Annotated in this window: 45 protein-coding genes (2 of these 45 only partly in view); 31 read left to right on the top strand and 14 right to left on the bottom strand. The window is 72.1% G+C overall.

The genetic code is table 11. The features are described from left to right. From miaA to hflX, 6 genes are all read left to right on the top strand, one after another. Positions 1-631: the 3' portion of a tRNA (adenosine(37)-N6)-dimethylallyltransferase MiaA gene (gene miaA, locus OHA99_RS09055; protein WP_164382986.1), read on the top strand. The gene continues 308 nt to the left of window position 1, outside the view; only the last 631 of its 939 coding nucleotides appear in the window; its start codon lies beyond the left edge, outside the window; the stop codon is at positions 629-631. Positions 632-738: 107 nt separating this feature from the next. Continuing rightward, on the top strand, positions 739-1,239 hold the full coding sequence (locus OHA99_RS09050; RefSeq protein ID WP_164386295.1) for a hypothetical protein: 501 nt from the start codon (positions 739-741) through the stop codon (positions 1,237-1,239). 68 nt (positions 1,240-1,307) lie between these two features. Then, positions 1,308-2,201 carry a diaminopimelate epimerase gene (dapF, locus tag OHA99_RS09045; protein ID WP_153177623.1) on the top strand — a complete coding sequence of 298 codons (894 nt, stop codon included), beginning with the start codon at positions 1,308-1,310 and terminating at the stop codon, positions 2,199-2,201. Positions 2,202-2,447: 246 nt separating this feature from the next. Continuing rightward, on the top strand, positions 2,448-4,613 hold the full coding sequence (locus OHA99_RS09040; RefSeq protein ID WP_366473986.1) for an HD domain-containing protein: 2,166 nt from the start codon (positions 2,448-2,450) through the stop codon (positions 4,611-4,613). A gap of 109 nt (positions 4,614-4,722) precedes the next feature. Continuing rightward, positions 4,723-6,261 (top strand): M1 family metallopeptidase, encoded by a 1,539-nt coding sequence (locus OHA99_RS09035; RefSeq protein WP_405695158.1) that lies wholly within the window; start codon positions 4,723-4,725, stop codon positions 6,259-6,261. Positions 6,262-6,407: 146 nt separating this feature from the next. After that, entirely contained in the window at positions 6,408-7,901 is a 1,494-nt protein-coding gene (gene hflX, locus OHA99_RS09030) for a GTPase HflX (RefSeq protein ID WP_153177621.1), read from the top strand. A 119-nt stretch (positions 7,902-8,020) separates the two neighbouring features. Here the strand turns inward: hflX and OHA99_RS09025 are convergent, their stop codons facing one another. After that, a complete protein-coding gene (locus OHA99_RS09025) occupies positions 8,021-9,247 on the bottom strand; it encodes a hypothetical protein (RefSeq protein ID WP_366473336.1) in 1,227 nt (408 codons plus the stop codon). A gap of 373 nt (positions 9,248-9,620) precedes the next feature. Here OHA99_RS09025 and OHA99_RS09020 point away from each other — a divergent pair, with 373 nt between their 5' ends. From OHA99_RS09020 to OHA99_RS09005, 4 genes are all read left to right on the top strand, one after another. Further along, a complete protein-coding gene (locus OHA99_RS09020) occupies positions 9,621-10,934 on the top strand; it encodes an aminotransferase class III-fold pyridoxal phosphate-dependent enzyme (protein ID WP_405695156.1) in 1,314 nt (437 codons plus the stop codon). Between the two features lie 39 nt (positions 10,935-10,973). Continuing rightward, positions 10,974-12,995 (top strand): IucA/IucC family protein, encoded by a 2,022-nt coding sequence (locus tag OHA99_RS09015; RefSeq protein WP_405695154.1) that lies wholly within the window; start codon positions 10,974-10,976, stop codon positions 12,993-12,995. Between the two features lie 28 nt (positions 12,996-13,023). Beyond that, positions 13,024-13,716, top strand: coding sequence for a GNAT family N-acetyltransferase (locus OHA99_RS09010; RefSeq protein ID WP_381503092.1), 693 nt, complete (start codon positions 13,024-13,026; stop codon positions 13,714-13,716). Between the two features lie 247 nt (positions 13,717-13,963). After that, positions 13,964-15,979, top strand: a complete 2,016-nt coding sequence (locus OHA99_RS09005) for an ATP-dependent DNA helicase (RefSeq protein WP_405695152.1) — start codon at positions 13,964-13,966, stop codon at positions 15,977-15,979. 108 nt (positions 15,980-16,087) lie between these two features. Here the strand turns inward: OHA99_RS09005 and lexA are convergent, their stop codons facing one another. Then, positions 16,088-16,867, bottom strand: a complete 780-nt coding sequence (lexA, locus tag OHA99_RS09000; protein WP_003973219.1) for a transcriptional repressor LexA — start codon at positions 16,865-16,867, stop codon at positions 16,088-16,090. A 528-nt stretch (positions 16,868-17,395) separates the two neighbouring features. Between lexA and nrdR the strand changes: the two genes are divergently transcribed. From nrdR to OHA99_RS08985, 3 genes are all read left to right on the top strand, one after another. Continuing rightward, positions 17,396-17,944 carry a transcriptional regulator NrdR gene (gene nrdR, locus OHA99_RS08995; RefSeq protein WP_153177615.1) on the top strand — a complete coding sequence of 183 codons (549 nt, stop codon included), beginning with the start codon at positions 17,396-17,398 and terminating at the stop codon, positions 17,942-17,944. 166 nt (positions 17,945-18,110) lie between these two features. Next, entirely contained in the window at positions 18,111-21,014 is a 2,904-nt protein-coding gene (locus OHA99_RS08990; RefSeq protein ID WP_164382980.1) for a vitamin B12-dependent ribonucleotide reductase, read from the top strand. 392 nt (positions 21,015-21,406) lie between these two features. Beyond that, positions 21,407-22,351, top strand: coding sequence for a hypothetical protein (locus OHA99_RS08985; RefSeq protein ID WP_405695149.1), 945 nt, complete (start codon positions 21,407-21,409; stop codon positions 22,349-22,351). 98 nt (positions 22,352-22,449) lie between these two features. Here OHA99_RS08985 and OHA99_RS08980 read toward each other — a convergent pair whose 3' ends face one another. Next, positions 22,450-22,983: a TerD family protein gene (locus OHA99_RS08980; protein WP_165684620.1), complete on the bottom strand. Its 534-nt coding sequence runs from the start codon at positions 22,981-22,983 to the stop codon at positions 22,450-22,452. Between the two features lie 158 nt (positions 22,984-23,141). Here OHA99_RS08980 and OHA99_RS08975 point away from each other — a divergent pair, with 158 nt between their 5' ends. The 3 genes from OHA99_RS08975 (at position 23,142) to OHA99_RS08965 (ending at position 25,463) form a co-directional block, all read left to right on the top strand. Further along, positions 23,142-23,756, top strand: a complete 615-nt coding sequence (locus OHA99_RS08975; RefSeq protein ID WP_153177612.1) for a YdbC family protein — start codon at positions 23,142-23,144, stop codon at positions 23,754-23,756. A 129-nt stretch (positions 23,757-23,885) separates the two neighbouring features. Beyond that, entirely contained in the window at positions 23,886-24,545 is a 660-nt protein-coding gene (locus OHA99_RS08970) for a histidine phosphatase family protein (RefSeq protein WP_153177611.1), read from the top strand. Positions 24,546-24,557: 12 nt separating this feature from the next. Continuing rightward, positions 24,558-25,463 (top strand): ADP-ribosylglycohydrolase family protein, encoded by a 906-nt coding sequence (locus OHA99_RS08965; RefSeq protein ID WP_153177610.1) that lies wholly within the window; start codon positions 24,558-24,560, stop codon positions 25,461-25,463. Positions 25,464-25,709: 246 nt separating this feature from the next. On the opposite strand, the gene OHA99_RS08960 is transcribed toward OHA99_RS08965, so the two are convergent. Beyond that, entirely contained in the window at positions 25,710-27,257 is a 1,548-nt protein-coding gene (locus tag OHA99_RS08960) for an MFS transporter (protein WP_405695146.1), read from the bottom strand. Between the two features lie 187 nt (positions 27,258-27,444). Here OHA99_RS08960 and OHA99_RS08955 point away from each other — a divergent pair, with 187 nt between their 5' ends. The 3 genes from OHA99_RS08955 (at position 27,445) to OHA99_RS08945 (ending at position 29,561) form a co-directional block, all read left to right on the top strand. After that, positions 27,445-28,065 (top strand): TetR/AcrR family transcriptional regulator, encoded by a 621-nt coding sequence (locus OHA99_RS08955; protein WP_165684619.1) that lies wholly within the window; start codon positions 27,445-27,447, stop codon positions 28,063-28,065. An 81-nt stretch (positions 28,066-28,146) separates the two neighbouring features. Then, positions 28,147-28,848: a ribonuclease HII gene (locus OHA99_RS08950; RefSeq protein ID WP_153177607.1), complete on the top strand. Its 702-nt coding sequence runs from the start codon at positions 28,147-28,149 to the stop codon at positions 28,846-28,848. A 68-nt stretch (positions 28,849-28,916) separates the two neighbouring features. Beyond that, positions 28,917-29,561, top strand: coding sequence for a hypothetical protein (locus OHA99_RS08945; protein WP_282882906.1), 645 nt, complete (start codon positions 28,917-28,919; stop codon positions 29,559-29,561). A 210-nt stretch (positions 29,562-29,771) separates the two neighbouring features. Here the strand turns inward: OHA99_RS08945 and OHA99_RS08940 are convergent, their stop codons facing one another. Then, entirely contained in the window at positions 29,772-30,386 is a 615-nt protein-coding gene (locus OHA99_RS08940) for a hypothetical protein (protein ID WP_153177605.1), read from the bottom strand. Between the two features lie 286 nt (positions 30,387-30,672). On the opposite strand from OHA99_RS08940, the gene OHA99_RS08935 reads away from it, so the two are divergent. From OHA99_RS08935 to OHA99_RS08905, 7 genes are all read left to right on the top strand, one after another. Then, positions 30,673-32,832 (top strand): RecQ family ATP-dependent DNA helicase, encoded by a 2,160-nt coding sequence (locus tag OHA99_RS08935; RefSeq protein WP_405695141.1) that lies wholly within the window; start codon positions 30,673-30,675, stop codon positions 32,830-32,832. 139 nt (positions 32,833-32,971) lie between these two features. Beyond that, entirely contained in the window at positions 32,972-34,582 is a 1,611-nt protein-coding gene (locus OHA99_RS08930; RefSeq protein WP_405695139.1) for a DUF4192 domain-containing protein, read from the top strand. 110 nt (positions 34,583-34,692) lie between these two features. Next, entirely contained in the window at positions 34,693-35,451 is a 759-nt protein-coding gene (locus OHA99_RS08925; protein ID WP_007445061.1) for an NUDIX domain-containing protein, read from the top strand. A gap of 79 nt (positions 35,452-35,530) precedes the next feature. Further along, a complete protein-coding gene (locus OHA99_RS08920) occupies positions 35,531-37,528 on the top strand; it encodes an ATP-binding cassette domain-containing protein (RefSeq protein ID WP_405695137.1) in 1,998 nt (665 codons plus the stop codon). Positions 37,529-37,689: 161 nt separating this feature from the next. Beyond that, on the top strand, positions 37,690-38,577 hold the full coding sequence (whiH, locus tag OHA99_RS08915) for a sporulation transcriptional regulator WhiH (RefSeq protein WP_063739954.1): 888 nt from the start codon (positions 37,690-37,692) through the stop codon (positions 38,575-38,577). A 427-nt stretch (positions 38,578-39,004) separates the two neighbouring features. Further along, positions 39,005-40,537 (top strand): RNA polymerase sigma factor, encoded by a 1,533-nt coding sequence (locus OHA99_RS08910; protein ID WP_405695135.1) that lies wholly within the window; start codon positions 39,005-39,007, stop codon positions 40,535-40,537. Between the two features lie 140 nt (positions 40,538-40,677). Next, complete coding sequence (locus OHA99_RS08905; protein ID WP_405695133.1) at positions 40,678-41,535, top strand: S1 family peptidase; 858 nt, start codon at positions 40,678-40,680, stop codon at positions 41,533-41,535. 111 nt (positions 41,536-41,646) lie between these two features. Here the strand turns inward: OHA99_RS08905 and OHA99_RS08900 are convergent, their stop codons facing one another. Beyond that, positions 41,647-41,877, bottom strand: coding sequence for a hypothetical protein (locus OHA99_RS08900; protein ID WP_031035360.1), 231 nt, complete (start codon positions 41,875-41,877; stop codon positions 41,647-41,649). Between the two features lie 440 nt (positions 41,878-42,317). On the opposite strand from OHA99_RS08900, the gene OHA99_RS08895 reads away from it, so the two are divergent. From OHA99_RS08895 to OHA99_RS08885, 3 genes are all read left to right on the top strand, one after another. Then, the gene (locus OHA99_RS08895) at positions 42,318-44,441 is read left to right on the top strand and encodes a type IIA DNA topoisomerase subunit B (protein WP_153177598.1); all 2,124 of its coding nucleotides are present in this window, start codon (positions 42,318-42,320) and stop codon (positions 44,439-44,441) included. A gap of 143 nt (positions 44,442-44,584) precedes the next feature. Next, entirely contained in the window at positions 44,585-45,163 is a 579-nt protein-coding gene (locus tag OHA99_RS08890) for a DUF485 domain-containing protein (protein ID WP_366473344.1), read from the top strand. After that, positions 45,160-46,752: a cation acetate symporter gene (locus OHA99_RS08885; protein ID WP_153177596.1), complete on the top strand. Its 1,593-nt coding sequence runs from the start codon at positions 45,160-45,162 to the stop codon at positions 46,750-46,752. The genes OHA99_RS08890 and OHA99_RS08885 overlap by 4 nt, the downstream gene beginning before the upstream one ends. 56 nt (positions 46,753-46,808) lie before the next feature. Here OHA99_RS08885 and OHA99_RS08880 read toward each other — a convergent pair whose 3' ends face one another. The 4 genes from OHA99_RS08880 to OHA99_RS08865 all read right to left on the bottom strand — a co-directional run bounded on the left by OHA99_RS08880 (position 46,809) and on the right by OHA99_RS08865 (position 51,614). After that, a complete protein-coding gene (locus OHA99_RS08880; RefSeq protein ID WP_087789318.1) occupies positions 46,809-47,489 on the bottom strand; it encodes a response regulator in 681 nt (226 codons plus the stop codon). Then, positions 47,486-49,228, bottom strand: coding sequence for an ATP-binding protein (locus OHA99_RS08875; RefSeq protein ID WP_405695130.1), 1,743 nt, complete (start codon positions 49,226-49,228; stop codon positions 47,486-47,488). Before OHA99_RS08875 ends, OHA99_RS08880 begins: the two co-directional genes overlap by 4 nt. Positions 49,229-49,346: 118 nt before the next feature. Further along, the gene (locus OHA99_RS08870; protein ID WP_366473345.1) at positions 49,347-50,294 is read right to left on the bottom strand and encodes a sucrase ferredoxin; all 948 of its coding nucleotides are present in this window, start codon (positions 50,292-50,294) and stop codon (positions 49,347-49,349) included. A 54-nt stretch (positions 50,295-50,348) separates the two neighbouring features. Beyond that, entirely contained in the window at positions 50,349-51,614 is a 1,266-nt protein-coding gene (locus OHA99_RS08865; protein WP_153177592.1) for a citrate synthase, read from the bottom strand. Between the two features lie 123 nt (positions 51,615-51,737). Here OHA99_RS08865 and OHA99_RS08860 point away from each other — a divergent pair, with 123 nt between their 5' ends. Then, on the top strand, positions 51,738-52,913 hold the full coding sequence (locus tag OHA99_RS08860; protein ID WP_153177591.1) for a citrate synthase/methylcitrate synthase: 1,176 nt from the start codon (positions 51,738-51,740) through the stop codon (positions 52,911-52,913). Between the two features lie 137 nt (positions 52,914-53,050). Here OHA99_RS08860 and OHA99_RS08855 read toward each other — a convergent pair whose 3' ends face one another. The 3 genes from OHA99_RS08855 to OHA99_RS08845 all read right to left on the bottom strand — a co-directional run bounded on the left by OHA99_RS08855 (position 53,051) and on the right by OHA99_RS08845 (position 54,402). After that, on the bottom strand, positions 53,051-53,287 hold the full coding sequence (locus OHA99_RS08855; protein ID WP_153177590.1) for a hypothetical protein: 237 nt from the start codon (positions 53,285-53,287) through the stop codon (positions 53,051-53,053). Between the two features lie 180 nt (positions 53,288-53,467). Further along, positions 53,468-53,674: a hypothetical protein gene (locus tag OHA99_RS08850; protein ID WP_153177589.1), complete on the bottom strand. Its 207-nt coding sequence runs from the start codon at positions 53,672-53,674 to the stop codon at positions 53,468-53,470. 176 nt (positions 53,675-53,850) lie between these two features. Beyond that, positions 53,851-54,402 (bottom strand): DUF6082 family protein, encoded by a 552-nt coding sequence (locus tag OHA99_RS08845; protein ID WP_194279897.1) that lies wholly within the window; start codon positions 54,400-54,402, stop codon positions 53,851-53,853. Between the two features lie 318 nt (positions 54,403-54,720). Between OHA99_RS08845 and OHA99_RS08840 the strand changes: the two genes are divergently transcribed. Next, positions 54,721-55,827: a GTP-binding protein gene (locus OHA99_RS08840; RefSeq protein ID WP_153177587.1), complete on the top strand. Its 1,107-nt coding sequence runs from the start codon at positions 54,721-54,723 to the stop codon at positions 55,825-55,827. On the opposite strand, the gene OHA99_RS08835 is transcribed toward OHA99_RS08840, so the two are convergent. Further along, a protein-coding gene (locus OHA99_RS08835) for a DNA topoisomerase (ATP-hydrolyzing) subunit A (protein ID WP_153177586.1) crosses the window boundary here: on the bottom strand, positions 55,824-57,671 show its 3' portion. 609 nt of this gene lie beyond the right edge of the window; only the last 1,848 of its 2,457 coding nucleotides appear in the window; its start codon lies beyond the right edge, outside the window; it ends in the stop codon at positions 55,824-55,826. The two genes, OHA99_RS08840 and OHA99_RS08835, sit on opposite strands and share 4 nt — an antisense overlap.

The following is a 57,671-nucleotide window of genomic DNA, read 5'->3' as shown; positions in this document are numbered from 1 at the left end:
CGGCGGTTCCGGCCTCTACGTCCGGGGGGCCGTCGACAACCTGGAGTTCCCCGGCACCGACCCCGACGTCAGGGCCCGCCTCGAGGAGGAACTCGAGCGGCACGGGCCGGGTGCGCTGCACGCCCGCCTGGCCGCCGCCGATCCCGAGGCGGCACGGGCCATCCTGCCCAGCAACGGGCGCCGGATCGTGCGCGCCCTCGAGGTGATCGAGATCACCGGCCGCCCCTTCACCGCCAACCTCCCCGGCCACGACTCCGTCTACGACACCGTGCAGATCGGCGTCGACGTGGCCCGCCCGGAACTGGGCGAGCGCATCGCCGTGCGCGTCGACCGGATGTGGGAGGCCGGTCTGGTCGACGAGGTGCGGGCGCTGGAGGCGCAGGGGTTGCGCGAGGGGCGTACGGCGTCGCGCGCGCTCGGCTACCAGCAGGTCCTCGCGGCGCTCGCCGGCGAGTGCACGCTGGACGAGGCGCGTGCCGAGACCGTCCGTGCCACCAAGCGCTTCGCGCGCCGTCAGGACACGTGGTTCAGGCGCGACCCGCGGGTGCATTGGCTGAGTGGCGGTGTGGCGGATCGCACGGAACTTCCGCGGCTCGCCCTGTCGTTGGTCGAACGACCGGTTACAGCCTGATCACGTGATGGCATCGGGACGCTCGGGCCGTCATCCGGGCCTTCGGCGGCGTGCCATCATCGAGCTTCGATCGACCGAGTGAGTCCTAGTTGGGAGGGCGCGTGGCGATGGAGGCCGGCCCTCGCGACACCGCACAGAGCACCGACCACGGCACCGCCGACCACGGTGGACCCGGGCCGGACGGCGGCGCCCTGAGTCCCGACGGACCCGACGAGACGCCCGAGGGCGTCGCGGCGGACGGTCCCGAGCCCGACGAGATGTACGGGGACGAGGTCGAGGTCGAGCTGCGTCCCCAGCGCCGGCTGCGGATCTGGCAGCTCGCGCCCATCGTCTGCCTGGCCGCGCTCGGCTCCCTGATGTTCGCCTTCCCCCTCGCCTTCGACTTCGGCGACAGCGGCGCCGTGATCGCGATGCTGGGGCTGCTGATCTGCTCCTGCGCGGCCGGCTGGGGCATGATGGCCGCCCGCCGGGTCGGTTACACATGGCCGGGCCTCCCTCAGCGGGGCTCGGAGCGCCGTGCCGACTGGCGCACGATCCTCGTCTACGCCCTGGCGGTCGCCGCGGTCGTCGTCCTGGCCGTGTGGCGGGTCGCCCGCCTGCGGAGCTGACGGAGCGCCCCGCCCCGGGCCCGGCCGCCCCTCGCCGCCGTGGCGTGCCCACCCCGTACGATCGAGGAATGAGCACGCGGATCGCCTTCCTCAAGGGACACGGCACCGAGAACGACTTCGTGATCGTTCCCGACCCGGAGAACGCCCTCGACCTGCCCGCCGCCGCCGTCGCCGCCCTGTGCGACCGCCGCGCGGGACTCGGCGGGGACGGACTGCTGCACGTGGTGCGGTCCGCGGCGCACCCCGAGGCCAAGGGCATGGCCGCCGAGGCCGAGTGGTTCATGGACTACCGCAACGGCGACGGCTCCGTCGCGGAGATGTGCGGCAACGGCGTGCGGGTCTTCGCGCGCTACCTCCAGCGCGCCGGGCACGCCGCCGAGGGCGACCTCGCCATCGCGACCCGCGGGGGCGTCAAGCGCGTGCACATCGCCAAGGCCGGGTCCGGCAGCGGCTCCGCCGAGGGCGACGTCACCGTCGGCATGGGTCGCGCGCGGCTCCCCGAGGGCGACGTCGAGGTGAGCGTCGGCGGGCGCAGCTGGCCCGCGCGGAACGTCAACATGGGCAACCCGCACGCCGTCGCCTTCGTCGCCGACCTTGCCCACGCCGGCGACCTGTACGCCGCGCCCTCCCACGCCCCGGCCGGTGCCTATCCGGACGGGGTCAACGTCGAGTTCGTGGTCGACCGGGGCCCCGGCCACGTCGCGATGCGCGTGCACGAGCGCGGTTCCGGGGAGACCCGCTCCTGCGGCACCGGCGCCTGTGCCGTCGCCGTCGCCACCGCCCGCCGGGACGGCGCCGACCCGGCGGTCACCGGCACCCCGGCCACCTACACCGTCGACGTGCCCGGCGGCACCCTGGTGATCACCGAGCGCCCGGACGGCGAGATCGAGATGACCGGACCCGCGGTGATCGTCGCGGAGGGCGAGTTCGACTCCGCCTGGCTGGAAGGGGTACTCGCCTGAACCACGACCCGGTGACCACGGCCGAGGTGAACCACAGCCCGGTCCATGACACTCAGTGCGAAAACGTAAACCCTCGGACCATCGCTCGAATGGGTGATCCGTTTCACGCTCGGCGAGAGGCGGTCGGCCGCACGTGATGGGCTCGATAGCATCAAGCACCGGCCCGGACGGGGGACCGACACCATCCCCTGAGCCGTGTCCGCCCTGGGATTCCCCGTCCGCCGGTCCGTGCAGCCGGAGGTGCCCATGAACGCGGAGGCCGTGAATCCAACGAGCCAGGGCCCTGTGCCGCCCGCGGCCACCGGTGCCGTCGCGCCGTCGCCCCGCAGGAAGGCCCGCCCTCGGATCGACCTGCGCCGCCTCGGCCGCGCCGCCCTGCTCGGCTCCACCACCCGCAGCCGGGGCCTGCCCGACGCCATCGGCCACGTCGTCGAGGCCCACCGCGCCCACCACCCCGACGCCGACCTCGACCCGCTGCGCCGCGCCTACGTCCTCGCCGAGTCCTCGCACCGCGGACAGATGCGCAAGAGCGGCGAGCCCTACATCACCCACCCCCTCGCCGTCACCCTGATCCTCGCCGAACTCGGCGCCGAGACCACCACCCTGACCGCCTCCCTCCTGCACGACACCGTCGAGGACACCGAGGTGACGCTCGACCAGGTCGGCGAGCAGTTCGGCGCCGAGGTCCGCTACCTCGTCGACGGCGTCACCAAGCTGGAGAAGGTCGACTACGGCGCCGCCGCCGAACCCGAGACCTTCCGCAAGATGCTCCTCGCCACCGGCAACGACGTCCGCGTGATGTCGATCAAACTCGCCGACCGGCTGCACAACATGCGCACCCTCGGCGTCATGCGCCGCGAGAAGCAGGAACGCATCGCCAAGGTCACCCGCGACGTCCTCATCCCGCTCGCCGAACGGCTCGGCGTCCAGGCGCTCAAGTCCGAGCTGGAGGACCTCGTCTTCGCGGTCATGCACCCCGAGGAGTACGCGCACACGCGGGAGCTGGTCCAGGAGAACGCCGCCCGCGCGGACGACCCGCTGGCCGCCGTCGCCGACGAGGTGCGGGGGGTGCTGCGCGAGGCCGACATCCAGGCCGAGATCCTCATCCGCCCGCGCCACTACGTCTCCGTGCACCGCGTCTCCCGCAAGCGCGGCACGCTCCGCGGCGCGGACTTCGGCCGCCTCCTGGTGCTCGTCCAGGAGGACGCCGACTGCTACGCCGTCCTCGGCGAGCTCCACACCTGTATGACGCCCGTCGTCTCGGAGTTCAAGGACTTCATCGCCGTCCCCAAGTTCAACCTCTACCAGTCGCTGCACACGGCGGTGGCCCGCGCGCAGGACGGCCAGGTCGTCGAGGTCCTCATCCGCACCCACCAGATGCACAAGGTCGCCGAGGCGGGTGTGGTCGCGCTCGGCAACCCGTACGCCCAGCCGTCCGACGACCAGAGCGCGGGCGACGGCGAGCGCGCCGACCCCACCCGCCCCGGCTGGCTCTCCCGGCTGCTCGACTGGCAGCGCGGCGCCCCGGACGCCGACACCTTCTGGTCCACCCTCCGCGAGGACCTCGCCCAGGACCGCGAGATCACCGTCTTCCGGCCCGACGGCGGCACCCTCGGCCTCCCCGACGGCGCGACCTGCGTCGACGCCGCCTACGCCCAGTACGGCGAGGACGCCCACGCGACCATCGGCGCCCGGGTCAACGGCCGCCTGGCGACCATGAGCACAGTGCTGCGGGACGGCGACACCGTGCAGCTCCTGATGGGCCAGGACCCCGCCTCCGAGCCCTCCAGGGAGTGGCTCGAGCACGCTCGCACGCCGGTCGCGCGGATCGCCATCCAGCGCCGGCTCGCCGCCCACCCCGAGCCCGCGCCGGAGGCGGACGAGCCGACCCGCGGCCCCACCGCGCCCGGCGCCCACCCCGCCCCGCGCCCGGCCACGGACGCACCGCCCGCCCGCACCGCCGCCGACGTCCTCGTCGACCCGCCGGGCGCCACCGTGCGGCTGGCGGGCTGCTGCACCCCCGTACCCCCGGACGAGATCACCGGCTTCGCCGTGCGCGGGGGAGTGGTGACCGTGCACCGCGCGGAGTGCGCCGTGGTGGCGCGCATGAAGAGCGCCGGCCGCGCGGAGGTCGGGGTGCGCTGGGGGGAAAGCACCGGCTGCCGGGTGACCCTGCTCGCCGAATCGTTCGGCCGTCCCCACCTCCTGGCCGACCTCACCGAGGCCATGGCCGTCGAGGGCGCCGAAATCGTCTCCGCGACCGTCGAACCCCCGGACCACCAGCGGGTCCGGCACAGCTACACCGTCGTGCTCCCGGACGCGGCCCGGCTGCCCGCCCTGATGCGCGCCATGCGCGAGGTGGCCGGCGTGTACGACGTCAGCCGCGCCCAGCCGCAGCCGACCGGCGCCTGATCCGGCGCGCCGTACCGGAGCCGGGGCGGGGCACCGGGGGCGTACCCGTTCGGGTGCCCCGGGCGCGCGCCGTCGCCGCGGGGCACGCGCGCGCTGATAGCCGTGAGGGATGCTGCACACCCCTCACCCCCCGACTCCGCGACCCCGCGCACGCTCCCGGCGCCGGCTCAGGGCCGCGGCGCTCCTCGCCTCCGCCGTCTCCGTCTGCCTGGTCGCCGCGAGCGCACCGCCGACCCCGCTGGGCGTCGGCGACCGCCTCTTCCCGCAGCTGGGCAACCCCGGCTACGACGTGACGGCGTACGACCTCGCCTTCACCTACTCCGGCGACAACAGCAAGCCCCTGAAGGCCGTCACCACCATCGACGCCCGGACGACCGCCGACCTGGACCGGATCAACCTCGACTTCGCCCACGGGAAGGTCGACTCCGTCGAGGTCGACGGGGAGCCCGCCCGGTTCGCCACCGCCGGTGAGGACCTGGTCGTCACGCCCGAGGACGAGCTGGACGAGGGTGAACGCACGCGGATCACCGTGCGGCACAGCAGCGACCCCGTGTACTCCGAGGACCGCCCGGGCGGCTGGGTGCGCACCGCCGACGGACTCGCCATGGCCAACCAGGCGGACGTCGCCCACCTGGTGTTCCCCTGCAACGACCACCCCTCCGACAAGGCGCGGTTCACCTTCCGCATCACCGCCCCCGACGGGCTCACGGCCGTCGCCAACGGCCTGCCGGCCGGCGTGGACCGCACCGGCGGCTCGACCACCTGGACCTACCGCGGCGAACACCCCATGGCCACCGAGCTGGCCCAGGTGTCCATCGGCCGCTCCACGGTGCTGCACCGGGCGGGCCCGCACGGACTGCCCGTCCGGGACGTCGTGCCGACGAAGCACCGCGCGGCGCTCGAACCGTGGCTGGCGAAGACACCCGGTCAGATCGCGTGGATGGAGGAGAAGGTCGGACGCTACCCCTTCGAGACCTACGGCCTGCTGATGGCCGACGCCACCACCGGCTTCGAACTCGAGACCCAGACGCTCACCCTCTTCGAGCGGGAGCTGTTCACCGAGCCGGCCTACCCGAAGTGGTACGTCGAGTCGATCATGGTGCACGAGCTGGCCCACTCGTGGTTCGGCAACAGCGTCAGCCCGGCCACCTGGTCCGACCTGTGGCTCAACGAGGGACACGCCACCTGGTACGAGGCCCTGTACGCCGAGGAGACCGCCGACAGACCCGTGGCGGAGCGCATGAAGGCCGCCTACGGGGCCTCCGACCGCTGGCGCACCGCGGGCGGACCGCCCGCCGCGCCGAAGCCCCCGAAGAACGGCAGCAAGATCGGGATCTTCCGCTCCAACGTGTACGACGGCGCCGCGCTCGTGCTCTACGCCCTGCGCCAGGAGATCGGCCACGCCGCCTTCGCACGCCTCGAGCGCGCGTGGGTCGCCCGCAACCAGGACGGCACGGCGACGACCGCCGACTTCGTCCGGCTGGCCGCCGAGATCTCCGGCCGCGACCTCGGCGCCTTCTTCCAGGCCTGGCTGTACGGGGAGAAGACCCCGCCAATGCCCGGCCACCCGGACTGGAAGCAGACCCCCGTCGGGAAGGCCGCCGGAAAGACACCCGCCCAGGCGTCGGGGAAGGCACACGGGGAATAAGCCGGTGACGAGACGGCCCGTGCCGTGCGACCATCATCGGGACGGCGCGGCACGGGCCGCGGGAATCTCCCCGGCGGTCCGCACGTTGTACTTCATGTCGCGGCGAATGTGCCGCGCCCACCGTTTCCCTGCTGCGTAAGGATCCAATGACCTCCTCTTCTTCCCCCTCCCAGGACACCAAGCGTCTCGAGCAGACCTATCCCGAGGGCCTCCGGGCCGATGCCCTGATGGAAGAGGACGTCGCCTGGAGCCACGGAAACGACTCGCAGTGGGACGGCGAGCAGTTCGACCGCTCCGACCGCGCGGCCCTGCGCCGTGTGGCGGGCCTCTCCACCGAGCTCGAGGACGTCACCGAGGTCGAGTACCGCCAGCTCCGCCTGGAGCGGGTCGTCCTCGTCGGCGTGTGGACCTCGGGCACCGTGCAGGACGCGGAGAACTCGCTGGCCGAGCTGGCCGCCCTCGCGGAGACGGCGGGCGCCCTCGTGCTCGACGGCGTCGTCCAGCGCCGCGACAAGCCCGACGCGGCCACCTACATCGGCTCCGGCAAGGCCGAGGAGCTGCGGGACGTCGTCCTCGACACGGGCGCGGACACCGTCATCTGCGACGGTGAGCTGAGCCCGGGGCAGCTGATCCACCTCGAGGACGTCGTCAAGGTCAAGGTCATCGACCGTACGGCCCTGATCCTGGACATCTTCGCCCAGCACGCCAAGTCCCGGGAGGGCAAGGCGCAGGTGGCGCTCGCGCAGATGCAGTACATGCTGCCGAGGCTGCGCGGCTGGGGCCAGTCGCTGTCCCGGCAGATGGGCGGCGGCAAGGGCGGCGGTCTCGCCACCCGCGGTCCCGGTGAGACCAAGATCGAGACGGACCGGCGGCGGATCCGCGAGAAGATGGCGAAGATGCGCCGTGAGATCGCGGAGATGAAGACCGGCCGCGAGATCAAGCGCCAGGAGCGCAAGCGCCACAAGGTGCCCTCGGTCGCCATCGCGGGCTACACCAACGCCGGCAAGTCCTCGCTGCTCAACCGCCTCACGGGCGCGGGCGTACTGGTCGAGAACGCCCTGTTCGCGACCCTCGACCCGACCGTGCGCCGGGCCGAGACCCCCAGCGGGCGGCTGTACACCCTGGCGGACACCGTCGGCTTCGTCCGGCACCTGCCGCACCACCTGGTCGAGGCGTTCCGCTCCACCATGGAGGAGGTCGGCGACTCCGACCTGATCCTGCACGTGGTCGACGGTTCGCACCCCGCCCCGGAGGAGCAGCTGGCCGCCGTGCGCGAGGTGATCAGGGACGTCGGCGCCACCGGCGTACCCGAGATCGTCGTGGTCAACAAGGCCGACATGGCCGACCCGCTGGTGCTCCAGCGGCTGCTGCGGGTCGAGAAGCGGGCCATCGCCGTCTCGGCGCGCACCGGTCGGAACATCGACCAGCTGCTCGCGCTCATCGACAACGAGCTGCCGCGTCCCTCGGTCGAGATCGAGGCACTCGTGCCGTACACCCACGGCAAGCTGGTGGCCCGCGCCCACGACGAGGGCGAGGTGATCTCCGAGGAGCACACCCCGGAGGGCACCCTGCTCAAGGTGCGGGTGCACGAGGAACTGGCGGCGGAGCTGACGCCGTACGTTCCGGCACCGCTCGCCTGAACGCGTAGCGCGACGGCCGAGGGCCCGCCTCCCCTGTCGGGGGCGGGCCCTCGGCCGTCGCGCGGTCACCGCTTTCGGGTGCCGTGAAGCGTCAGGCCGCTGCCTGACGCGTCAGGCAGCTACTTGGCGAACTTGCCGCTCACCGCGTCGAACACGCCCTTGGCCTCCTCGCCCAGGCGCGGACCGGCCAGCCAGCCGGCCGTCACCGGGCCGATCGAGGTGTTGGAGACCAGCGCGGGCTTGCCGTCGGAGCCGGCCGCGACCCAGCCGCCGCCGGACGAACCGCCGGTCATGGTGCAGCCGATGCGGTACATCGTCGGGTCGGAGGCGTTGATCGACAGCCGACCGGGCTTGTCCTGGCACTGGTACAGCTTCTGACCGTCGTACGGCGGCGCGGCCGGGTAGCCGATCGCCTTCATGCTCTCGATCTCCGGCACCGCGGGAGCGTCGAAGTCCACCGGCAGCGCGGCGCCGACCGTCTCCTCCAGCGACTTGCCGCCGCTGCCCTTCTCCGGCGTCACATGGATCACCGCGAAGTCGTACGAGGCGCCCTGACCGCCGGTCGCACCGCCCTGCTCGATCCACTGGTCAGAGGTCTGCGCCCAGTCGCCCCACCAGACGCCGTAGGGAGCGACCTCCTCCTTGGTGGCGTTCTGCAACTCCTCGACCGACATGTCCGCGTCGTTGTACGACGGCACGAAGGCGATGTTGCGGTACCAGCCGCCGCTCTTGCCGGCGTGCACGCAGTGACCGGCCGTCCAGACCATGTTGGACTTGCCGGGATGGGCGGGGTCCTTCACGACCGTCGCCGAGCACACCATCGAGCCCTTGGGGGAGTCGAAGAGCAGCTTGCCGGCCGTGGCGGCGTTGTCGTGGTACTTGGCCGGTACGGCCTCCGCCTCGACGGGCGCGGGCTCCGGGTCGGTGACGCCCTGGTCGCCGGAGATGTCGTTCTCGTCGACCTCCTGGTCCGGTTCCTCGGCGTCCCGCATCCGGTCCGGGTCCCACAGGTCCTCGATGATCGGGTTGACGAAGTCCTGCGCCTCGCGCAGCCAGTCGTCCTTGTTCCAGTTCTTCCAGGCGCCGTTCTTCCAGTCGTCGACGTCGATCCCGTGCTCTTTGAGCTTGTCCTTGATGTGGTCCGGGATCCGGATGCCGCCGTTGGCGTCGTCGGCGGCGGACGCGGAGGCCGAGGCGTCGCCGGCCGCCTCGGGGTCGCCGTCCTCGCACGCCGTGGCGGTGAGTGCGAGCGCCGAGACGAGCGCCACGGCGGCGGCCGCCGACGAGGTTCCGCGCCTTCCGCGCCGGTGCCCGCGCATGGTGAACGACGGCCGTATGGATCGCATGGTGTTGACTCCCCCTGCTGTGAACGAACGTGGTGCTGCCGTGGCCGGACCGCCGAGCGACGGCGACCGGGAACGGCATCACACACTATGCGGTGGCTGTGGGGGAGTTCCGACAGAACGGCAACGGTTCGGACACAGCCGTCTGACCTGGCACACGACGTCCCGCCGGACCGTGCGGCCGGTCCGCCCCGCCGGAGCGGACCGCGAAGTCCCCGCCCCGGCAACGATCTTCGGGCAAGGCCGTAACCCCGTGAGCGGTCCTCGGTTGGTAGCGGTGGGGGGCCTGCTGTCCGGACGCGGTCCCCCTGGCCGGGAGCGCCCGGCACGCCGCCGCGTCCGGACAGCGGGAGGTCGACAGGACGTGGCGGGTGCCGTGCACGGGGGAATCGTGCGGGAGGGCGTCGTGCGGGAGGGCGTCGTGCGGGACAGTGCCGTGCGGGACAGTGCCGTGCAGGGGGGCGCTTCGAGGCGACAGCCGGCGCGTGAACCGGCCGCGCGCACCTACGCGCGCGCACTGCCGGTCGTACCGGTGCGGGCCCGGGGGCTCACCATCGAGGGCGCCGACGGCCGCCGTTACCTGGACTGCGTCTCCGGCGCGGGAACCCTGGCCCTCGGCCACAACCACCCCGTCGTCCTGGAGGCGATCCGCGCGGTCCTCGACTCCGGCGCCCCCTTGCACGTCATGGACCTCACCACGCCGGTCGAGGACGCCTTCGTCACCGAACTGCTGCGCACCCTGCCGCCCGGACTCGCCGCCCACGCGCGCGTGCGGTTCTGCGGCCCGACCGGAACCGATCCGGTCGCCACCGCCGTCTCGCTGGTCCGCGCCGCCACCGGGCGGTCACGGGTGATCGCCGTCTCCGACGCCCCCGAGCCGCTCCCCGGCGACGGCGGGGCGGAGCGGGACCGGCCCGCCGCACTCCTCCTGGAGCCGGTCCGGAGCGAGGCCGGGGTGCTCCCGGTGGCGGACGCACTGGTCCGGCGCCTGCGCTCCCGCACGGCCGGACAGGGCGTCCCGCTCGTCGTCGACGAGACCGAGACGGGCGTGGGCCGGACCGGCGCCTACTGGGCGTTCGAACACAGCGGGGTCACACCCGACGTACTGATCCTCGCCAAGGCGGTCGGCGGCAGCCTGCCGCTGGCCGCGGTGGTCCACCGCGACGACCTGGACGACTCGGGCGACTTGGGAGACTCGGGAGGCAAGGGCACCGTGGGCGTCCCGGCCGCGGCGCACACCGGCGCGACCGGGGCCGGAGCCTTCCGCGGCAACCAACTCGCCCTGGCCGCGGGCGCCGCCACCCTCGCCCACGTCCGCGAACAGCGCCTCGCCGAACACGCCGCCGCACTGGGCGACCGGATGCTGACCCGACTGCGCGCCCTGGCCGGGGAGTTCGCGTGCGTCGGCGACGTACGCGGGCGAGGCCTGATGGCCGGTGTCGAACTGGTGTCACCGGACGGGACGGCCGCCGAACTCGCCGCCGCCGTCCGTCGGGAGTGCCTGCACCGCGGCCTGATCGTGGACGTCACGGGGCCCCGCGCGGACGTCGTACGCCTGCTGCCCCCGCTCATCGTCACCGAGGAGCAGATGTCGGCGGTCCTGGACCGGCTCTTCGACGCCGTGCGGGCGGTGGACCGCCACCGCGTGGGCGGTCCCGCCGCGTTACGCGGGGAGCACGCCCCGCGATGAGCCGCACCGCCCGGACACAGCACGTCAGGAGGACCCGCGTTGCACCCCGACCCCGCACCAGAACCGGCCCCCGCGGCCGTCTCCGCACCCGGGGATCCGACCGACCCGGCGCGCCCGGTCACCGCGGAGCCCGCGCCCGCTCCGGCCGCCGGGCACGGGCCGGCCCCAGGGGCGGGCACCGTCCCGGACGCCCCACTCCTGTCTCCGCCCGCGCCCCCACCGCTGCTCGTGCTGTCCGTGGCACCCTCGGCGGCCGACCCGCTCGACCGTCTCGGTCCCTACGCCGCCGCACAGGCCGCGGCCACGGAGAACCTGGTCCGCTGCTGGGCCCGCGAGACCGACGCTCCCGCCCCCGACGACGGCCTCCTCAGGGTCCCGCTCCCGGCCAGCGGTACCGCCCTGGCCGTTCCCGTCCTCTACTGGTCCCCGACCGGACGGCACCGCTTCGGGCCCCCACGGCTGGCCGGTGCGCCCGCTTCGGCGCCTCCCGTGGACGCGGTCACGCTCGCCGCGCTGCTCGTGCGCGAGACGGCCGGCACCCCGGGGCCCGACGGTCCCGACCTCGTCGCGCGCGTCGCCGACTCCGTCCGCCGCACCGCCGTGTTCCTCCGGGACCGCGCGGAACGTCCCGCGGACGGACCGGCCGGTCGCCACGCCGCTTCCGGGAACCCCGGCACCCCCGACCTCTTCCTCGCCGCCGAACAGGCGCTTCTCCTCGGCCACCCGCTGCACCCCACCCCTAAGAGCCGTGAGGGCCTCACCGAGGCGGAGACCCACCGGTACTCACCGGAGCTGCGCGGCTCCTTCCCGCTGCACTGGCTGGCCGTCGCCCCCTCGGTCCTCGCCACCGACTCGGCCTGGACCGAGCGCGGGCGCCCGCTGCCGGCGACCGAACTCACCGCCCGCCTCGCCGCGGACGGGCCGGCGCCCCCGGACGGACACGCCCTCCTGCCCCTGCACCCCTGGCAGTTCCGCGCGCTGCTGCACCGGCCGGACCTGACCGCACTGCTCGACAGCGGTCTGGTCAGGGACCTCGGCGCGCGGGGCCCGGCCTGGCACCCCACGTCCTCCGTGCGCACCGTCCACCGGACGGGCGCCCCCGCCATGCTCAAGCTCTCGCTGGCTCTGCACATCACCAACTCCCGGCGGGAGAACCTCCGCAAGGAACTCCACCGCGGCGTCGAGGTCCACCGCCTGTTGCGCCGCGGCCTGTTCCGGCGGTGGCAGGCGGCCCACCCGGACTTCGACATCGTCCGCGACCCGGCCTGGATCGCCGTCGACCGACCGGACGGCACACCCGCGCGAGGGCTCGACGTCGTCGTCCGGCACAACCCCTTCCGGCCCTCGGACGACGTGTCCTGCGTGGCCGCTCTCGTCGCGCCGCGGCCGCGTACCCGGGCGACGGAGGGGGCCACCGGGCAGGACGGGTCCGGGGCCGGCGCACGCTCCCGGCTGGCGGAACTCGTCACCCGGCTCGCCGGGCGGACCGGCCGGCCGCGCGCAGCCGTCGCCGTCGAGTGGTTCCTGCGCTACCTCCACCACGTCGTGCGTCCCGTCCTGTGGCTGGACGCCCGCGCGGGGATCGCCCTGGAGGCGCACCAGCAGAACACGCTCGTCCTGCTGGACGCGGACGGCTGGCCCTCGGGCGGCCGCTACCGCGACAACCAGGGCTACTACTTCCGCGAGTCCCGGCGCACGGAACTCGAAGCCCGGCTGCCCGGCATCGGTGCACACAGCGACACGTTCGTGGCCGACGACGTCACCGACGAGCGCTTCGCCTACTACCTCGCCGTCAACAACGTCTTCGGTCTCGTGGGCGCCTTCGGCTCCCAGGGGCTCGCCGACGAGGGACCGCTGCTGGCGGCTTTCCGCCGGTTCCTCGGCCGGCTGGTCTCGGGCCCGGCCCCGCTGGGCGGTCCGCTCCCCGCCTACCTCCTCGACTCGCCGTCACTGCGCTGCAAGGCGAACCTGCTGACCCGGCTGCACGGCCTCGACGAACTCGTCGGCCCGGTGGACACCCAGTCCGTCTACGTCACCATCGCCAACCCCCTGCGCGCCTGAGCGGGCCGCCCTTACGAAGGACGACACTGTGCATTCCACCGACGCGAGCGCCGACGACACCCTGGACCTGCACCTGCCGGAGGAATTCGTCGCCCTCTTCCGTGGCGCGTCGGACGACCGCGCGCGGGCGGCCGGGGCACGCGCGCGCGAGGACCTCCTCGACCGTCTCGCCGACTGGGGGCCGAGCGCCACCCCCGTCGGCGTGTTCCACCTGGTGCCCGTCGACGTCGAACGGGACGCCCCGCTCGTCGCCCGCTGGATGAACGACCCCGCCGTCGCCGCGTACTGGGAGCTGACCGGACCCGGGAGCGTCACCGTGGACCATCTGAGCGCCCAGCTGGCCGGGGACGGACGCAGCATCCCGTGCGTCGGGATGCTGGACGGAGTGCCGATGAGCTACTGGGAGATCTATCGGGCCGACCTCGACCCGCTGGCCCGATACTGCCCCGTCCGGCCGCACGACACCGGCGTCCACCTGCTGATCGGCGACGAGGCCGACCGCGGGCGGGGCCTCGGAACCGCGCTGATCAGAACCGTCGCCGACCTCGTCCTCGCGGGGCGCCCCGCGTGCACCCGCGTGCTCGCCGAGCCCGACGTCCGCAACAGGCCGTCCGTCGCGGCGTTCCTCGGCGCCGGATTCCGGCCGGTGGCGGAGGTGGAGCTGCCCGGCAAGCGCGCCGCGCTCATGGTCCGCGAACGGGCGGCGCGGGAGCCGCGATGACGCGCGGTGTCCACCGCATGCGCCGTCCGCCTCCGCCGTCCGCCTCCGCCGTCCGCCTCCGCCGTCCGCCGTCCGCCGTCCGCCTCCGGCCTCCGGCTGCGCCGTGCGCCCGGCGCCCCTTCCGTCCCTTTACGCCGGTCAGCCGCCCAGGAGCCCCTTTGCGCCCGCTGCCTCCACCGTCACTCCCGCCCCTGCTACCCGCCTTGCCGACCCGTTTGTCAGTCCCGGGCCGTAGGGTGGTCGCGCTATGACGAAGCCCTCACTCCCCGAACTCCTGCACGCCGCCGTCACCGCCGTCGGCGGTACGGAGCGCCCCGGTCAGGTGGCCATGGCCGAAGCCGTCGAGGAAGCCATCGACGGCGGCTCCCATCTGCTGGTCCAGGCCGGCACCGGCACCGGAAAGTCGCTCGGTTACCTGGTGCCCGCGCTCGCTCACGGGGAGCGCGTGGTCGTGGCCACGGCGACCCTGGCCCTTCAGCGTCAGCTGGTCGAGCGGGACCTGCCCCGCACGGTCGACGCGCTCCACCCGCAGCTGCGCCGGCGCCCCGAGTTCGCGATGCTCAAGGGCAGGTCGAACTACCTGTGCCTGCACCGGCTGCACGAGGGCGTTCCGCAGGACGAGGAGGAGGGCCTCTTCGACCAGTTCGAGGCCGCCGCCCCCACCAGCAGACTGGGCCAGGACCTGCTGCGGATGCGCGACTGGGCGGACGAGACCGAGACCGGCGACCGCGACGACCTCACGCCCGGCGTCTCCGACCGGGCCTGGTCGCAGGTGTCGGTGTCCTCCCGGGAGTGCCTGGGCGCCTCGAAGTGCGCGTACGGCGCCGAGTGCTTCGCGGAGACGGCCCGCGAGCGCGCCAAGCTCTCCGAGGTCGTCGTCACCAACCACGCGTTGCTCGCGATCGACGCCATCGAGGGCGCGCCCGTCCTGCCGCAGCACGAGGTGCTGATCGTCGACGAGGCGCACGAGCTGGTCTCCCGGGTCACCGGGGTCGCCACCGGGGAGCTGACCCCCGGCCAGGTCAACCGCGCGGTGCGCCGGGCCGCGAAGCTGGTCAACGAGAAGTCGGCCGACCAGCTCCAGACCGCCGCCGAGGGCTTCGAGCGGCTGATGGAGCTGGCACTGCCCGGCCGCCTCGAGGAGATCCCGGAGGACCTGGGCTACGCGCTGATGGCGCTGCGGGACGCCTGCCGCACGGTCATCTCGGGCATCGGGAGCACCCGGGACAAGTCCGTGCAGGACGAGGACGCGGTCCGCAAGCAGGCGCTGGCCTCGGTGGAGTCCGTGCACGACGTGGCGGAGCGGATCACCAACGGTTCCGAGTGGGACGTCGTCTGGTACGAGCGGCACGACCGGTTCGGTGCCTCACTGCGGGTCGCGCCCATGTCCGTCTCTGGCCTGCTGCGCGAGAAGCTCTTCACCGACCGCTCCGTGGTCCTGACCTCCGCGACCCTGAAGCTGGGCGGCGACTTCAACGGTGTCGGGGCGTCCCTGGGCCTCGCCCCCGAGGGCACCGAGGGCGACGACGTGCCCCAGTGGAAGGGCGTCGACGTCGGCTCGCCCTTCGACTACCGCAAGCAGGGCATCCTCTACGTCGCCAAGCATCTCGCGCGCCCCGCCCGGGACGGCGACCGCGGCGACATGCTCGACGAGCTGACCGAGCTGATCCAGGCGGCGGGCGGCCGCACACTGGGGCTGTTCTCCTCGATGCGCGCGGCCCAGCTGGCCGCCGAGGAGCTGCGTTCGCGGATCCCGGAGTACCCGATCCTGCTCCAGGGCGAGGAGACCCTCGGCGAGCTGATCAAGAACTTCGCCGCCGACCCGCGGACCTGCCTCTTCGGCACGTTGTCGCTGTGGCAGGGCGTGGACGTCCCCGGGCAGAGCTGTCAGCTGGTCGTCATGGACAAGATCCCGTTCCCGCGTCCGGACGACCCTCTGATGAGCGCCCGCCAGAAAGCGGTGGAGGAGGCCGGGGGCAACGGCTTCATGGCGGTCGCCGCCACCCACGCCGCGCTCCTGATGGCGCAGGGCGCGGGCCGGCTGGTCCGCGCGTCGGGTGACCGCGGGGTGGTCGCCGTCCTGGATCAGCGGCTGGCGACGGCCCGGTACGGGAGCTATCTGAAGGCGTCGCTGCCCGACTTCTGGTTCACCACGGACCGCAACCAGGTCCGCAAGTCCCTCGCCGCGATCGACGCGAAGGCGAAGCAGACCGAGGACGCCGCCGCCGGGCCGGGCGAGGGCGCGGAGCAGACCCACGACTGAGCGCGCCGGCCCGTCCCGCACAGCGCTGGGCCCCGGAACCGGCGCAGAGGTTCCGGGGCCCGGTCTGGTCGGCGGGGCGCTGTCGCGCGTACCCGCCCGCCGTGGCGCTCAGACGCGACGCAGTACGGCCACCACCTTGCCGAGGATGGTCGCGTCGTCACCGGGGATCGGCTCGTAGGCCGAGTTGTGCGGGAGGAGCCAGACGTGGCCGTCCTCGCGCTTGAAGCGCTTGACGGTGGCCTCGCCGTCGAGCATGGCGGCCACGATGTCGCCGTTCTCGGCGACCGGCTGGCGACGGACCGTGACCCAGTCGCCGTCGCAGATCGCGGCCTCGATCATCGAGTCGCCGACGACCTTCAGGACGAACAGCTCACCGTCGCCGACCAGCTGCCGGGGGAGCGGGAAGACGTCCTCGACGGACTCCTCGGCGAGGATCGGACCACCGGCGGCGATGCGCCCGACCAGCGGCACGTACGACGCGGCCGGCTTCCCGGCAGTGTCCGTGGGCTGCACCGAGGCGGCCTGGTCGGAGCCGCGCACCTCGTAGGCGCGGGGGCGGTGCGGGTCCCGGCGGAGGAAGCCCTTGCGCTCCAGCGCCATCAGCTGGTGCGCCACGGACGAGGTGCTGGAGAGCCCGACGGCCTGGCCGATCTCCCGCATCGACGGCGGGTACCCGCGCCGCTGCACCGAGTCGCGGATGACCTCGATCACCCGGCGCTGGCGGTCGGTGAGCCCCGAGCTGTCCGCCCGAATGCCGGGAGGTCGCCCCGGCAGGGAGCGCTTGTGCCCCTCGGGATTCGCGGCGTCGCTCATCGCGTGTACCGGCTCAGGTCGGCCCTGGGGGCGTTCCTGGGCAGTGATGGTGGCACTGTCGGCGGTGGTGGTCACGTCGGCCCCTCTCGATGGTCTCCCTGCTGCACAACGGTAGTAGCTTTCGAAAGGTTGCGCCAAACACACGTTCGAGTGAAAAACCGTGAATCTGTCGTCCGTATTGCATGTCTGGGTGTATAGCTACCGTGGTGCCTGGCGGACAAAAGGGCTTATTGCTGTACTCTTCACCGCCGTGGTGACAACCTGCGGGATGTCGCCCCAGTCTGCCATCCGGCGTTCCGTTCGACGGGGCGGGTCTCCCATCTGTTGCGGTAGTCCCACGTCCCCTCCCCGCGGCGCTCACGGTATCTCCGCATGGCGCGTCCTTCGCGGCCCGGGGCGCGTGCGCGCAGGCGCGACACGCGTGCAGGGCGTGTATGTATGAGCCAATCCCCACATCTAGTGGTTGGATTGCATCAGCAGCCCACAAGTTGTGGTCCCCCGGGTCTTCGAGCCCGCCGCGATCGCCTATGCTGGGGGCTGCTTCGAGGGGCCTGAAGGCTCTTTCGAGGCTGTTGAGTCTGCTGCGAGGAGGGTTCGGAGACCATGCACTGCCCCTTCTGCAGGCACCCCGACAGCCGTGTCGTCGACAGTCGTACGACCGACGACGGCACGTCGATCCGCAGGCGCCGCCAGTGCCCCGACTGCTCCCGCCGGTTCACGACCGTGGAGACGTGTTCGCTCATGGTGGTGAAGCGGTCCGGGGTCACCGAACCGTTCAGCCGTACCAAGGTGATCAACGGGGTGCGCAAGGCCTGTCAGGGCCGGCCCGTCACCGAGGACGCGCTCGCGCAGCTCGGCCAGCGGGTCGAGGAGGCGGTGCGGGCCACCGGAAGCGCCGAGCTGACCACCCACGACGTGGGGCTGGCCATCCTCGGACCCTTGCAGGAACTCGACCTCGTCGCCTATCTGCGATTCGCCTCGGTCTACCGGGCGTTCGGCTCGCTCGAGGACTTCGAGGCCGCGATCGCGGAACTGAGGGAGACGACGGGGCACCCCGCCCCGGGCGACGGCACCGGCGCGGGGAGCCAGGAGAACGACCGCGGGTCCACGGGGGCAGGACAGGTCCCCGAGCCCGCGGGTGCCGCCGACTGACCGGCGGGCCGGACCCGGACTTCGGCGCCCGGGGCCCGGCCGGACGGCGGCGAGCAGAGACCTGTTGCGGGCGCGGCGAGTGATGCCCGCAACACCAGACAGAACACCGTGCCCACGGGAACAATCGGGGCACTTCAGGGCGTTTTCGCCCGTACAGGGAGGCGGCATGACAGAGACGGCGAGCGGTCCGGCACGGAGTTCCCGCGCCAAGGGCACCAAGGCGGGCAAGGGACTCCGCGTCGAGCGCGTCCACACCACTCCCGGCGTCCACCCCTACGACGAGGTGGCCTGGGAGCGTCGTGACGTCGTCATGACCAACTGGCGCGACGGCTCGGTCAACTTCGAGCAGCGTGGCGTCGAGTTCCCCGAGTTCTGGTCGGTGAACGCGGTCAACATCGTCACCAGCAAGTACTTCCGGGGGGCCGTGGGCACCCCGCAGCGCGAGGTGAGCCTCAAGCAGCTCATCGACCGCATCGTGAAGACGTACCGGAAGGCCGGCGAGGACCACAAGTACTTCGCCTCGCCCGCCGACGCCGAGATCTTCGAGCACGAGCTGGCCTACGCCCTCCTGCACCAGATCTTCAGCTTCAACAGCCCGGTGTGGTTCAACGTCGGCACGCCCCAGCCGCAGCAGGTCTCCGCCTGCTTCATCCTGTCCGTCGACGACTCCATGGAGTCGATCCTCGACTGGTACAAGGAAGAGGGCATGATCTTCAAGGGCGGCTCCGGTGCCGGCCTGAACCTCTCCCGGATCCGCTCCTCCAAGGAACTGCTCTCCTCCGGCGGCAACGCTTCGGGACCGGTCTCCTTCATGCGTGGCGCCGACGCCTCCGCCGGCACCATCAAGTCCGGTGGCGCCACCCGCCGCGCGGCCAAGATGGTCATCCTCGACGTCGACCACCCCGACATCGAGGACTTCATCCAGACCAAGGTCTCGGAGGAGGAGAAGATCCGCGCCCTGCGCGACGCGGGCTTCGACATGGACCTGGGCGGCGACGACATCACGTCCGTCCAGTACCAGAACGCCAACAACTCGGTCCGCGTGAACGACACGTTCATGAAGGCCGTGCAGGACGGCGGCAAGTTCGGCCTGACGTCCCGCATGACCGGTGAGGTCATCGAGGAGGTCGACGCCAAGGCGCTCTTCCGCAAGATGGCCGAGGCCGCGTGGGCGTGTGCCGACCCGGGCATCCAGTACGACGACACCATCAACGCCTGGCACACCTGCCCGGAGTCCGGCCGCATCAACGGCTCGAACCCGTGCAGCGAGTACATGCACCTGGACAACACGTCCTGCAACCTCGCCTCGCTGAACCTGATGAAGTTCCTGAAGGACGACGGCAAGGGCAACCAGTCCTTCGACGCCGAGCGCTTCTCCAAGGTCGTCGAGCTGGTCATCACCGCGATGGACATCTCCATCTGCTTCGCGGACTTCCCGACCCAGAAGATCGGCGAGAACACCCGCGCCTTCCGCCAGCTCGGCATCGGCTACGCCAACCTCGGCGCCCTGCTGATGGCGACCGGCCACGCCTACGACTCCGACGGCGGCCGCGCCCTGGCCGGCGCCATCACCTCCCTGATGACCGGCACGTCGTACCGGCGCTCCGCCGAGCTCGCCGCGATCGTCGGCCCGTACGACGGCTACGCGCGCAACGCCAAGCCGCACCTGCGGGTCATGAAGCAGCACTCGGACGAGAACGCCAAGGCCGTCCGCATGGACGACCTGGACACGCCGGTCTGGGCCGCAGCCACCGAGGCCTGGCAGGACGTGCTCCGCCTCGGCGAGAAGAACGGCTTCCGCAACTCCCAGGCGTCCGTCATCGCCCCGACCGGCACCATCGGTCTCGCGATGTCCTGCGACACCACCGGCCTCGAGCCCGACCTCGCCCTGGTCAAGTTCAAGAAGCTGGTCGGCGGCGGCTCGATGCAGATCGTCAACGGCACCGTCCCGCAGGCCCTGCGCCGCCTGGGCTACCAGGAGGAGCAGATCGAGGCGATCGTCGCCCACATCGCCGAGAACGGCAACGTGGTCGACGCCCCCGGTCTCGCGCACGAGCACTACGAGGTGTTCGACTGCGCGATGGGCGAACGCTCCATCTCCGCGATGGGCCACGTCCGCATGATGGCCGCCATCCAGCCGTGGATCTCCGGCGCCCTGTCCAAGACGGTCAACCTGCCGGAGTCGGCGACCGTCGAGGACGTCGAGGAGGTCTACTTCGAGGCCTGGAAGATGGGCGTCAAGGCGCTCGCCATCTACCGCGACAACTGCAAGGTCGGCCAGCCCCTCTCCGCCAAGACCAAGTCGGTCAAGGACACGGAGAAGGCGGAGATCACCGAGAAGACCGAGGCGGCCATCCGCGAGACGGTCGAGAAGGTCGTCGAGTACCGCCCGGTCCGCAAGCGCCTCCCGAAGGGACGTCCCGGCATCACCACGTCCTTCACCGTCGGCGGCGCCGAGGGCTACATGACCGCCAACTCCTACCCGGACGACGGTCTCGGCGAGGTCTTCCTGAAGATGTCCAAGCAGGGCTCGACCCTCGCGGGCATGATGGACGCCTTCTCCATCGCGGTCTCCGTCGGCCTCCAGTACGGCGTGCCGCTGGAGACGTACGTCTCGAAGTTCACCAACATGCGCTTCGAGCCGGCCGGCATGACGGACGACCCGGACGTGCGGATGGCGCAGTCGATCGTCGACTACATCTTCCGCCGCCTGGCGCTGGACTTCCTGCCCTTCGAGACGCGCTCCGCGCTCGGCATCCACTCCGCCGAGGAGCGCCAGCGCCACCTGGAGACCGGCTCGTACGAGCCGTCCGACGACGAGCTGGACGTCGAGGGCCTGGCCCAGTCGGCGCCCCGCGCCCAGGAACTGGTCGCCGTCGCCACGCCGAAGGCCGAGGCCGAGGCCGCCAAGCCCGCACCGCAGCAGGCGCACACCAGCGCCGAACTGGTGGAGATGCAGCTGGGCATCCAGGCCGACGCCCCGCTGTGCTTCTCCTGCGGCACGAAGATGCAGCGCGCCGGATCCTGCTACATCTGCGAGGGCTGCGGCTCGACCAGCGGTTGCAGCTGAAGCCGGGCCCGCCCGCTGAAACGCGGGCGGTACCGGGGCTGACGCGCCCCTGAGATCAGCCGAAGAGGGCGCCGACCAACGGTCGGCGCCCTCTTCGGCATGTGCGGGAAGACCGGCTTACCAGGGTTGTCCGCCGACGGCTCTCGTGACAGGCTCCGGACCATGATCAAGAGAATCGAGTCCGCCGTCCGCCGATGAGCGGGACGACCGGGACGACCGGGACGCAACCGCCCGGATCCACGACCTCACTGTTCGACCACGCACTCCGGCTCCATCGCGAGACCCCGGATCAGCCGCTCCGGCGCGGCGGGAGCCCCTGTCCGGACGAGGACGCGCACCGTCGTCGGCAACGCCCGAAGGCGGCTGGGGGCGGGCGATCGGCCGGCCGGGGCGTGGCGCTCCTCCTGGACACGCATTTCGCCCGCGGCTCGGCCTCTCCCGGCGAGTTGGCCGCCGTCTGCCACGACGTCCACATACCGATCCACCCCGACGAACACATCACCGTCGCCGCCGAACGGGCCGACGGACGCCGCGCTCGCGAGACCGGCCGGTGGCTGGTCCGGCACGGAACCGACCGCTGCTCGGTCACCCTGGGACTGGCCCTGATCGCCGCCGTGGGAACGGCCGACGACATCCGTAGGGTCCAGACGATCGGCCTGCTGTCCGACTGGTTCGGCCCCCTCGCGGCACACGCCCTGGCACGCCTGCCCGGGGGCGCCGAGGCCGTTGCCTGGCTGGCCGAGCGGGTCACCGGCTGGGGACGGGTCTACGCGGTGCACACCCTCTGCCGACTCGACGATCCCGTGACCCGGCCCTGGCTCCTCCGCCGGGCGTGCGACGGCGACTTCCTCAACGCGTACTTCGTCGGCGACGTCGTCCGGACCACCGGCCTCCACGAAGCGGCCACCGCGTCGCACGTGGACGACGAGATCATGGACCACGCCGGACGGATCCTCCTGGTGACGACCGGCAGCAGCGGCATGGGAGCGACCCTGTCGCGCTACCCCCACGCCGAGGCTGTTATGGCCGCCCATCTGCGCCACCTCACCCGCACGGAGCCGTCCGCCGGCCGCTACTGCACCGCCGCCTCGCTGGCGGGCAACCTGGGAGAGGACGGCGACGAAGGCTCCATCGGGCCCGCTCGGAGATGGCGACACCACAGGGACGGCTACCTGAGCCTGCTGGCGCGGGACGACTGGTGCGGGGTCGCGAGGGAGGCCCTGGCGGCGAAGGATCCCGGGATCCTCTGGCTCGTGGAGACGGCCTGGGGCCGCCGAGTGGCCGCGTTCGCCGGCCGGCCCTCTCCCCAGTCGTCCGACCGGTCGTCTCCCCAGTAGGTCGACCGGTCGTCTCCCCAATAACGTCGGCCGGCCGTCTCCCCAATAACAAGGGCGCCCGCCCTCCTGGCGGGCGCCCCCTCCGCCTCCGTGCGCCGTCAGGGTCGGTGTGCCGCGCCCATCACACGCGTGAACGTCGAGGGCTCCCCCTCGAAGCCGTGCACCGAGGCCCGGAACTCCCACGCCCCCGTCTCGTCCCGGACGAACTCCGCCACCGTTGCCGCGGTGGCGCTCCGGACGCCCGCGAAATCCTCCGAGGCCAGATCCGTGTATCCCTCACGGATGCGCAGGCCCGGACTGACCACGTCGGCGAAGGTCCGGTCCTCGGCACGCTGCTGTATGGCGACGCCCACCACCACGCGCGTGTACCGGGCGTCCAGGCGCTCCAGCTCCAGCGTCATGACCTCGTCGAACCCGAAGCCCTTGCCGTCCTTGCTGTCCCGGTTGAGATAGATCGTGCCGTCGGGCGAGCGGCTGTCGAAGTGCACCACGTAGGCCGGGGTGCCGTACGGATCGTCCGCCGTATAGGTCCCGGCGACGAGATCCAGGTCGGCGGCCGGCTGCCCGGCCGGACTGGGGTCCCACCGCAGCGCGACCTCGACCTTGCGCATGCCCTTGCTGAGGCCGTTCACAGACTTCCCCTTCCCAGGTCCCCCGCCCTGCCCGGCCTTCCGAACCGCCGGACGGTGACGGCCGGTTGTCCATCCTGCCACGCACCGGGACCGGGGTGCGGGAAAGCGGTCCTCCGGAGAGTGACCGGTGCCACGTTCCCTGGCCTTACCATGGCGCGGTGCTGGTCAAGTGGATTCGCTGCACCGTGGTGGACCGCCGCGGTTTCGAGCGGGGGCAGCGGAAGTGGGCGGGGCTTCCGGGGGAGCCGGGTTTTCGGGGACAGGGGGGTGGCTGGAGCCGGGCGCGGCCGGACGTGGCGCACGTCTTCGCCTTCTGGGAGAGCCGTGCCTTCTACGACTCCTTCATGGCCCGCTCCCACGACCGGCTGGCCTCGGCCCAGGTGGGCACCTTCAAGGACGCCCAGGTCAGGCTCTTCGACTACCGGTTCGACGTGAAGACCGGCTTCGAGCCGCGCTTCACCGACGCCGACCTGCTGCGGGTGGCACTGTGCCGCGTCCACGAGGAGCGGGCCGAGCACTACGTCCTCATGCAGGAGAAGGTCTGGAACCCGGCGATGGCCGGCTCGCCGGGAATGATCCGCGGGCTGTTCGGCGAGGCACCGGGAAACGGGTACAACGAGTACCTCGTGCTCTCCATGTGGCTGTCGGCCGCCGAGCACGGAAAGTACCGCACCGAGCGGGTGGAGCGGCTCGCCCTGCGCGCCCAGACGGAGGCCGACGTCGCGGCCCTGACGGGCGACATCGTGCAGCTGGAACCCTCCTGGACCGTCTGAGTGGACCGTCCGGGGTCCCGGACCCGCACGCACTCGCCCCCGGCCTCCCGGGTGTGGAGACTGTGTGACGTACGCCGTACGGGGCCGTACGAGTGCTTGGTTCCGGCCGTCTCGATCTAGGGTTCTGGCATGGCACGACCACGGCGCATCGTTCTTGTCCGGCACGGCGAGTCGACCGGCAACGTCGATGACACCGTGTACGAGCGCGAACCCGACCACGCGCTGGCCCTCACCGACCGGGGCCGGACGCAGGCCGGGGAGACCGGCAAGAGGCTGCGCGAGGTCTTCGGCCACGAGCGGATCAGCGTGTACGTCTCCCCGTACCGCCGCACCCACGAGACACTCCGCGCCTTCCGCCTCGACCCGGAGCTCATACGGATACGCGAGGAGCCCCGGCTGCGCGAGCAGGACTGGGGGAACTGGCAGGACCGCGACGACGTGCGGCTGCAGAAGGCCTACCGCGACGCCTACGGGCACTTCTTCTACCGCTTCGCCCAGGGCGAGTCCGGCGCCGACGTGTACGACCGCGTCGGCAACTTCCTGGAGAGTCTGTTCCGCAGTTTCGAGGACCCCGACCACCCGCCGAACGTCCTCCTGGTGACCCACGGGCTCGCCATGCGGCTGTTCTGCATGAGGTGGTTCCACTGGACGGTCGCGGAGTTCGAGTCGCTGTCCAACCCGGGGAACGCCGAGATGCGGATGCTCGTTCTCGGTGCGGACGGCAAGTACGCACTTGACCGGCCGTTCGAACGCTGGCGAGATCCGGAACCGTACGGGATCACCGGATAGAGTGGCGGGGCGATGACCCTTCATTCAGCTTCTGACGGGCGCCTGGACCGCGCCCTTTCCAGCCTGCGCGGACTTTCGGTGGGGGACGCGCTGGGCTCGCAGTTCTTCGTTCCCGCGAACTACCCGCTGCTGGGGCGCCGCGAGCTGCCGCCCGGCACCTGGCAGTGGACGGACGACACGGAGATGGCCTGTTCCGTGGTCTCCGTCCTGGCAGGCCACCACCGCATCGACCAGGACGCGCTGGCGCTCTCCTTCGCCCGGCACCACGACTTCGACCGGGGATACGGTCCCGCCGTCAACCGGCTGCTGCGGCTGGTCCGGGAGGGCGGCGACTGGCGCGAGCTGGCCGCCGCGCTGTTCAACGGCCAGGGCTCCTGGGGCAACGGCGCCGCCATGCGCATCGCGCCGCTGGGCGCCTGGTACGCGGACGATCCGGAACAGGCGACCCACCAGGCGGAGATCTCGGCCTACCCCACGCATCAGCACCGTGAGGCGGTGGTCGGCGCCATGGCCGTCGCGGCGGCCGCGGCGCTGGCCGCGGACCCGGCCGGCCCACCCGGTGCGCACGCGCTCCTCGACGGGGTGATCGCGCTGGTGCCGAAGAGTGCGGTGGGCGCCGGACTGCGCCGCGCCCGGGACATGCTCGACTACGGCGACGCGGCCACGGTCGCCGCGGTCCTGGGCTGCGGCCGGCGTACGACCGCGCACGACACGGTTCCCTTCGCCCTCTGGTCCGCTGCCCGAGCCCTCGGGGAGTACGAGACCGCGTTCTGGACGACGGCCCAGGTCGGCGGTGACGTGGACACGACCTGCGCCATCGTGGGCGGGGTGGTCGCGGCCGGCAAGGCGGGGGCGCCCCCGGCCGAGTGGGCGGCACGGGTCGAGGCGCTGCCCGCCTGGATGACCGCGTCCGCCTGACCGGTTCCGTGCGAACTCTCCGTATGCGGCGGGAACTCTGCGTGACCGCTTGCGCGTTGTCATGACAATCGCTGTGCGGGGCATCGGCCCCGGGCAGGCCGGAAGGTCATGAGGGGGTGGGTCATGGAGGCGTTGTCGGCATGCGCCGCGCTGCTGTCCCTGGTCCTGTCCGTCCTCCGGCGGGGCGGGCTGCGGTGGGCGTGCGGGACGCCCGTCGCAGCCCGCCCGGGCCGCGGTGCCGCGTGGTCAGCCCACCCCGGGGCCCGCAGAGCCGGACAGGGCCTCCAGGTCGCTCTTGCGTACCCGGATCACCAGCCACGCCGTGGCCAGGGCGAGTACGGCCATGGCGGCGGCCGGGATGAAGGCGGCCGAGATGCCCTGCGCCAGCACGTCGTGCGACCAGGGCGCGGGCAGCTGGTGCGTCTGGGCGAAGTGCGCCTTCTGCTCGGGCGAGGCGTTGGTGAGGAAGTCCGTCACCTGTTTCTCCGCCTCGTCCTTGCTGGCCGTACCGAAGACCGTGGTCAGGATGGCGAGACCGATCGATCCGCCCACCTGCTGCATCGCGTTGAGCAGCCCCGACGCCGCACCCGCCTCGTGCTGGGCGACCCCGGAGACCGCGGTCAGCGTCAGCGTCACGAAGTTCAGCCCCATGCCGAAGCCGAAGATCAGCATCGGCCCCAGGATGCCGCCGACATAGGAGCTGTCGGAGCTGATGAGGGCCTGCCAGCCGAGTCCGACGGCGGCGAGCGTCGAACCCGCGATCATGAACGGCTTCGGGCCGAAGACGGGAAGGAACCGCTGCGACAGTCCGGCGCCGAGCGCGATCACGACCGTGACCGGAAGGAAGGCCAGGCCCGCCTCGATGGGGGTGTAGCCGAGCACGTTCTGCACGAACAGCACGATGTAGAAGAACATGCCGAACATCGCCGCGGCCAGGCTCAGCATGATCACGTACGTGCCGGAGCGGTTGCGGTCGGCGAACATCTTCAGCGGCGTGATCGGTTCCTTGGCCCGCTGCTCGATCAGGACGAAGGCCAGCAGCAGGACCGCGGCGGCCGCGAAGGAGCCGATGGTCAGGTTGTCCCGCCAGCCCTCGTCCGCGGCCCGGATGAAGCCGTAGACGAGAGAGGCCATGCCGGCGGTGGACGTCACGGCACCGGCTATGTCGAAGCGGCCGGAGTGCCGTTCGGACTCGCTGATGTAGAGCGGTGCGAGCACGGCGATCAGCACACCGATCGGCACGTTGACGAAGAGCACCCAGCGCCAGTCGAGCCACTCGGTGAGCATGCCGCCCGCCAGCAGCCCGATGGCCCCGCCGCCCGCGGAGACGGCGGCGAAGACGCCGAAGGCCCGGTTGCGCTCCGGCCCCTCGGGGAAGGTCGTGGTGATGAGGGCCAGCGACGTGGGCGACGCGATCGCGCCTCCCATGCCCTGGAGCACGCGCGCGGCCAGCAGCTGCCAGGGCTCCTGGGCGAAGCCGCCGAGCAGCGAGGCGAAGGTGAACAGCAGGATGCCGGTCATGAAGACCCGGCGCCTGCCGAGGATGTCACCGGCTCGGCCGCCGAGCAGGAGCAGGCCGCCGAAGGTGAGTGTGTAGGCGCTGACCACCCAGGTGAGGTCGGTGGTGCTGAACTCGAGCGCGTTCTGAATGTGCGGGAGCGCGATGTTCACAATCGTCGCGTCGAGTACGACCATGAGTTGGCAGGCCGCGATGACGGCGAGTGCGATGCCGGGATGCCCCTCCCGGCGGGCCGCTCCCGGCTTCTGGTCTTTGATCAGAGAAGAGGTTGTCACTATGTGTCCCCCACGAATCACTTAGTGAACGCTCGCGTTCACTGTTGCTCCCACGTTAGTGACCGAGAGACAGTGAACGCAACCGTTCACTTATCGAGGCGTCGCGTGTCCGGTCCCCCGTCGCGGCCGCGCGGTGTGCACCTCATCCCCGAATACCCGTTTTCACCGCTTTTTGGAGATCCTCGACATGGTTGCTTCGCACTGGGCGGCCGCCTCCGCCCAGACGCCCTCCCGCCGGCGCGGCGCGGTCCTGGAGCGCGCCATCCTCGAGGCCGCACTGGACCAGCTCAGCACCGTCGGCTGGAACGGGCTGACGATGGAGGGCGTGGCCGCGAGCGCGCAGACCGGCAAGGCGGCCGTCTACCGGCGCTGGCCGTCCAAGGAGGACCTCGTCGCGGACGCGCTGCGCTCCGGACTGCCGGACTTCGACGAGGTCCCCGACCTCGGAAGCGTGCGCGAGGACCTGCTCGAGCTGTGCCGCAGGGCGCGCGACGCGATGTTCTCCCGGCCTGGATTCGCACTGCGTTCGGTCATTCACGAATGCGACAACACGCAGGCCGAACGCTTCCATGCGGTGATCATCAAGGGTGTGGTGGAGCCGACCCTCACGATGATCCGCGAGGTCATCAACCGCGGAATGGAGCGGGGAGAGGTCCGCCCCGACGCGGCCAACGGATACGTCTTCGACGCCATCCCGGCGATGATGATGTATCGCTCCAAGATTTGTGCGAGTGAATGGCCGGACCGCGAGCTCGAGGAACTGATCGACCAGTTGATGGTCCCGCTGCTGCGGCCCGACGGTCCCTGAACCCGGCCGCCGGAGAAGCCGGTCCCGTTCGGGGAACCGGGGTGTCGCCCGCGGATCGCGGCGGCGTAGGCTGGGGGCGCCATGCCGTACGAACCACCCACTCACACCGTCGAGCGCTCTCTTCGCGCCACGACCGGAGCGAAGGTCATTGCCGGTGTCGACGAGGTGGGGCGCGGCGCGTGGGCCGGCCCGGTCACCGTCTGTGCCGCGATCACCGGACTGCGCCGGCCCCCGGCCGGCCTGACCGACTCCAAGCTGCTCACCCTCAAGCGACGCACCGAACTCGAGGTGGAGTTGCGGGCCTGGGTCACGTCCTACGCCCTGGGGCACGCCTCCCCGGAGGAGATCGACACGCTGGGGATGACCGCCGCGCTGCGACTGGCGGCGGTGCGGGCCCTGGAGACCCTGCCGGTCCGCCCCGAAGCCGTCATCCTCGACGGCAAGCACGACTATCTCGGGACCCCATGGCGGGTTCGCACGGTGATCAAGGGCGATCAGTCCTGCGTCGCCGTCGCGGCGGCCTCGGTGCTCGCCAAGGTCCAGCGCGACAAAATGATGGCCGAACTGGGTGTCGACCATGCAGACTTCGGCTTTGCGGACAACGCCGGGTATCCGTCGCCCGTGCACAAGGCCGCACTGGCGGAGCGGGGACCCACCCCGCACCACCGGTTGTCGTGGGCGTATCTTGATGCGCTGCCCCAGTGGCGGCACCTCAAGAAGGTCCGCAGTTGGGTGGACGGAAGTGCTCCGGAAATCGAGGGTCAGCTCGGCTTCGATTTCTGACGGTTCGGCTCGCAGGCATGTGCCACCCGCCGACGCGAGCCGCACCAGTGTTTGATAAAAATCAGCTCATGCCTCTCATTCCCGAGGAGCCTCAGATTCACGAGAAGGCCCAGGGTCCCCGCGCCACTCCGGCCAGTGGCCGCACCGCGCCGACCCCCCGCCCCGTACCCGGCCCCCGTCCCGCTGCTCCGCCGCGCCCCGGCCGACCCGGCCCGGTGCGGCCGGCGCCGCCGGCGCAACGCGCGTCGCGCGACACCACGGCCGAGGCCAAACCCGGACCCGCGGGTCCGGCTGCCCCTGCCACCGCGGCCACCGCCCCGGCCACTCCGCAGATCCAGCTGATCCCGGCCACGCCCGACGGCGCGCTCGACGCCGCCGAAGAGGCCGTGGACCTGCTGCTGGACTCGGGGCGTACCCCCGGTGACGTGCTGGTGATCACCACCGGCGACGCCCATCCGTGGGCGGCCCACGAGCTGTCCTTCGGCGACACCGCCTACTGGGCGCAGCACGACGCGGGCGACGACGTCTTCTACGCCGACGCCGCCGTCGCGGACCGTGCGGCGTCGCGGGCCGTGGTCGTGGTCGCGCTCAACGGCGGCCCCGAGGCCGCCGCCGTCACCGCCCTGGCCGTGGCCCACTCCCGGGCCGGCGCCCTGCTGATCGTCTGCGGTGACCCGCAGCGGATCAACTCGGTGCTGGGCGCGGGCGTCTGAGCCCGTTCCGCCGAGCCGGGCGACCGGCGGGGACAGCCGTCGGCTGTGCCCGCCGCCGGGGCGTGGACGACCGTACGGGTCCTGTCGGGTTCCGGCCCCGGCCGGGTCACTGGCCGCACGCCGACCGGGTCGTGTGCGGGCCGTGTCACGGCCCGGGCGGGCCCATAGCAGTGCGCGGGCCGGTGAGTGTGCCCGCCGCCGCTGTGGCGCTCAGCGGGCCGCGGCGCGGCGCAGTACGTCCGAGGCGACACCGCCGGTGCGGGGTGGCGGGGGCGGTGCCTCCGCCGTGGCGAAGGGCTCCGGCGCGGACGCCGCGTTGGGCCGGCGCCCGCCGCGGTCCTCGCCCAGCACCTGCCAGCCGTCGCGGGTCAGCGTGATGTACGCCCCGCAGCGCAGCCCGTGCAGCGTGCACGCGTCCCGCAGCCCCCACATCCACGCGCCGTCCTCCTGCGTCCAACGCGCGTCGCCCTCACGGCAGTAGAGCAGTACGGCGGTGCGCACCGGGGTGCGGCGCCGCAGATCGTGCGGGATGACCCGGCGCAGCTGGGAGAGCAGCGCGTTGCGGAACATCCAGCCGTCGGCGGGGGAGCGGCGGCTGGTGAACGAGGCGCTGGCACGCAGTCGTTCGTCCGGGTCGAGCACGGCCACGACGGCCGTCGCGGGTCCGGGGCGGTGCCGCGCGTGCAGCCCGCTGACGACCTCACGAGGATTGCGCAGCAGCGGGATTCCGGCGGCGGCCCACTCCGCCGGCTCGAGCATGCGGGTTGCGGAAGCGGCGGACGACGAAAACGAGGCCGCCGAGGACGGAGCGAATCCGAAGGTCACGTTCCTCCCTTCGGCTACGCGCCCACACTGCGGGCAGGGTCGGATTCGGGGAGCGCGCACCGCAGCGAAGCCCTGCCGGATCACGGAAGGCCGTGCGGGGAGCGGACTTCAATTCTTCCTGTCGAACTGGGATGCGGCAACGAGCAATTGAGACCGAGGCCCCATATCGGCTGATGTGCGTTCTATATCCCTACCCGGAGCGCCCCCGCGCGACGCATGGGACGCGACACCCGCTCCGGCAGCTCCCGATTCGCCGATTGTCAGTGCCATCGGGTTGCATGGAGGAATGGACCACGTGGAACTCCGTACCGAAGCCGACGCCGTCCTCGCCGAGCTCGTCGGCGACCGTGGGGGATCGGCACGGCTGCGGGAGGATCAGTGGCAGGCGGTGTCGGCCCTGGTGGAGGAGCACCGGCGGGCCCTGGTGGTGCAGCGCACCGGCTGGGGCAAGTCGGCCGTGTACTTCGTCGCCACCGCCCTGCTGCGCCGGCGCGGCGCGGGCCCCACGGTGATCGTCTCGCCCCTGCTGGCGCTGATGCGCAACCAGGTCGAGTCGGCCGCGCGGGCGGGAATCCGCGCCCGCACGATCAACTCGGCCAACCCGGAGGAGTGGGAGACGATCTACGGGGAGGTCGAGCGGGGTGAGACGGACGTCCTCCTGGTGAGCCCGGAACGCCTCAATTCCGTGGACTTCCGGGATCAGGTGCTGCCGAAACTCGCGGCCACGACCGGCCTGCTCGTGGTGGACGAGGCACACTGCATCTCCGACTGGGGCCACGACTTCCGCCCGGACTACCGACGGCTGCGCACGATGCTGGCCGAGCTGCCGGCCGGGGTGCCGGTGCTGGCCACCACGGCGACCGCCAACGCGCGGGTCACGGCCGACGTCGCGGAGCAACTGGGCACGGGCGGCGGGGACGCGCTGGTGCTGCGGGGGCCGCTCGACCGGGAGAGCCTCCGGCTGGGCGTGCTCCGGCTGCCGGACGCGGCGCACCGGCTGGCTTGGCTGGGGGAGCGGCTGGGGGACCTGCCCGGTTCCGGGATCATCTACACGCTGACCGTGGCGGCGGCGGAGGAGGTCGCGGCGTTCCTGCGCCAGCGCGGGTACCCGGTCGCCGCCTACACGGGCAAGACGGAGAACGCCGACCGGTTGCAGGCGGAGGAGGACCTGCTGGCGAACCGGGTCAAGGCGCTCGTGGCCACCTCGGCGCTGGGCATGGGCTTCGACAAGCCCGACCTGGGCTTCGTCGTGCACCTGGGGTCGCCCTCGTCGCCCATCGCGTACTACCAGCAGGTGGGGCGTGCGGGGCGCGGTGTGGACCACGCGGACGTGCTGTTGCTGCCGGGGCGGGAGGACGAGGCGATCTGGGCGTACTTCGCCTCGGTGGGCTTCCCGCCGGAGGAGCAGGTGCGGCGCACCCTCGCGGTGCTGGAGGAGGCCGGGCGGCCGATGTCGCTTCCGGCGCTCGAGCCGCTGGTGGACCTGCGCCGGTCACGCCTGGAGACCATGCTCAAGGTCCTGGACGTGGACGGCGCGGTCAGGCGGGTGAAGGGCGGCTGGACCGCCACGGGACAGCCGTGGGCGTACGACGCGGAGCGGTACGCGTGGGTGGCCCGGCAGCGTCAGGCGGAGCAGCAGGCCATGCGGGACTACGTGGCCACCACGGGGTGCCGGATGGAGTTCCTGCAGCGGCAGCTGGACGACGAGAAGGCCGCCCCGTGCGGTCGCTGCGACACCTGCGCCGGCCCCTGGCTCGACCCCGCCGTCACCTCCGCGGCCCTCGCGGCGGCGACGGGCGAGCTGGACCGTCCGGGCGTGGAGGTGGAGCCTCGCAAGATGTGGCCGACCGGGCTCGCGGCCGTGGGCATGGACCTCAAGGGCCGCATCCCCGTGGGCCAGCAGGCCCTCACCGGGCGGGCGCTGGGGAGGCTCTCGGACATCGGCTGGGGCAACCGTCTGCGCCCGCTCCTGTCGGCGCAGGCCGCGGACTGGCCGGTCCCGGACGACGTGCTCGCCGCCGTCGTGACGGTGCTGGCCGACTGGGCCCGCTCGCCGGGCGGCTGGGCCGACGGCTCTCCCGACGCGGTGGCGCGGCCCGTGGGCGTCGTCGCCATGCCCTCCCGCACCCGCCCCCAGCTGGTCGCCTCACTGGCCGCGGGAGTGGCACGGGTCGGCAGGCTCCCGCTGCTGGGCAGCCTCGCCCACACCCCGCACGCCGACGACCACGCCGCCCACCGCAGCAACTCGGCCCAGCGGTTGCGTGCCCTGGCGGAGTCGTTCGCGGTGCCCGGTGAACTCGCCACGGCCCTGTCCAACACCCCCGGCCCGGTGCTGCTCGTCGACGACTACACCGACTCCGGCTGGACCCTGGCCGTGGGCGCGCGCCTCCTGCGCCAGGCCGGCGCCGACCGGGTGCTGCCGCTCGTCCTCGCCCTGGCCGGATAGGGCGCGGGCGCAGGGGCCGCCCCCGAGGTCGGGGAACGACGGACGACTCCGCGGCCGGGAGCGGGCGAGGGGACGTGCCCGCTGCGGAGAGTTATCCACAGGGCAAACGGAACTTGCAGATCCGCGAGATCGTCGAGTCATGACGAACCACAGCGAAACGACTGGATCCTTCGAGAACGGCGACATCCCGGACGCCGCGAAGCCGGGACGGGCGGACGGCGCCCCGTGCGAGAGCCCCGGGGACGAACACCAGGTCACCCTGCGCACCCCCGCGGAGCTGGCCGACGCCCTGCCGTACCTGCTCGGGTACCGCCCCGAGGACAGCATCGTCCTGGCCGCCCTGCGGGACAGGGACGGGCGGGGCCGCTTCGGCGGTCGAGCGCGACTGGGCATCCCCGCGAACGCGGACGACTGGGCGGGCGCGGCCGGACAGCTGGTCCACGGCCTGGTGCACGGGAGCGAGCGGCGAGGGGCGCGACCCGAGCAGATGGTCGCCTACCTCTGCCAGGAGCCGGGCCCGGGCGAGACCGGACGTGACGTGATGGAGCGACTGAGGCCGCTGGCCCAGAAGCTGCGCGTCGAGTGCGGCGCCCTCGACGTTCCCGTCGTCGAGGCGCTGTGCATCTCGGCCGGGCGTTTCTGGTCGTACTGCTGCGACGAAGAGGCCTGCTGTCCGGCAGCGGGCCTCCCCATGGGGCTGCCGGGCACGTCGGTACTGGCCGCGGCGGCCACCTACGCCGGTATCCAGGTGCGCGGCTCGCTCCGTGAGCTGAGGGCCAGGATGCTCCCCCGGGAAACCGCGGCGGTGGACGGACAGGCGGCCGCCCTGGACGCGGCCGCCACGACGCTGGTCTCCCGGATCCTGGACGCCGCCGGCCGCTCGGAGGTGGCCGGGGAGACGCTGGAGACGGCGGAGCGGGTCATGCGACGCCTCGCCGGGGCCCCGCCCGTCTCCGGCGTGCCGGCCGAGGACCTGCGGGACGACCAGCTGCTCGGGGACGAGGAGGCGGCGGCGTTGATCCTGGGACTCCAGGACCGTACGACACGCGACCGCGCCGCCGCCTGGATGGAGGGCGAGGAGGCGGCACCGGCGATGCGTCTCTGGCGGGCCCTGGCCCGTCGCTGCGTCGTGCCGTACGGCGAACACGCCGCCGCGCCCCTCACCCTCGCGGGCTGGGTCGCCTGGTCCACCGGTGACGAACTGGAGGCGCGGGAGGCGCTGGCCATGGCCCTCGGCGCGGACCCCGACTACCTCTTCGCCCGGCTCCTGCACCAGGCGTGCAACGAGGGCCTCGACCCCGAGTCGATCCGCCGCTGCCTGCGTGAAGGCCGGAAGCACGACGCGCACACGGAAGGCGGCGCCTCGAACGACGAAGGACACGGCGGTGCGCCCGTGGAACGGGGGCCGGCCGCGCCCTCCTCCGCCGAGCCCTCCTCCGCCGAGCCGTCGTCCGCCGCGCCCTCGTCTGCCGGGTCCCCGTCCGCCGTGCAGCCCGGTCGCCGGCGCCGCTCGCGCGCCCTCGCCTCGGCACATGGCGTCCGACGCCGCACGAGGGCACGGTCCCACGAGCCGGGCACCGGGATGGTGCGTCCCCGCACGCCCTCCGAGGGCGGCCGGCCCGGGAGCACACGGCCCGGCCGGGCCCGCCCCGACGCCTCGGGGACGGCGGCGACGGGCAGGCAGGGGCCACGCCCCGAAGGGACCCGTACGGGAGAGCGCGGGACCGACGGGGACAGTGAGTGCCCCTGAGGCGGACGGCCGGCACGGGCGGTGGCACGCAGGTGGGGAGGGAGTGGATCACTGCTCGCACCGTGGGCGAAGGGAGTGTTTATCGTCAGGCAGACGACTATGATCGCCGCATGCCCTACGACCCGTCAGCCTTTCCGCCCTTCGCCGTCACTGTGGACCTGGTCGTGCTGACCGTGCGTCGCCACTCCCTGTGCGCGCTGGCGGTGCGCAGGGGCGAGTCGCCGTTCCAGGGGCGCTGGGCTCTGCCCGGCGGGTTCGTACGGGACGGCGAGGACCTGGCGCAGGCGGCGGCGCGGGAGCTGGCGGAGGAGACCGGGCTGTGCGTCCACGATCCTGCCGCGCCGACCCAGGACAACGGTGCTCATCTGGAGCAGCTCGCGACCTACGGCGACCCCGGGCGCGACCCCCGGATGCGGGTGGTCAGCGTCGCCCACCTCGCACTCGCCCCCGACCTGCCCGCACCGCGCGCGGGGGGCGACGCCAGCAACGCCCGTTGGGCACCGGTCGAGGAACTGCTGGCACAGAGCGGCTACGGTCACGCCGGCGAGGCGGTGGCGCCGCTCGCCTTCGACCACGCCCAGATCCTGGCGGACGGGGTGGAGCGAGCCCGCTCCAAGATCGAGTACTCGTCGCTGGCCACGGCCTTCTGTCCGCCCGAGTTCACCGTCGGCGAGCTGCGCCGTGTCTACGAAGCGGTGTGGAGCGTGGCGCTCGACCCCCGCAACTTCCACCGCAAGGTGACGGGTACGCCGGGATTCCTCGTGCCCACCGGCGGGACGACCACCCGCCAGGGAGGCCGGCCGGCCCAGCTCTTCCGGGCGGGCGGCGCGACCCTCCTCAACCCCCCGATGCTCCGTCCCGAGGTCTGACGCCGAGGCCGGAGCGGCCCCGTGCCGACAGGCCGCGCGATGCCCGTAAAACCGGATATCGCACGCTATCTTGCTACGGGTGATCCAGGCCTTCGGACTGACCAGCAACCCCCGCAAGGAGCTTCCGCCCGCCGTCGACGACGTCTCGTTCGAGGCGCGCGCGGGCCGCGTCACCGCACTGCTCGGAGCATCGGGCGCCGGCAAGACGACGGCGCTCAGACTCATGCTCGAGCTCCAGCACGGCCGTGGTCTCACGTACTTCAGAGGCCGCCCCCTGCACCGCATCGCCCACCCCTCCCGCGAGGTCGGCGTGCTGCTGGGCGATGTCCCGGGGCACCCCGCCCGTACGGTGCGCGGCCATCTCCGCATGCTGTGCGCGGCAGCCGGTGTTCCCGTCCGCAGGGCCGACGAGGTCCTGGAGTCGGCCGGTCTCGAGAGCCTGCGCGACGAACGCCTCGGCACCCTCTCCCGGGGGATGGACCGGCGACTCGGCCTGGCCTGTGCGCTCGTGCCCGATCCGCACACCCTGGTCCTCGACGACCCCGCCGGCGCACTCTCCGTCCACGATGCCCGGCGGCTGCACGGCGCCCTGCGTGCCCACGCCGCCCAGGGCGGCACGGTCCTGTTCAGCACGGCGGATCCCAAGGAGGCCGCGCGCAGCGCCGACCACGTCGTCACGCTGGAGCGGGGCAGAGTCGTCGCCGACCAGGAGTCGGCGGACTTCTCCCGTACCCGGCTGCGCCCCCGCGTCGCCGTCCGCAGCCCGTACGCGGCCCGCCTCGCCGTCCTGGTGGCCAAGGAAGCACGGACGGCACGCCGTTCCGTCGAGGTGGTGCGCGAGGGCGGCAACCGGCTCGCGGTGTACGGCAGTACGTGTGCCGACATCGGTGAGACGGCCTTCCGGCACGGCATCCTCGTCCACCAACTGGCCGACGAGGTCGGCGACATGGGCGCCGGGGCCGAGGTGGTTCCCGCAGCCCGGCACGAAGAGCGGCTCGAGGTGGACGCCGACCGTGCGCGGGGCGCAGGGACGCCGGGCATCACGCACCGCCCTTCGCCCACCGTCTCCTCGTCCCCGCCCACCAAGGACGGGGACGTGGACGCGCCCGCGTCCGGGACCGCCCGCTGCGAGACCCCTGGACCGCACCCCGCCCCCGCCCCCGGCAGCGCTTCCGGAGTCCCCGGGTCCTCCGCGCCCCAGGCCGGCCCGCACCGCACACCGCGCCCGCCCAGCGCCCTCACGCCCGGCACCACGGCGGCCCGGGACGCGGCCGGCACGCCTCCGCCGCCCGTTTCCGTCCGTTCCGCCCCCAGTCCCCTCCGGCCGCTGCGCTACGAACTCCGTCGCGCGCTGGGTGTCGGCACGGGCTTCGTCACCGGCGCGGCCGTGCTCCTCGTGTCCGCCGTCACCGCCGTCGTCCTCGCCCGGGTCGGACACACCCCGCAGGAGCGCCTGCTGGCCGCGTGGCCACGCGAGCTGCCCCTGCCGCCCGCCGCGCTCGGCGCCGGGCTGCTCGGCGCGCTCGCCTTCGGCGACGAGTTCCGCCATCCCGCCCTCGCGGCGGACCGGGGCACCGTGCCCCGCCGCATGGGGCTGCTGACCGCCAAGCTCCTCGTCTCCGCGGCCGCCGCACTGCTGCTGGCCGTCCTGACCGTGGGCTGCGACGCCCAGGTGCTGCGTCTCTTCTACGGGTCCGAGCTCACCGGGCTCCCCGCCGACTGGCCCGCGCTGAGCGCCGGTTGGCTCGGACTCGTCGTCGGCTGCGCGTGGTCCGGAGTGCTGGCCGCGGGCGTCTTCCGGTCCACCACCGCCGGGCTGGCGGCGGTGGTCGCCGTTCCCGTCGCCGTCGTACCGCTCGTACAAAAGGTCTGGGAGGGCCCGTCCGTGCGGACCGCCGCCGGCTTCCCGATGCGGACGCGCGAGGTCCTCCTGACCCAGTGGCCGTTCGGGGGCGAGCGGTACGTGGCGGAGCTGCTGCGCCTCGTCGCCCAACCCGTGGGCGGGGCCATGACGTTGTCACTGACCACCCTGCTCTGCGCGTATCTGCTCATGACCCTGCGCAGCAGGGCTCGATGACGTCTGTCCCACCCTTCCGTTCCGACCGTGTGCGCAACTCCCCGGGGAAAGCCCATTTCTTTCCGATAAGGCGTCAATTGCGACGGGGTGAGCGATCACCCTTTCGTGTGCTTTTCACCAAAGACCTCAAGGGAGTTGGGATCAGCGCCGACAAAGGATGCGTGAGTACCCTTGCGCACACCATGATGACCGCCGCCCGTTCCGCCGACTCCGGCCTCGCGAACCCGGGCGAACTCGACCGCTACCCGTACGCCGAGACGCCCGCCGTCGACCGCGTCGGGGTGCCCTCCTGGGAAGGGGTGGAGCCCGAGCTGGGCCGCGTGGGCCGGCGCACCGCGGGCAACCGTGGCCGCGGGCTGCACGGGCAACTCGTCCAGCAGCTGGGCCAGATGATCGTTTCGGGCGACCTGGGAGCCGACCGCCCGCTGGTTCCCGAGGAGATCGGCCAGCGCTTCGAGGTCTCCCGCACCGTGGTGCGCGAGTCCCTTCGCGTCCTGGAGGCGAAGGGCCTGGTCAGCGCCCGGCCGAACGTCGGCACGCGCGTGCGTCCGGTCAGTGACTGGAACCTCCTCGATCCCGACATCATCGAATGGCGCGCCTTCGGGCCGCAGCGCGACGACCAGCGTCGCGAGCTGGGCGAGCTGCGCTGGACGATCGAGCCGCTCGCCGCGCGCCTGGCCGCCGGGCACGGGCGCGAGGACGTCCAGCAGCGGCTGTCCGACATGGTCGGGATCATGGGGCACGCCATGGGGCAGGGCGACGCGCTCACCTTCTCGCGTGCCGATGCCGAGTTCCACACCCTGCTCATCCAGGTCGCGGGCAACCGGATGCTCGACCACCTCTCCGGGATCGTCTCCGCCGCCCTCCATGTCTCCGGAGGTCCGGTCACCGGCTGTGACCGGCCGAACGACGCGTCGCTCGCGCAGCACGGCAGGATCGTCGACGCCCTCGCCACCGGCGACGGCGCGGCGGCCGAGGCGGCCATGCGCCAGCTTCTGACCGTGCACCCCGAGGTGGAGCGCGTCGTGCCCGCCCCGCGCGAGCACTGACCGTCCTCCTCCGCGGCGGCGCGGTCCGGGCACGCCATACCCCTCCTGTGGCAGTGGCCGGCACGCCGCCCCCGTCGTCGGACCCCGCGGAGCCGTTCGTGGCTCCCCGGGGTCCGACGGTGTGATGAGAGGCTGAGCCGTCCCGGCAAGGTCGGGACGGACAAGTTGATGACCTTGTTTATCCGCATCTGCGCAGTTTTGATCGCTTACGGGGTGTGACTCGGGCCACGCGGATTGGGCGTAACGCTCTTGGGAACAACACGATGACCTAAGAGGTGACAGCCGCGGAGGGAATATGGACGCCGTTCACGGCGCTGTGTATCTCCCCGGCCCGCCCGCACCGTCGGCCCATCCCAAGCCGGTGGTCGGCTCCTGTCCGCCGTGGACGGGGCCGGAAGCCGTTTTTCAACGTTCCGAGAGGTTGTTCGTGTCGGCCAGCACATCCCGTACGCTCCCGCCGGAGATCGCCGAGTCCGTCTCTGTCATGGCGCTCATTGAGCGGGGAAAGGCTGAGGGGCAGATCGCCGGCGATGACGTGCGTCGGGCCTTCGAAGCTGACCAGATTCCGGCCACTCAGTGGAAGAACGTACTGCGCAGCCTCAACCAGATCCTCGAGGAAGAGGGTGTGACGCTGATGGTCAGTGCCGCAGAGCCCAAGCGCACCCGAAAGAGCGTCGCAGCGAAGAGTCCCGCCAAGCGCACCGCCACGAAGACGGTCGCGGCGAAGACGGTGACCAGCAGGAAGGCGACCGCTCCCGCCGCCCCGGCGTCGCCCGCCGCCGAGCCCGCCGTCGAGGAGGAGGCCCCCGCCAAGAAGGCGGCGGCCAAGAAGACGACCGCCAAGAAGGCGACGGCGAAGAAGGCGACCGCCAAGAAGACGGCGGCCAAGAAGACGACCGCCAAGAAGGAAGACGGCGAGCTTCTCGAGGACGAGGCGACCGAGGAGCCGAAGGCCGCGACGGAGGAGACCGAGGGCACCGAGAACGCGGGCTTCGTGCTGTCCGACGAGGACGAGGACGACGCCCCGGCCCAGCAGGTCGCCGCCGCCGGTGCCACCGCCGACCCGGTCAAGGACTACCTCAAGCAGATCGGCAAGGTCCCCCTGCTCAACGCCGAGCAGGAGGTCGAGCTCGCCAAGCGCATCGAGGCCGGTCTGTTCGCCGAGGACAAGCTGGCGAACTCCGACAAGCTCGCGCCCAAGCTCAAGCGCGAACTGGAGATCATCGCCGAGGACGGCCGCCGCGCCAAGAACCACCTGCTGGAGGCCAACCTCCGCCTGGTGGTCTCCCTGGCCAAGCGCTACACCGGTCGCGGCATGCTCTTCCTGGACCTCATCCAGGAGGGCAACCTCGGTCTGATCCGCGCGGTGGAGAAGTTCGACTACACCAAGGGCTACAAGTTCTCCACGTACGCCACCTGGTGGATCCGTCAGGCGATCACCCGCGCGATGGCCGACCAGGCCCGCACCATCCGTATCCCGGTGCACATGGTCGAGGTCATCAACAAGCTCGCGCGCGTCCAGCGCCAGATGCTCCAGGACCTGGGCCGCGAGCCCACTCCGGAGGAGCTGGCCAAGGAACTCGACATGACCCCGGAGAAGGTCATCGAGGTCCAGAAGTACGGTCGCGAGCCGATCTCCCTGCACACCCCGCTGGGCGAGGACGGCGACAGCGAGTTCGGTGACCTCATCGAGGACTCCGAGGCGGTCGTCCCGGCCGACGCGGTCAGCTTCACCCTCCTGCAGGAGCAGCTGCACTCCGTGCTCGACACCCTGTCCGAGCGTGAGGCGGGCGTCGTCTCCATGCGGTTCGGTCTCACCGACGGTCAGCCGAAGACCCTCGACGAAATCGGCAAGGTGTACGGCGTCACGCGTGAGCGCATCCGCCAGATCGAGTCGAAGACCATGTCGAAGCTGCGTCACCCGTCGCGCTCCCAGGTGCTGCGCGACTACCTCGACTAGGTTGCGGTAGACGGTACGAGCGAACGAGGCCCGGTCCCGCCAGGTGCGGAACCGGGCCTCCGTGCTGGGCAGCGGGTGCGCGACACCGCGTACTGGATCACTCTGGGTGTCCCATGACCACCTAGGAGTGAGGAGCCCGCATGCGTCGTCTCTTGGCCCGGACAGTGGCCCGGCCGCTGGTGCTGGCGGCCGCCGCGACCGCGATACCGCTGGGGTCGGCCGCCCCGGCGGCCGCCGACAGCATCGTCGTCGGGGGCTTTCCGGTCGAAGTGTCCGACAGTCCGTGGACCGTCGCCCTGTCCAGCCGTGACCGGTTCGGGGGTACCCGGGCGGGGCAGTTCTGCGGGGGAGTGGCCGTCGGCCGGACCACCGTCCTCACGGCGGCCCACTGCCTGGGGGAGGAGGTGCTCGGGTCGCCGCCGGAACAGGTGGACGACCTGCGGGTAGTAGCAGGCCGGACCGATCTGCTGTCCGACCAGGGGCAGGAGATCCCCATCCGCTCCGTCTGGGTGAACCCGGAGCACGACGACGGCAGCAATGCGGGGGACTTCGCGGTGCTCACTCTCTCCGAAGCGCTCCCCGCCGGCTCGGTCATAGGGATGGCGGCGGAGGGTGACCCCGCGTACACGCCCGACACGGAGGCTCTCGTCTACGGCTGGGGCGACACCTCGGGCGCCGGTGACTACGCGAACGGCCTGCACGCGGCCCGTGTGCGGGTGCTCCCCGACGCGTCCTGCGAGCGGGCGTACCCGGGCAACGACGACGGGCGCTACCTCTCGAAGACCATGCTCTGCGCCGGGCAGGAGGCCGGGGGCCGCGACGCCTGTCAGGGCGACAGCGGGGGGCCGCTGGTCGGACGGGGCAGACTCATCGGCCTGGTGTCCTGGGGGAGTGGCTGCGGACGCCCTGGCAGCCCCGGGGTGTACACGCGCGTCTCCTCCGTACTCCAGACGCTCGGCTGGGACGGTACGGCCACGAAGCAGCGTGAGGGCGCCTGACGGCCGCTGAGGGCTTGTCGGGCACGAGTACGGGCGGCCGCCTCCGGGAAACGGAGGCGGCCGCCCGTTCATCGGCCTGTGCCGATTCGGCTCGTCGACGGGCGCGTCGGGTCAGCGCTCTTCCTCGGCTGAGGATTCCGGAACGGCCGTCAGCCGCTCCGTCTCGTCCTGTATCTCAGCGGCGATCTTCTTGAGTTCCGGCTCGAACTTGCGACCGTGGTGGGCGCAGAAGAGCAGTTCTCCGCCGCTCAGCAGGACGACGCGCAGGTATGCCTGGGCGCCGCAGCGGTCGCAGCGATCAGCGGCCGTCAGCGGGCTTGCGGAAGTCAGAACAGTAGTCACGTCGCCTCTTCTCTAGCTCGACGAGCTGTCGTACCAGGGTCAACATCCAACCAGCCCCAAAACGTTCCCGCTCGTGGCTTTTCCTCGAAAAAAATTTCCGAGGGGCCGGCTGTTGCCGATTGGCGGCGAATGTGCCGTATTGCGTGTCTGTGTGTCGTACGGGTTCGCGCAGTCGGTCAGTGTCGGTCCCGCCGGCTGGGTTGCCGGTTTGTTCATGAGGACGTGCCCGGAGCCTAAATGGTTCATGCCTCGAAGGGAACGTGATGTGTACTTCACCCCATCGAGGGATCGAACACGCATACGACCGTGGACTAGGGTGAGTCAGTGACGAGGGTGGCGTTACAACGGCTCTACCAGGCCTCGGTACCCTCTCATCGGTGAACCGAGCCGCGCCCATACCCAGCGGGGCCCCATCTGAAATTCAGCGAGGAGCGAACCGCGTGACCGCCGAGACATCCGTGCCGTCCACTGCGCTGCTGGCAGGAGCAGACCGGGACGGATCCAACTACACCGCGCGGCACCTGCTCGTCCTCGAGGGGCTCGAGGCCGTGCGCAAGCGTCCGGGCATGTACATCGGATCCACCGACAGCCGTGGGCTGATGCACTGCCTGTGGGAGATCATCGACAACTCGGTCGACGAGGCCCTGGGTGGTTACTGCGACCACATCGAGGTGATCCTCCACGACGACGCCTCGGTGGAGGTCCGGGACAACGGCCGGGGCATCCCGGTCGACGTCGAGCCCAAGACCGGCCTCTCCGGCGTCGAGGTCGTCATGACCAAGCTGCACGCCGGCGGCAAGTTCGGAGGCGGCTCCTACGCCGCCTCCGGCGGTCTGCACGGCGTCGGCGCCTCCGTGGTGAACGCCCTGTCCGCCCGCCTGGACATCGAGGTGGACCGCGGCGGGCACACCCACGCGATCAGTTTCCGCCGCGGGGTCCCGGGCACCTTCGCGAAGACGGGCCCGGACGCCAAGTTCGACGCGGGGAACGGACTGCGCAGGACCAAGAAGGTCCCCAAGAGCCGCAGCGGCACACGCGTGCGGTACTGGGCGGACCGGCAGATCTTCCTCAAGGACGCGAAGCTCTCCCTGGACACGCTGCACCAGCGGGCCCGCCAGACGGCGTTCCTGGTGCCCGGGCTGACCATCGTGGTGCGGGACGAGTTCGGTCTCGGCGACGGCGGCAGCAAGGGCGAGGAGTCGTTCCGCTTCGACGGCGGCATCAGCGAGTTCTGTGAGTTCCTGGCCAGTGACCGGCCCGTCTGCGACACCCTCCGCTTCAGCGGCCAGGGCTCCTTCAAGGAGACGGTCCCGGTGCTGGACGAGGAGGGGCAGATGACGCCCACCGAGGTCACCCGCGACCTCGGTGTCGACGTCGCGATGCGCTGGGGCACCGGTTACGACACGACGCTCAGGTCGTTCGTCAACATCATCGCCACGCCGAAGGGCGGCACCCACGTCGCCGGCTTCGAACAGGCGGTGGCGAAGACGATGAACGAGGTGCTGCGCACCAAGAAGATGCTCCGCGTCGCCGAGGACGACGTCGTCAAGGACGACGCCCTGGAAGGGCTGACGGCGGTCGTCACCGTCCGGCTCGCCGAGCCGCAGTTCGAGGGCCAGACCAAGGAGGTCCTCGGCACCTCGGCGGCCCGCCGGATCGTGAACAACGTGATCAGCAAGGAACTGAAGGCGTTCCTGACCTCGACCAAGCGTGACGCGGCCCAGCAGGCCCGGGTGGTGATGGAGAAGGCCGTCGCCGCGGCCCGTACCCGTATCGCCGCGCGTCAGCACAAGGACGCCCAGCGACGCAAGACGGCCCTGGAGTCCTCGTCGCTGCCGGCGAAGCTCGCCGACTGCCGCAGCGACGACGTCGACCGCAGCGAGCTGTTCATCGTCGAGGGCGACTCCGCGCTGGGCACGGCCAAGCTTGCGAGGAACTCCGAGTTCCAGGCGCTGCTGCCGATCCGGGGCAAGATCCTCAACGTCCAGAAGTCGTCCGTGACGGACATGCTGAAGAACGCCGAGTGCGGGGCGATCATCCAGGTTATAGGAGCGGGGTCGGGCCGTACCTTCGACATCGACGCGGCCCGCTACGGCAAGATCATCATGATGACCGACGCCGATGTGGACGGCTCCCACATCCGCACCCTGCTGCTGACCCTCTTCCACCGCTACATGCGGCCCATGGTCGAGGCGGGCCGGGTGTTCGCCGCGGTGCCGCCGCTGCACCGCATCGAGCTGATCCAGCCGAAGAAGGGCCAGGACAAGTACGTCTACACGTACTCGGACCGCGAGCTGCGCGACAAGCTCATGGAGTTCCAGAGCAAGAACATCCGCTACAAGGACTCCATCCAGCGGTACAAGGGCCTGGGCGAGATGGACGCCGACCAGCTGGCGGAGACGACCATGGACCCCCGGCGCCGCACCCTGCGCCGGATCAACCTCACCGACCTGGACTCCGCCGAGCAGGTCTTCGACCTGCTGATGGGCAACGACGTCGCCCCTCGTAAGGAGTTCATCTCCAGTTCGGCGGCGACGCTGGACCGGTCGCGCATCGACGCGTGACCACGCTCGGTCGCCGGACCGGCCCCGGGAGCGATACCCGGGGCCGGTCCGGCCAGAGGGAACCCTCAGGGGGAATCACCTGATGGGGTGAAGTGCCCGGGGAAGAAGAGTCGGGGATCTTCCCGTTCTGTCCATCCTTGGGCATGCAGTCAAGCAACGATCGGTCCCGCGGCGCCGGGGGCGGTCCCGACGGCGCGGCCGACCACCGCGCAGTGCCGGGCAGGGCCTACGTCGAGACGGCCCCCGGCCCGCGGTACGACGGCCCGCGGTACGACGACCCGTGGTACGACGCGCTCGCCTCCGGCTGGGGCGAGGCGGACGGCCCCGGGGCCACCGCGCCGGCCCCCTCGCCGGGGCGCCGGGAGACGGCGGGGGAGCCGCCCCGGGCCGCGGCCGACGTGTATCTGGAGGTCCAGCGGAGCGCGGCCTTCCAGGAAGTCCGCAGCCGGTACCGGAGGTTCGTCGTCCCAGCGGTCGCCGCCTTCTTCCTGTGGTACGTCGCCTACGTGGTGGCCGCCACGACGGCCCCCGCCCTGATGGCCCGGCCGGTGGCCGGCGCGGTGAACGTCGCGATGGTCGCCGGGCTCGGCCAGTTCCTCACCACGTTCCTCCTCACCTGGGCCTACGCGCGGCACGCCCGGCTGCGCAGGGACCGTGCCGCGCTGGAACTGCGCTGGGACACCCAGGAGCTGACGCGCGGCGTGAGAGGCGGTGCGTCGTGACGGGCGACCACCAGACGCTGGCCCTGCTGCTGTTCAGCACGTTCGTCGCCGTCACGCTCGGCATCACCACCTGGGTGGGCCGCCACCGGCACGGCTCGGCGGAGGAGTTCTACGCGGGCGGCCGCCTCTTCTCGCCGATGGAAAATGGTTTTGCCATCTCGGGCGACTACATGTCGGCCGCGTCGTTCCTCGGCATCTCGGGGCTCATCGCCCTCTACGGCTACGACGGCATGCTCTACTCGGTGGGCTTCCTGGTGGCCTGGCTCGTGGTCCTGTTCCTCGTCGCCGAACTCGTGCGCAACTGCGGACGGTTCACCCTCGCCGACGTCGTGGCCGCCCGGATGCGGGAGCGGCCGGTGCGGATCGCGGCCGGGACCTCCTCGGTCACCGTCTCCGTCCTGTACCTGGTGGCGCAGATGGTGGGCGCAGGCAGCCTCGTCGCGCTGCTGCTGGGCGGGACGAGCGAGGCGGCGCGGACCTGGACCGTCATCGGCGTGGGCGCCCTCATGGTGATCTACGTGTCGCTGGGCGGGATGCGCGCCACCACCTGGATCCAGATCGTCAAGGCGGTCCTGCTGCTCGGCGGCACCGTGGCGCTGACCGCGCTCGTCCTGGTGCGCTTCCACGGCGACGTCGACCGGCTGCTGCGCACGGCGGCGGAGCGCAGCGGCCACGGTGAGGCGTTCCTCGCGCCCGGCCTGGCCTACGGCGGGGACTGGGTCTCCCGCTTCGACTTCATCAGTCTGGGGCTCGCCCTGGTGCTGGGCACGGCCGGGCTGCCGCACATCCTGTCCCGCTTCTACACGGTGCCCACCGCCCGGGCGGCCCGGCGGTCCGTGGTCTGGTCGATCGGTCTCATCGGCGGCTTCTACCTGATGACGATCGTGCTGGGATTCGGCGCCGCCGCCCTGGTCGGCCCGGACGCCGTACGCGCGTCGAACGCCGCCGGGAACACGGCGGTGCCGCTGCTCGCCCTGGACCTCGGCGGCGGCGCGCAGTCCACCGGCGGGACGGTCCTGTTCGCGGTCGTCGCCGCCGTCGCGTTCGCCACCATCCTCGCGGTGGTCGCCGGCATCACCCTGGCCTCCTCGGCGTCCGTGGCCCACGACCTGTACGCGTCCCTGCGGCGTCGCCACTCCAAGCCGCGCAGCGAGGTCGCCGTGGCGCGGGTCGCCTCCGTCGGCATCGGCGCGGTCGCCATCGGGCTCGGTCTGCTCGCCCGCGACCTCAACGTCGCCTTCCTGGTGGGCCTCGCCTTCGCCGTGGCCGCCTCCGCCAACCTGCCCGTGCTGCTCTACTCGCTGTTCTGGCGCGGCTTCACCACCCGGGGCGCGGTGTGGTCGGTCTACGGCGGTCTGGTGCCGTCCGTGGTGCTCGTGCTGCTGTCCCCGGTGGTCTCCGGCAGTCCGCAGTCGCTCTTTCCCGGCCTCGACTTCCAGTACTTCCCGCTGCAGAACCCCGGCCTCGTCTCGATCCCGCTGGGCTTCCTCGCGGGCTGGCTGGGCACCGTCACCTCCCCGGAGCCCCCGGACGAGGCCAGGCACGCCGAGACCGAGGTGCGGTCGCTGACCGGGGCGGGGGCCGTGTAGGGGCGGCGATGCCCCTGAAGTCCTGGTGCCCTGGAGTACTGGTGCCGGGCTGTCGCTCAGGTGCGGGTCGCCCACGCGTAACGGTGCTCGGGGCGGCCCGCCTCGCCGTACTTCAGTGTCAGTACGGCGCGTCCGGTGCGTTCCAGGAGCTTCAGATAGCGCTGCGCGGTCTGGCGGCTCACCCCGGTCCGTTCGGCGATCTCCTGAGCGGAGAGCGGCCCGTCGGCCTTCAGCAGGCACTGGCGTACCAGTTCGGCGGTGGTGGGGGAGTGTCCCTTGGGCAGCCCGGGTTCGGACGGTGCCGACAGGGCGCCGAAGATCCGGTCGACCTCGGCCTGTTCCGCCTCGCCGCCCCCGTCGAGCGTGCGGCGCAGCTCCGCGTACGCCTCCAGCTTGGCGCGCAGACCGGCGAAGGCGAACGGTTTCACCAGGTACTGGAGAGCGCCCTGCCGCATCGCCGCCTGCACGGTCGACACGTCGCGGGCGGCCGTCACCATGATCACGTCGGTCTGGAGTCCACGCCGTCGCATCTCCTGGACGACCTCCAGACCGGTCCGGTCGGGCAGATAGTGGTCCAGCAGGATCAGGTCCACGCGGGGCAGTCTCTGTGCGGCGTCCAGTGCCTCCAGTGCGCTGTGCGCCTGACCGGCGACGTGGAAGCCCGGCACCTTCTCGACGTAGGCGGCGTTGACGCGCGCGACCCGCGTGTCGTCGTCCACGACCAGGACCTCGATCATCGGGACTCCTTCTCGGCAGCGGTGGTCACGGGGGCGGTGGGGGCGGACTCGGGGGCAGGTGCCCGTTCCGGTGCCTGTTCAGGTCGCGGTCCTGGTCCCGGTCCCCGTCCTGGTCCCGCTTCCGCTTCCGGTTCGGTGAGGGCCTCGGGCAGGGCCACGACGAACTCCGCGCCCCCGCCGTACGCCTCCCCGACGGTCGCCCTGCCGCCCTGCCGCTCGGCCAGGCGTCGCACCAGGGGGAGTCCAATGCCCCGCTCGCGGTGGGCCGGCGGCTCCTTGGTGGACCAGCCCGTCGTGAAGACCAGCTCACGGTGGTCCGCCGGAATGCCGGGACCCGTGTCGCGCACCGTGAGCGTGGCGGCGCGCCCCTCGGCCCGCAGTTCGACCTCCACGCGCGCGTGCGGCGTCCCGGCGGTGGCGTCGAGGGCGTTGTCGACCAGGTTGCCGACGATCGTGACGAGGCCCCCGGGATCGACCAGGCGGTCCGGCAGCAGCGTCCGGTCCGAGACCCACAGGACGACGCCCCGTTCGGCCGCGACGGTCGCCTTGCCGACCAGCAGGGCGGCGACCAGGGGGTCCCGGATCCGCTCGGTGATCTGTTCCGCGGTGACCCGGTGGTCGCCGACCACCTCGCCGACGAATTCCACGGCGTCGTCGTACATCTCCAGTTCCAGCAGTCCCAGCAGGGTGTGCATGCGGTTGGCGTGCTCGTGGTCCTGTGCGCGGAGCGCGTCGATCAGGCCGCGCGTGGAGTCCAGCTCCCGGCCGAGCTGCTCCAGCTCGGTGCGGTCGCGCAGCGTGGCCACGGCACCGCCGTCGTCGGTGGGCATCCGGTTGGCGACCAGGACCCGCTGGCCGCGCACGGTCAGCAGGTCGGTGCCGGTCACCCGGCCCGCCAGGACGTCGGCCGTGCGCCCCGCGCCGAGCACCTCGTCGGGGAAGCCGCCGACGGCTTCGCCGCCGATGCTCAGCAGGCGCTGCGCCTCGTCGTTGAGCAGGCGCACCCGGCCCCCGCGGTCGAGGGCGACGACACCCTCCCGGATGCCGTGCAGCATGGCCTCGCGCTCCGCCAGCAGCCCCGCGATGTCCGAGAAGGCCAGGTCCCGGGTCTGCCGCTGCACCCGGCGCGAGATGATCCAGGACGCCAGGGCGCCGACGGCGAGCGCGCCGCCGGCGTACGCGAACAGGCCGGGGATGGCGTGGATCAGCCGGGCCCGCACGCTGTCGTACGCGATGCCCACCGAGACCGCCCCCACGATCTCGCCGTCGCCGTCGCGCAGGGGCACCTTGCCGCGGGCGGAGCGGCCCAGCGTGCCGTTGTCGATCTCCATGACCTCGTGTCCGGCCAGGGCCTGACCCGGGTCGGTCGAGACGACCTGGCCGATCCGCTCCGGGTCGGTGTGCGACCAGCGCACGCCCTTGCGGTCCATCACGACGACGTACTCCGCCTTGGTGGCCCTGCGGACCCGCTCCGCCTCCTCCTGCACCGGCCCGTCCGCCGCCGGCCGGGTGGTCCGCAGGTCCCTCACGACCTGTGGTTGCTGCGCGGTGGTCTGCGCGATCGCCAGGGCACGGCGCATCGCCTGGTCGTCCAGCTGGTCGCCGAGCGGCGCCAGGAACAGCCCGGTCGCGAGCACGGTGACGCCCGCGGCGATCGCCACCTGCATCAGCAGCACCTGCGAGAACACCCGCCGCGGCAGGCCCAGGCGCAGTCGGCGTGCGGAGGGAGTGGAGCTCATGGCCACGACGGTACGTGGGGCCGGTGGCCGGTCGTAGCGGGGTGTGGTGTGTATCTCCCCGGCGACGGCGACGGCGACGGCGGGCGCCGCGCCGGGCGGACCGGTGGATCAACCGGCGTCAGCTCGCCAGCGCCGCCGCGGGCGTCGGCAGTGCGCGCACCGCCGTGACCTCCATCCGCGCGGGCGAGCCCAGTACCGACGCTCCGCAGCTCTCCGGGCGCGGTGGTGCCGAGGCCCCCTGTACGACGGTGACCCGCCAGCGCCGGCCGTCCGAGTGGGCCAGGGTCACCTCCCAGCGCGGTGCGGCGCCGTCCGTCCGTACGACCGTCAGCGCCTGGGCCGCGTCCTCGGCGACGGCCGACCGCAGGGCCAGCTCGGCCGCCTGGCCGGGGCGCTCCCAGGCGGAGTTCCCACGACAGCCCTCCACGACGATCCGGTCCTCCCGCGCCCGGTGCAGGATCTCCTTGACGGCGTGCGCCTGGACCCGGCCGTAGACGTAGCCGTGCGGCAGTACGAGCACGGTCGGCGAGAAGCGGTGGCCTCCCAGGTGGGTGACCTCCCAGACGCCGTCGGTTCCGGAGGCGGCGACTTCGGCCGCGAGCGGCCTGCCGAGGAGCGCGCAGCACCGGTCGCGCTTGCCGTTGGTGCAGACGAGTGCGAGGGGATCGCCCCGGTGGGGGCCGCCGTCCAGCACCGAGTCGAAGGCGTGGCGGTCGCCCCGGCCGAGTGCCGCGAGATCGAGGCCGAGCAGGCGGCGTGGGTCCTCGACCGTGGCGCCGTGCAGCCAGACGTTCCCCGGTGCGGTGTGGGCCGCGTACACCCTGCGCTCGGCGGACGCGCCCCGGTCCGCGTGGCGTCCGGGGCGGCGGATGAGCGCGACGCGGACGCCCGTCCCCTTCGCCGCCGCGTCGAGGGCGCGCCCCAGTGCGGGGTCCAGGTGGCTCGCGGTGAGCGCCTTGGCGCCCCACGGGCCGGGCTGTTCGAGCAGCAACCAGGTCCTCGCGACGGGTGCGGTGCCCGAAAGGGGCTCGTCGAGGTCCCAGGAGACGGTTGAGCACGTACTCACAGAGGTGAGCCTAACCTGACTTGGGCCACGGCGACTTCCAGCCGCGCCTGGACGCTACTCCGGTAGGAGGCGCGGCGGCCTGGGACCGGAGTACAGCCCGCTCGGCCGCATCCGCAGGGGGCGCTCCCCGTACTCCTCCAGGGCATGGGCGATCCAGCCCGCCGTACGGGCCACGGCGAAAATCGTCTCGGCCGCGGTGGATGCCATGCCGGACGACGCGGTGAGCACGGCGAGCGCGAGGTCGACGTTGGCGTGCAAGGGGGTGTGGCGGGCGGCGGTGGCCTGGACGTCCCTGGCCGCCGCGAGCGCGGGCGCCGCCCGGGGGATGTCCTCCAGGAGCGCGAACAGGGCACGCGCGCGTGGGTCCTCACCGGGATAGAGCCGGTGGCCGAGCCCCGGGACGCGCCGGCCGGCCCGCAGCTCCTCCGCGACCACCGGGGCCGCGCTGCCCAGGTCGAGAACCTCCAGCAGCATCCGGTGGGCGAGGCCTCCGGCGGCGCCGTGCAGCGGTCCCTCGATCACCCCGAGCCCGGCGGACACGGCGGCATAGGCGTGGGCCCGCGCCGACGCGGCGACGCGCACCGCGAGCGTGGAGGCCGCCAGATCGTGGTCGGCGAGGAGGCAGAGCGCCGTGTCGAGGGCGCGCAGCGTCGGTTCGTCGGCCTCTTGCCCGCTGAGCCGGGTCCACAGGCGGTGGGCGATCGGGGCCCGGTCGTCTCCGTCGCGCAGTACGGGCGGCAGCGCCGCGACGAGGGTGGGGATGAGGGTGCGCGCCGTGCCCAGCACCGCGTCCTCGGCCAGGTCGAAGCGGAGCGGGTCCGTGACCGCCGCGGCGATCGCCGCCACCCGGAGACGGTCGGCGGGCCCTGCGTGCTCGGGCAGGGCGTCGACGGCCCTGCGTGCGGCGGCCGTGGAGGACTCCGGGGCCGAGAAGGCGGCGCCGCGACGCAACTGCCCGGTCCAGAGCCACTCGGCCACCTCCTCGTAGGTGTGGCGGGCGGACAGTTCGACCGCGTCGACGCCCCGGTAGTAGTACCGGTCGCTCTCGATGAGCGTGAGACGCGTGCGCACCGTCAGCTCCTGGCCGGCTGCCGACGCCGCGGAGTTGCCGGCGTCGCGCCGGTTGCGCCGGGCGAGGGCCCGGACCTCGTCGGCGTCGAAGGTGCTGCCCCGGCCGCCGGGTGTGCGCCGGCTGCCGAGCTGGCCTCGGCTGACGTACGCGTACACGGTTTCGGGCTTCACCCCGAGCAGTTCGGCCGCCTCCCGGGTGGTCAGACGTCGTTCGGCGGCGGCGGAGGGGCCGGGCTCCTGATCACGCATGAGGTCACCGTATCGATCGGAGGCGGTGGTTGTTGAGCCGTGACGGAACATGTATTGATTCAATCAATATTGACAGAACTTCCATCAAGTATGGACAGTGAAGTCAAGTTCGAGGAGGTAATCATGTCCGTCAACAGAACCGCAGCACCCGCACCGCCGCCCGTCGAGGTGCCGCGCGGGCTCGCCGGTGTCGTGGTGGCCGACACCGAGGTCGGCGACGTGCGAGGGCTCGAGGGCTTCTACCACTACCGCCAGTACTCGGCCGTCGAACTCGCACAGAGCCGCTGCTTCGAGGACGTATGGCATCTACTGGTGCACGGGGAACTCCCGGACGCCCGGCGCGGCGCCGCCTTCGCCGCCCGAACCGCGGCGCTGCGGCGGCTCCCCGACGCGGTGCGGGCCGCCCTGCCCGCCATCGCCGCGGCCGGTGGACGTTCCGGTCCGCTCGCCGGGATGCGCACGGGCCTGTCCCTGCTGGGCGCGGCCCAGGGATTCGGGCCCGTGTACGACCTGTCGGCCGAGCAGCGGCGGGAGGACACCCTGACGGCCGCCGCGGCCGTGCCGACCCTGCTCACCGCGCTGTACCGGTTGGGGCAGGGCCTCGAGCCGGTCGAGCCGCGCGAGGACCTGTCGTACGCCGCGAACTACCTCTACATGGTGACCGGTGAGGAGCCGGACGAGGAGCGCACGCGCGCGGTCGAGCAGTACCTGATCTCCACCATCGATCACGGGTTCAACGCGTCGACGTTCACCGCGCGGGTCATCGCGTCGACGGGCGCGGATGTCGCGGCCTGCCTGGCCGGTGCGGTGTCGGCCCTGTCCGGCCCGCTGCACGGCGGCGCGCCCAGCCGGGCGCTGGACACCCTGGACGCGATCGGCACGCCCGACCGGATCGACGGGTGGATCCGCGAGCGGGTGCTCGCCGGGGACCGCATCATGGGTTTCGGCCACGCGGTCTACCGCACGGAGGACCCGCGCTCGCGGATGCTGCGGGAGGTGGCGCAGCGGTTCGGCGGTCCGCGGGTGGAGTTCGCCGTCGAGGTGGAGCGGCAGGTCGAGGCGATCCTCGCGGAGCTGAAGCCGGGGCGCGAACTGCACACCAACGTCGAGTTCTACGCGGGCGTGGTCATGGAACTGTGCGGTCTGCCCCGCGAGATGTTCACACCCACGTTCGCGTCGGCGCGGGTGGTGGGCTGGAGCGCGAACATCCTGGAGCAGGCGTCCGACTCGAAGATCATCCGGCCGGCGGCACGGTATGTGGGGCCGGGAGCGCCGGTCGGTGTACCGGCGGTGGTCTGAACAGCACGAGAGGCCTGGTGCCGTTCGGGCGCCAGGCCGGGTCGGGGAGCGTCGAGCAAGGACGGGGTGCCGGGTTGCTCGCCGGGGGTGGGTCCGTGCGCGGTCGGCGGTGGGTACGGCCAAGGGCACGGGTGACGTCAGGCGTCGGGGATGTCCGCCTTGGCCCGGATGAGGGTCTCCCGGCTGACGACCACGATGCGCTCGTAGTCGGCCCGGGCGGCGTCGGCGGGCAGCTCGCGCTCCAGCGCCTCGGTGGCCTCGGTGCCGATGACGGCGAAGTTGCCGTCGCTCAGTTCGAACAGGTCGGGGCAGTTGGCTCCTGAGGCACTGCCACGGGCACTTGGCGGCACACCGATACGGCGCACGATCTTCAAGGGAGTACCGGTCCTTACATGCGATCTGGGGATCTCAGGGGCAGCACACTAATGCTTCTGCTGCGCACCCAGTGGCTGCTGGGGTGAGAGTACTCAAGTGTCCGCCCCAACCGGCACCGACGCGGCCTCAACGGATCAGGGTTGACGGCCTCAGGCCCCCCCGGGGCAACTGCCGCGGCCTCAGAGGCCCGGGGCCGGCGCGCTGCTGCTCTCCTCGGGAGTGGTGGGCGGTGGGGTCGGTGCCGCGGGCCCGCTCCACAACAGCAGACACAGAACGCCTACGACGGCAGCCGCTGCCGTGACGGCGGCCCCGATCCCCTCTCGCCGGTGCACCACGTAGCCGACGGCCGTGGCCACGGCGAGGAACACGATGGCTTGCAACGTCACTGAGTGCCTCCAGGCCTGCCTGCTGCCCGCCGGCAATGAGGCGCCGGGGGCAGATCGGCAATTCCGCGCTCTTGAAGCGCGTTGGTCGGAGGTGAGCGTAAGGGCACCTGCGGGGCGCGCGTGTCCAGCAAGGGGGAAGTAACGCACGAAGTACCGTCGGTGCCGGAGGAGTGCCGTCAAGGCGTAGGCGGTGTGCCCACCACCCACCACTCGTCCGTGTCGGCCTCGTCCAGGTCGTTGATGAGGCCGTCCACCAAGCGGCCGATCCGTGCCTCGTCGGACGACTGCTTCAGCGTTGCGCGCTGCCCCCTCGACGCTTCCCAGTACTCCCGCATCAGCGGGTTCTGGAAGAGCTCTCGGGCATGCCCGTACAGTTCCTCCTGGTCCACGATGCCTGCGCGGTAGAGGTGGTACAGGTTGACGTACCAGGCGTTGGCGTAGAAGTACTGGCGGCGCCTCTCCGCCGGGATGTCGGGGGCGTACGTGTCGATCACCGAGGCCAGTGACGGGTCGTCGATGGCCCTGGCCAGGAGTTCCCAGTGCATGCGCTGTTGGTGTGCCAACGCGCTGCGGCGCGAGACCGTCTCTTCGAGTTCCAGCCGTCGTATCCGCAGGTGTTCCGCTTCCAGCGTGCGCTGACGCACTGCCAGCGTCAGGCCTGCCGCGGCCGCCAGCATTCCGGCCGCGACGGAGCCGAACCTCCCCGTGATGCTTTTCCGTGTGACCATGTCAACCCCCGAATCAGGCGACCGCTCACCGGTCGTCGAGTGCGGGTCGGCTGACGGGGACCGGCGAGCGATGCGTGGTGCTGCCGCCTCCAGGGTGCCGAGCGGCGCTGATCGGCGGGGAGGCGGAGAGGAGGCGCACGGAGGGAAGCGAGGGTCGCACGGTCCGGCGCCATGCAAAACGTCTGCCCATCAAGTGCTGCTAACAATCGTTCACTCCGCGGGTACTCCGCCGGCTCGTATCCTGAGCAGGCAATTCCGTACGTGGACGTACGCCCTGCCGCGGGCCGGCGTACGCGTGGGTGAGAGAGAGGTCGCACGGTGGGGCAGCGCCCGACTCCGCAGCAGATCCCGGTGGTCGTACTGGCCGGATTCCTCGGCTCCGGAAAAACCACCCTCCTCAACCACCTGCTCCATCGCAGCGGGGGCAGCCGTATCGGCGCCGTCGTCAACGACTTCGGCTCGATCGAGATCGACGCGATGGCCGTCGCGGGCGCCCTCGGCGACTCCACCGTGTCGCTGGGCAACGGATGCCTGTGCTGTGCCGTCGACGCGAGTGAACTGGACGGGTATCTGGAGCGGCTGGCCCGGCCCGAGGCCGGGATCGACGTCATCGTCATCGAGGCCAGCGGCCTCGCCGAACCGCAGGAACTGGTGCGCATGCTGCTCGCCAGCGAGCAGCCGCGAGTCGTCTACGGCGGGCTCGTCGAGGTCGTCGACGCCGCCGAGTTCGACGACACCCGCGCCAAGCACCCCGAGATCGACCGGCACCTGGCCCTCGCCGACCTGGTCGTGGTCAACAAGACCGACCGGGCCCCCGACTCCGAGCGCGTGCTCGCACTGGTGGACTCGCTCGCCGACGGCGCCGCCGTCGTGCCCGCGACCTACGGCCGGATCGACCCCGGGTTCCTCTACGACTGCCGGCCCGGCGAGGAGCGGGTGGGGCAGCTGTCCTTCGACGACCTGCACGACCATTCCGGGGGCGGCGCGCACTCCGGGCACCTGCACGCCGCCTACGACACCCTGTCGTTCGTCTCCGACCGTCCGCTCGACCCGCGCCGGCTCATGCGTTTCCTGGACAGCCGGCCCGAGGGCCTCTACCGGATCAAGGGGTACGTCGACTTCGGCCCGTACGACACACGGAACCGGTACGCCGTCCACGCCGTCGGGCGCTTCCTGCGCTTCTACCCGGAGCCCTGGACGTCGACCGAGGCCACCGACGCCGCCGGAGCCACCGACGGCGCCGCCGTCCGCCGCACCCAGCTCGTCCTCATCGGCACCGGCATCGACGCGGCGGCCCTCGGCGAGGAACTCGACGCGTGCCGCCGGGACACCGACGCCCCACCCGCCGACGAGCACGGCATGTGGGGCGTCCTGCGCTACGTGCCGGACCCCGACGGCGAGGAGCCGTCCTCCGACGCGCCCTAGACCGGGCCCGCCACCACCGACACCGTCTTCGGCAGCGACACGCCCGAGCCGTCACGGCGCGGGTCGATCTCCGGGAGCTGGGCCGGTGTGCCGTTCCTCTGCGCGGCGAGGGCCGGGACGGCACCCGCCCAGGCGAAGGCCAGGCAGTCCTCGCCCTTCAGGAACCGCTGGCAGCGCACACCGCCCGTGGCGCGGCCCTTGCGCGGATACTGGTCGAACGGCGTCAGCTTGGCCGTGGTCTGCACGGAGTCGTCCAGCGTGCCGCGCGATCCGGCCACCGTGAAGACCACCGCGTCCGCCGCCGGATCCACCGCCGTGAAGGAGATGACCTTGGCGCCGTCGGCGAGCTTGACGCCCGCCACACCGCCCGCCGGACGGCCCTGCGGCCGGACCTGCGAGGCCTGGTAGCGCAGCAGCTGGGCGTCGTCCGTGATGAAGACCAGGTCCTCGTCACCGGTGCGCAACTCGACCCCGCCGACGATGCGGTCGCCCTCCCTGAGGGAGATGACCTCCAGCTCGTCCTTGTGGGACGGGTAGTCGGGCACCACCCGCTTGACGACGCCCTGTTCCGTGCCGAGCGCCAGCCCCGGCGAGGACTCGTCCAGCGTGGTCAGGCAGACGACGTCCTCGTCGTCCTCCAAGGACACGAACTCCGCCAGCGGCGCGCCGCCCGCGAGGTTCGGCGTGGGCATGGCCTCCGGGAGCTGGGGGAGGTCCACCACGTTCACCCGCAGCAGGCGGCCGACGGTCGTCACCACGCCCACCTCGCCGCGCGCGGTGGCCGGCACCGCGGAGACGATCAGGTCGTGCTTGACCCGCTTGGCCCCCGCCTCCGTGACCAGGGGCTCACCGTTCGCCGTGCGGGCCAGCAGCCCCGTCGACGACAGCAGCACCCGGCACGGGTCGTCCGCCACCTGGAGCGGCACGGCGGCGACCGGGGCACCGCCCGACTCCAGCAGCGTCGTGCGGCGGTCGGTGCCGAACTTCTTCGCCACCGCCGCCAGTTCGGCCGAGACCAGCTTGCGCAGCTCCGCGTCCGAGTCGAGGATCCGGGTCAGCTCCTCGATCTCTGCGTTCAGCCGGTCCTTCTCGGACTCCAGCTCGATGCGGTCGTACTTGGTGAGCCGGCGCAGCGGCGTGTCCAGGATGTACTGCGTCTGGACGTCGCTCAGCGCGAAGCGCTCCATCAGGCGCTGCTTGGCCTGCGCGGAGTTCTCGCTGGAGCGGATGAGACGGATGACCTCGTCGATGTCGACCAGGGCGGTGAGCAGGCCCTCCACCAGGTGCAGCCGGTCCCGCTTCTTGCTGCGGCGGAACTCGCTGCGGCGCCTGACGACGGTGAACCGGTGGTCGAGATAGACCTCCAGCAGTTCCTTGAGGCCCAGGGTGAGCGGCTGGCCGTCCACCAGGGCGACGTTGTTGATGCCGAAGGACTCCTCCATGGCCGTCAGCTTGTAGAGCTGCTCCAGGACCGCCTCCGGCACGAAACCGTTCTTGATCTCGATGACCAGGCGCAGCCCGTGCGCGCGGTCGGTGAGGTCCTTGACGTCCGCGATGCCCTGGAGCTTCTTCGAGCCGACCAGGTCCTTGATCTTCGAGATGACCTTCTCGGGGCCGACCGCGAAGGGCAGCTCGGTGACGACGAGACCCTTGCGGCGGGCCGTCACCGTCTCCACGGACACCGTCGCGCGGATCTTGAACGTGCCCCGCCCCGTCTCGTACGCGTCCCGGATGCCGGGCAGGCCGACGATGCGTCCGCCGGTGGGCAGGTCGGGACCCGGCACGTGCTTCATCAGCGCGTCCAGGTCGGCGTTCGGATTCCGGATCAGGTGCCGGGCCGCCGC

Origin of the sequence: Streptomyces coelicoflavus, assembly GCF_045041415.1 — a bacterium.
GTDB lineage: Bacteria > Actinomycetota > Actinomycetes > Streptomycetales > Streptomycetaceae > Streptomyces > Streptomyces coelicoflavus.
The sequence above is the reverse complement of the archived record's forward strand: the minus strand, read 5'-3'. Positions and strand labels throughout refer to the sequence as shown.

Bases quoted from the DNA above. Each gene is read 5' to 3' on its own strand.
- OHA99_RS09040 (WP_366473986.1), top strand. From the start codon at position 2,448: ATGAACGCGGAGGCCGTGAATCCAACGAGCCAGGGCCCTGTGCCGCCC.
- OHA99_RS09035 (WP_405695158.1), top strand. From the start codon at position 4,723: ATGCTGCACACCCCTCACCCCCCGACTCCGCGACCCCGCGCACGCTCC.
- nrdR (WP_153177615.1), top strand. From the start codon at position 17,396: ATGCACTGCCCCTTCTGCAGGCACCCCGACAGCCGTGTCGTCGACAGT.
- dapF (WP_153177623.1), top strand. From the start codon at position 1,308: ATGAGCACGCGGATCGCCTTCCTCAAGGGACACGGCACCGAGAACGAC.
- OHA99_RS08875 (WP_405695130.1), bottom strand. From the start codon at position 49,228: ATGAGCTCCACTCCCTCCGCACGCCGACTGCGCCTGGGCCTGCCGCGG.
- OHA99_RS09025 (WP_366473336.1), bottom strand. From the start codon at position 9,247: ATGCGATCCATACGGCCGTCGTTCACCATGCGCGGGCACCGGCGCGGA.
- OHA99_RS08865 (WP_153177592.1), bottom strand. From the start codon at position 51,614: ATGCGTGATCAGGAGCCCGGCCCCTCCGCCGCCGCCGAACGACGTCTG.
- OHA99_RS09005 (WP_405695152.1), top strand. From the start codon at position 13,964: ATGACGAAGCCCTCACTCCCCGAACTCCTGCACGCCGCCGTCACCGCC.
- OHA99_RS08925 (WP_007445061.1), top strand. From the start codon at position 34,693: ATGCCCTACGACCCGTCAGCCTTTCCGCCCTTCGCCGTCACTGTGGAC.
- OHA99_RS08860 (WP_153177591.1), top strand. From the start codon at position 51,738: ATGTCCGTCAACAGAACCGCAGCACCCGCACCGCCGCCCGTCGAGGTG.
- OHA99_RS08935 (WP_405695141.1), top strand. From the start codon at position 30,673: ATGGACCACGTGGAACTCCGTACCGAAGCCGACGCCGTCCTCGCCGAG.
- OHA99_RS08845 (WP_194279897.1), bottom strand. From the start codon at position 54,402: ATGGTCACACGGAAAAGCATCACGGGGAGGTTCGGCTCCGTCGCGGCC.
- OHA99_RS08880 (WP_087789318.1), bottom strand. From the start codon at position 47,489: ATGATCGAGGTCCTGGTCGTGGACGACGACACGCGGGTCGCGCGCGTC.
- OHA99_RS08990 (WP_164382980.1), top strand. From the start codon at position 18,111: ATGACAGAGACGGCGAGCGGTCCGGCACGGAGTTCCCGCGCCAAGGGC.
- OHA99_RS08890 (WP_366473344.1), top strand. From the start codon at position 44,585: ATGCAGTCAAGCAACGATCGGTCCCGCGGCGCCGGGGGCGGTCCCGAC.
- OHA99_RS08905 (WP_405695133.1), top strand. From the start codon at position 40,678: ATGCGTCGTCTCTTGGCCCGGACAGTGGCCCGGCCGCTGGTGCTGGCG.
- OHA99_RS08945 (WP_282882906.1), top strand. From the start codon at position 28,917: ATGCCTCTCATTCCCGAGGAGCCTCAGATTCACGAGAAGGCCCAGGGT.
- OHA99_RS08955 (WP_165684619.1), top strand. From the start codon at position 27,445: ATGGTTGCTTCGCACTGGGCGGCCGCCTCCGCCCAGACGCCCTCCCGC.
- hflX (WP_153177621.1), top strand. From the start codon at position 6,408: ATGACCTCCTCTTCTTCCCCCTCCCAGGACACCAAGCGTCTCGAGCAG.
- OHA99_RS09050 (WP_164386295.1), top strand. From the start codon at position 739: ATGGAGGCCGGCCCTCGCGACACCGCACAGAGCACCGACCACGGCACC.
- OHA99_RS08950 (WP_153177607.1), top strand. From the start codon at position 28,147: ATGCCGTACGAACCACCCACTCACACCGTCGAGCGCTCTCTTCGCGCC.
- OHA99_RS08965 (WP_153177610.1), top strand. From the start codon at position 24,558: ATGACCCTTCATTCAGCTTCTGACGGGCGCCTGGACCGCGCCCTTTCC.
- OHA99_RS08970 (WP_153177611.1), top strand. From the start codon at position 23,886: ATGGCACGACCACGGCGCATCGTTCTTGTCCGGCACGGCGAGTCGACC.
- OHA99_RS08930 (WP_405695139.1), top strand. From the start codon at position 32,972: ATGACGAACCACAGCGAAACGACTGGATCCTTCGAGAACGGCGACATC.